This window comes from Neorhizobium huautlense (assembly GCF_002968575.1).
GTDB lineage: Bacteria > Pseudomonadota > Alphaproteobacteria > Rhizobiales > Rhizobiaceae > Neorhizobium > Neorhizobium huautlense.
Genome location: NZ_PVBM01000029.1, coordinates 1 through 54,485, shown reverse-complemented (window position 1 = coordinate 54,485; position 54,485 = coordinate 1). Strand labels below are relative to the sequence as shown.

At 61.7% G+C, this 54,485-nt stretch carries 52 protein-coding genes and 2 pseudogenes; 22 read left to right on the top strand and 32 right to left on the bottom strand.

What is annotated here, in order from left to right:
- Positions 1-147: 147 nt before the first annotated feature.
- Complete coding sequence (locus C5L12_RS23825) at positions 148-1,146, bottom strand: bile acid:sodium symporter family protein (protein WP_105374545.1); 999 nt, start codon at positions 1,144-1,146, stop codon at positions 148-150.
- 87 nt (positions 1,147-1,233) lie between these two features.
- Between C5L12_RS23825 and C5L12_RS23820 the strand changes: the two genes are divergently transcribed.
- Positions 1,234-2,091: a LysR family transcriptional regulator gene (locus C5L12_RS23820; protein WP_105374544.1), complete on the top strand. Its 858-nt coding sequence runs from the start codon at positions 1,234-1,236 to the stop codon at positions 2,089-2,091.
- A gap of 13 nt (positions 2,092-2,104) precedes the next feature.
- On the opposite strand, the gene C5L12_RS23815 is transcribed toward C5L12_RS23820, so the two are convergent.
- Positions 2,105-3,154 (bottom strand): threonine aldolase family protein, encoded by a 1,050-nt coding sequence (locus C5L12_RS23815; protein ID WP_105374543.1) that lies wholly within the window; start codon positions 3,152-3,154, stop codon positions 2,105-2,107.
- Positions 3,155-3,624: 470 nt separating this feature from the next.
- On the opposite strand from C5L12_RS23815, the gene gltB reads away from it, so the two are divergent.
- The 3 genes from gltB to C5L12_RS23805 are packed head-to-tail and all read left to right on the top strand — an operon-like array spanning position 3,625 to position 9,977.
- Positions 3,625-8,346 carry a glutamate synthase large subunit gene (gene gltB / locus C5L12_RS23810; RefSeq protein ID WP_105374542.1) on the top strand — a complete coding sequence of 1,574 codons (4,722 nt, stop codon included), beginning with the start codon at positions 3,625-3,627 and terminating at the stop codon, positions 8,344-8,346.
- Positions 8,343-8,510, top strand: a complete 168-nt coding sequence (locus C5L12_RS28220) for a hypothetical protein (protein ID WP_157949107.1) — start codon at positions 8,343-8,345, stop codon at positions 8,508-8,510. The genes gltB and C5L12_RS28220 overlap by 4 nt, the downstream gene beginning before the upstream one ends.
- A gap of 12 nt (positions 8,511-8,522) precedes the next feature.
- Complete coding sequence (locus tag C5L12_RS23805) at positions 8,523-9,977, top strand: glutamate synthase subunit beta (RefSeq protein WP_105374541.1); 1,455 nt, start codon at positions 8,523-8,525, stop codon at positions 9,975-9,977.
- A gap of 160 nt (positions 9,978-10,137) precedes the next feature.
- On the opposite strand, the gene C5L12_RS23800 is transcribed toward C5L12_RS23805, so the two are convergent.
- Both C5L12_RS23800 and C5L12_RS23795 read right to left on the bottom strand, forming a co-directional pair.
- Positions 10,138-11,400, bottom strand: a complete 1,263-nt coding sequence (locus C5L12_RS23800; RefSeq protein WP_105374540.1) for an SGNH/GDSL hydrolase family protein — start codon at positions 11,398-11,400, stop codon at positions 10,138-10,140.
- Positions 11,401-11,448: 48 nt separating this feature from the next.
- Positions 11,449-12,597 (bottom strand): lytic murein transglycosylase, encoded by a 1,149-nt coding sequence (locus tag C5L12_RS23795; RefSeq protein ID WP_425350824.1) that lies wholly within the window; start codon positions 12,595-12,597, stop codon positions 11,449-11,451.
- A 267-nt stretch (positions 12,598-12,864) separates the two neighbouring features.
- Here C5L12_RS23795 and galU point away from each other — a divergent pair, with 267 nt between their 5' ends.
- Positions 12,865-13,752 carry a UTP--glucose-1-phosphate uridylyltransferase GalU gene (galU, locus tag C5L12_RS23790; RefSeq protein WP_105374538.1) on the top strand — a complete coding sequence of 296 codons (888 nt, stop codon included), beginning with the start codon at positions 12,865-12,867 and terminating at the stop codon, positions 13,750-13,752.
- Positions 13,753-13,817: 65 nt separating this feature from the next.
- Here the strand turns inward: galU and C5L12_RS23785 are convergent, their stop codons facing one another.
- A complete protein-coding gene (locus C5L12_RS23785; protein WP_105374537.1) occupies positions 13,818-14,276 on the bottom strand; it encodes a hypothetical protein in 459 nt (152 codons plus the stop codon).
- 127 nt (positions 14,277-14,403) lie between these two features.
- The gene (locus tag C5L12_RS23780) at positions 14,404-15,924 is read right to left on the bottom strand and encodes an outer membrane beta-barrel protein (protein WP_105374536.1); all 1,521 of its coding nucleotides are present in this window, start codon (positions 15,922-15,924) and stop codon (positions 14,404-14,406) included.
- A 144-nt stretch (positions 15,925-16,068) separates the two neighbouring features.
- Here C5L12_RS23780 and C5L12_RS23775 point away from each other — a divergent pair, with 144 nt between their 5' ends.
- Positions 16,069-17,064: a KpsF/GutQ family sugar-phosphate isomerase gene (locus C5L12_RS23775; protein ID WP_105374535.1), complete on the top strand. Its 996-nt coding sequence runs from the start codon at positions 16,069-16,071 to the stop codon at positions 17,062-17,064.
- Between the two features lie 39 nt (positions 17,065-17,103).
- Here the strand turns inward: C5L12_RS23775 and C5L12_RS23770 are convergent, their stop codons facing one another.
- Positions 17,104-17,562: an NfeD family protein gene (locus C5L12_RS23770; protein ID WP_105374534.1), complete on the bottom strand. Its 459-nt coding sequence runs from the start codon at positions 17,560-17,562 to the stop codon at positions 17,104-17,106.
- A gap of 4 nt (positions 17,563-17,566) precedes the next feature.
- Positions 17,567-18,604 carry an SPFH domain-containing protein gene (locus C5L12_RS23765; protein ID WP_105374533.1) on the bottom strand — a complete coding sequence of 346 codons (1,038 nt, stop codon included), beginning with the start codon at positions 18,602-18,604 and terminating at the stop codon, positions 17,567-17,569.
- A 149-nt stretch (positions 18,605-18,753) separates the two neighbouring features.
- On the opposite strand from C5L12_RS23765, the gene queC reads away from it, so the two are divergent.
- Together queC and C5L12_RS23755 are read left to right on the top strand one after the other, a co-directional pair.
- On the top strand, positions 18,754-19,464 hold the full coding sequence (queC, locus tag C5L12_RS23760) for a 7-cyano-7-deazaguanine synthase QueC (RefSeq protein ID WP_105374532.1): 711 nt from the start codon (positions 18,754-18,756) through the stop codon (positions 19,462-19,464).
- Between the two features lie 102 nt (positions 19,465-19,566).
- Complete coding sequence (locus C5L12_RS23755; protein WP_105374531.1) at positions 19,567-20,331, top strand: MBL fold metallo-hydrolase; 765 nt, start codon at positions 19,567-19,569, stop codon at positions 20,329-20,331.
- 38 nt (positions 20,332-20,369) lie between these two features.
- Here the strand turns inward: C5L12_RS23755 and hemH are convergent, their stop codons facing one another.
- The 10 genes from hemH to C5L12_RS23710 form a co-directional block, all read right to left on the bottom strand.
- Positions 20,370-21,404, bottom strand: coding sequence for a ferrochelatase (gene hemH / locus C5L12_RS23750; RefSeq protein WP_105374530.1), 1,035 nt, complete (start codon positions 21,402-21,404; stop codon positions 20,370-20,372).
- 125 nt (positions 21,405-21,529) lie between these two features.
- The gene (locus C5L12_RS23745) at positions 21,530-23,497 is read right to left on the bottom strand and encodes a 5'-nucleotidase C-terminal domain-containing protein (protein WP_105374529.1); all 1,968 of its coding nucleotides are present in this window, start codon (positions 23,495-23,497) and stop codon (positions 21,530-21,532) included.
- Positions 23,498-23,710: 213 nt separating this feature from the next.
- Positions 23,711-24,073: an outer membrane lipoprotein Omp10 gene (omp10, locus tag C5L12_RS23740; RefSeq protein ID WP_105374528.1), complete on the bottom strand. Its 363-nt coding sequence runs from the start codon at positions 24,071-24,073 to the stop codon at positions 23,711-23,713.
- A 145-nt stretch (positions 24,074-24,218) separates the two neighbouring features.
- Positions 24,219-25,664, bottom strand: a complete 1,446-nt coding sequence (locus C5L12_RS23735; protein WP_105374527.1) for a homospermidine synthase — start codon at positions 25,662-25,664, stop codon at positions 24,219-24,221.
- A 154-nt stretch (positions 25,665-25,818) separates the two neighbouring features.
- On the bottom strand, positions 25,819-26,751 hold the full coding sequence (locus C5L12_RS23730; RefSeq protein ID WP_105374526.1) for a heme-dependent oxidative N-demethylase family protein: 933 nt from the start codon (positions 26,749-26,751) through the stop codon (positions 25,819-25,821).
- Positions 26,752-26,882: 131 nt separating this feature from the next.
- Positions 26,883-27,050 (bottom strand): hypothetical protein, encoded by a 168-nt coding sequence (locus C5L12_RS28215; RefSeq protein ID WP_157949106.1) that lies wholly within the window; start codon positions 27,048-27,050, stop codon positions 26,883-26,885.
- An 83-nt stretch (positions 27,051-27,133) separates the two neighbouring features.
- Positions 27,134-27,511: a nuclear transport factor 2 family protein gene (locus C5L12_RS23725; RefSeq protein ID WP_105374525.1), complete on the bottom strand. Its 378-nt coding sequence runs from the start codon at positions 27,509-27,511 to the stop codon at positions 27,134-27,136.
- 6 nt (positions 27,512-27,517) lie between these two features.
- Positions 27,518-28,198, bottom strand: coding sequence for an aminotransferase class IV family protein (locus tag C5L12_RS23720; RefSeq protein ID WP_105374524.1), 681 nt, complete (start codon positions 28,196-28,198; stop codon positions 27,518-27,520).
- Positions 28,183-29,358: an aminodeoxychorismate synthase component I gene (locus C5L12_RS23715; protein ID WP_105374523.1), complete on the bottom strand. Its 1,176-nt coding sequence runs from the start codon at positions 29,356-29,358 to the stop codon at positions 28,183-28,185. Before C5L12_RS23715 ends, C5L12_RS23720 begins: the two co-directional genes overlap by 16 nt.
- 8 nt (positions 29,359-29,366) lie before the next feature.
- Positions 29,367-31,226, bottom strand: coding sequence for a M3 family oligoendopeptidase (locus C5L12_RS23710; protein WP_105374522.1), 1,860 nt, complete (start codon positions 31,224-31,226; stop codon positions 29,367-29,369).
- A gap of 164 nt (positions 31,227-31,390) precedes the next feature.
- Here C5L12_RS23710 and C5L12_RS23705 point away from each other — a divergent pair.
- From C5L12_RS23705 to C5L12_RS23700, 3 genes and pseudogenes are all read left to right on the top strand, one after another.
- A pseudogene (locus C5L12_RS23705) lies at positions 31,391-32,579 on the top strand (sigma-54-dependent transcriptional regulator); the annotation flags it as partial.
- Positions 32,580-32,779: 200 nt separating this feature from the next.
- Positions 32,780-32,956 (top strand): annotated as a pseudogene (locus C5L12_RS29250) (helix-turn-helix domain-containing protein); the annotation flags it as partial.
- Between the two features lie 253 nt (positions 32,957-33,209).
- Positions 33,210-35,024 carry a peptidoglycan L,D-endopeptidase MepK gene (locus tag C5L12_RS23700; protein WP_105374548.1) on the top strand — a complete coding sequence of 605 codons (1,815 nt, stop codon included), beginning with the start codon at positions 33,210-33,212 and terminating at the stop codon, positions 35,022-35,024.
- 72 nt (positions 35,025-35,096) lie between these two features.
- On the opposite strand, the gene C5L12_RS23695 is transcribed toward C5L12_RS23700, so the two are convergent.
- The 3 genes from C5L12_RS23695 to C5L12_RS23685 all read right to left on the bottom strand — a co-directional run bounded on the left by C5L12_RS23695 (position 35,097) and on the right by C5L12_RS23685 (position 36,573).
- Entirely contained in the window at positions 35,097-35,369 is a 273-nt protein-coding gene (locus tag C5L12_RS23695; protein WP_105374520.1) for a DUF2312 domain-containing protein, read from the bottom strand.
- 82 nt (positions 35,370-35,451) lie between these two features.
- Complete coding sequence (locus C5L12_RS23690) at positions 35,452-35,760, bottom strand: DUF1244 domain-containing protein (RefSeq protein WP_105374519.1); 309 nt, start codon at positions 35,758-35,760, stop codon at positions 35,452-35,454.
- A gap of 21 nt (positions 35,761-35,781) precedes the next feature.
- Positions 35,782-36,573, bottom strand: a complete 792-nt coding sequence (locus tag C5L12_RS23685) for an N-formylglutamate amidohydrolase (protein ID WP_105374518.1) — start codon at positions 36,571-36,573, stop codon at positions 35,782-35,784.
- Between the two features lie 262 nt (positions 36,574-36,835).
- Here C5L12_RS23685 and C5L12_RS23680 point away from each other — a divergent pair, with 262 nt between their 5' ends.
- Together C5L12_RS23680 and pyk are read left to right on the top strand one after the other, a co-directional pair.
- Positions 36,836-37,246: a DUF1036 domain-containing protein gene (locus C5L12_RS23680; protein ID WP_105374547.1), complete on the top strand. Its 411-nt coding sequence runs from the start codon at positions 36,836-36,838 to the stop codon at positions 37,244-37,246.
- Positions 37,246-38,685, top strand: a complete 1,440-nt coding sequence (gene pyk, locus C5L12_RS23675; protein ID WP_105374517.1) for a pyruvate kinase — start codon at positions 37,246-37,248, stop codon at positions 38,683-38,685. Before C5L12_RS23680 ends, pyk begins: the two co-directional genes overlap by 1 nt.
- A 78-nt stretch (positions 38,686-38,763) precedes the next feature.
- Here pyk and C5L12_RS23670 read toward each other — a convergent pair whose 3' ends face one another.
- From C5L12_RS23670 to C5L12_RS23640, 7 genes are all read right to left on the bottom strand, one after another.
- Positions 38,764-39,495 (bottom strand): hypothetical protein, encoded by a 732-nt coding sequence (locus tag C5L12_RS23670; RefSeq protein WP_105374516.1) that lies wholly within the window; start codon positions 39,493-39,495, stop codon positions 38,764-38,766.
- A 75-nt stretch (positions 39,496-39,570) separates the two neighbouring features.
- Positions 39,571-40,611, bottom strand: a complete 1,041-nt coding sequence (locus tag C5L12_RS23665) for an alpha/beta fold hydrolase (RefSeq protein ID WP_105374515.1) — start codon at positions 40,609-40,611, stop codon at positions 39,571-39,573.
- Between the two features lie 13 nt (positions 40,612-40,624).
- A complete protein-coding gene (locus C5L12_RS23660) occupies positions 40,625-41,224 on the bottom strand; it encodes a tetratricopeptide repeat protein (RefSeq protein ID WP_105374514.1) in 600 nt (199 codons plus the stop codon).
- A 98-nt stretch (positions 41,225-41,322) separates the two neighbouring features.
- Positions 41,323-41,448: a type B 50S ribosomal protein L36 gene (gene ykgO, locus C5L12_RS23655; RefSeq protein ID WP_006726873.1), complete on the bottom strand. Its 126-nt coding sequence runs from the start codon at positions 41,446-41,448 to the stop codon at positions 41,323-41,325.
- A 126-nt stretch (positions 41,449-41,574) separates the two neighbouring features.
- Positions 41,575-42,645, bottom strand: coding sequence for a 5-(carboxyamino)imidazole ribonucleotide synthase (locus tag C5L12_RS23650; protein WP_105374513.1), 1,071 nt, complete (start codon positions 42,643-42,645; stop codon positions 41,575-41,577).
- The gene (purE, locus tag C5L12_RS23645) at positions 42,642-43,139 is read right to left on the bottom strand and encodes a 5-(carboxyamino)imidazole ribonucleotide mutase (protein WP_105374512.1); all 498 of its coding nucleotides are present in this window, start codon (positions 43,137-43,139) and stop codon (positions 42,642-42,644) included. The genes C5L12_RS23650 and purE overlap by 4 nt, the downstream gene beginning before the upstream one ends.
- Before the next feature lie 12 nt (positions 43,140-43,151).
- The gene (locus C5L12_RS23640) at positions 43,152-43,355 is read right to left on the bottom strand and encodes a YdcH family protein (protein ID WP_105374511.1); all 204 of its coding nucleotides are present in this window, start codon (positions 43,353-43,355) and stop codon (positions 43,152-43,154) included.
- 236 nt (positions 43,356-43,591) lie between these two features.
- Between C5L12_RS23640 and C5L12_RS23635 the strand changes: the two genes are divergently transcribed.
- Positions 43,592-43,768, top strand: a complete 177-nt coding sequence (locus tag C5L12_RS23635; protein ID WP_105374510.1) for a YdcH family protein — start codon at positions 43,592-43,594, stop codon at positions 43,766-43,768.
- Between the two features lie 120 nt (positions 43,769-43,888).
- Here C5L12_RS23635 and C5L12_RS23630 read toward each other — a convergent pair whose 3' ends face one another.
- Complete coding sequence (locus tag C5L12_RS23630; protein WP_105374509.1) at positions 43,889-44,149, bottom strand: ArsR/SmtB family transcription factor; 261 nt, start codon at positions 44,147-44,149, stop codon at positions 43,889-43,891.
- A gap of 93 nt (positions 44,150-44,242) precedes the next feature.
- Positions 44,243-45,013, bottom strand: coding sequence for a sulfite exporter TauE/SafE family protein (locus C5L12_RS23625; protein ID WP_105374508.1), 771 nt, complete (start codon positions 45,011-45,013; stop codon positions 44,243-44,245).
- A 113-nt stretch (positions 45,014-45,126) separates the two neighbouring features.
- On the opposite strand from C5L12_RS23625, the gene C5L12_RS23620 reads away from it, so the two are divergent.
- The 7 genes from C5L12_RS23620 (at position 45,127) to C5L12_RS23590 (ending at position 51,788) form a co-directional block, all read left to right on the top strand.
- Positions 45,127-45,780 (top strand): thiamine phosphate synthase, encoded by a 654-nt coding sequence (locus C5L12_RS23620; protein WP_105374507.1) that lies wholly within the window; start codon positions 45,127-45,129, stop codon positions 45,778-45,780.
- Positions 45,781-45,885: 105 nt separating this feature from the next.
- Complete coding sequence (locus C5L12_RS23615; RefSeq protein WP_425350823.1) at positions 45,886-46,923, top strand: tetratricopeptide repeat protein; 1,038 nt, start codon at positions 45,886-45,888, stop codon at positions 46,921-46,923.
- Between the two features lie 112 nt (positions 46,924-47,035).
- Positions 47,036-48,304: an MgtC/SapB family protein gene (locus C5L12_RS23610; RefSeq protein ID WP_105374506.1), complete on the top strand. Its 1,269-nt coding sequence runs from the start codon at positions 47,036-47,038 to the stop codon at positions 48,302-48,304.
- Positions 48,305-48,451: 147 nt separating this feature from the next.
- Positions 48,452-49,252: an inositol monophosphatase family protein gene (locus tag C5L12_RS23605; protein WP_105374505.1), complete on the top strand. Its 801-nt coding sequence runs from the start codon at positions 48,452-48,454 to the stop codon at positions 49,250-49,252.
- A 239-nt stretch (positions 49,253-49,491) separates the two neighbouring features.
- Entirely contained in the window at positions 49,492-50,535 is a 1,044-nt protein-coding gene (locus C5L12_RS23600) for a MotA/TolQ/ExbB proton channel family protein (RefSeq protein WP_105374504.1), read from the top strand.
- Between the two features lie 3 nt (positions 50,536-50,538).
- Positions 50,539-51,570: a peptidoglycan -binding protein gene (locus tag C5L12_RS23595; RefSeq protein WP_105374503.1), complete on the top strand. Its 1,032-nt coding sequence runs from the start codon at positions 50,539-50,541 to the stop codon at positions 51,568-51,570.
- A 20-nt stretch (positions 51,571-51,590) separates the two neighbouring features.
- Positions 51,591-51,788 (top strand): hypothetical protein, encoded by a 198-nt coding sequence (locus tag C5L12_RS23590; protein WP_245423005.1) that lies wholly within the window; start codon positions 51,591-51,593, stop codon positions 51,786-51,788.
- Between the two features lie 27 nt (positions 51,789-51,815).
- Here C5L12_RS23590 and C5L12_RS23585 read toward each other — a convergent pair whose 3' ends face one another.
- Positions 51,816-52,061 carry a DUF982 domain-containing protein gene (locus C5L12_RS23585; protein WP_105374501.1) on the bottom strand — a complete coding sequence of 82 codons (246 nt, stop codon included), beginning with the start codon at positions 52,059-52,061 and terminating at the stop codon, positions 51,816-51,818.
- A 29-nt stretch (positions 52,062-52,090) separates the two neighbouring features.
- The gene (locus C5L12_RS23580) at positions 52,091-53,983 is read right to left on the bottom strand and encodes an ABC transporter transmembrane domain-containing protein (protein WP_342588639.1); all 1,893 of its coding nucleotides are present in this window, start codon (positions 53,981-53,983) and stop codon (positions 52,091-52,093) included.
- A gap of 103 nt (positions 53,984-54,086) precedes the next feature.
- On the opposite strand from C5L12_RS23580, the gene rpmE reads away from it, so the two are divergent.
- Positions 54,087-54,308, top strand: a complete 222-nt coding sequence (gene rpmE / locus C5L12_RS23575; protein ID WP_105374499.1) for a 50S ribosomal protein L31 — start codon at positions 54,087-54,089, stop codon at positions 54,306-54,308.
- Positions 54,309-54,485 lie beyond the last annotated feature (177 nt).

Genomic DNA, 54,485 nt, shown 5'->3' with positions numbered 1-54,485 from the left:
CTCAACAGTGTCCTCACCATCAAATGGGCCGATCAAATCGGACTACCCAGGCTCGCTTAGCCTCAATCTCTCAAACCGCCCGGTGCGGACCCGCATGCCGGGTGGTGTGGCAGGGGTGCGATTGATTAAATCGCCCCCTATGCCGATTCAGGCTGCCGCTGCTGCGGTTACTTCTTCTTCTCTCTTCAGCCGGCCAGCATATTTCTGGGCGATGACGGCGCAGACCATCAGCTGGATCTGGTGGAAGAGCATCAGCGGCAAGACGATTGCGCCGATCGAAGAGGATTGGCTGGCTAAGATGGCGTTGGCCATAGGCACGCCGCTTGCCAGCGACTTCTTCGACCCGCAAAAGGTAATGGTAATCTCGTCCTCTTTCGAGAAACCGAGCGCCCGGCTGCCGAACATGGTGAGGCAGAGGACGATCGCGAGCAGTGCTACGTCGAGGAGGATGACGACGCCGATATCCGCTGCGGAGAAGGTATGCCAGAGACCTTCAACCACCGCTTCCGAGAAGGCGAGATAGACGACCATCAGGATCGAGCCGCGATCGACGGGCGCAAGTATCTTCTTTTTCGAGCGGATCCAGCCGCCGATCCAGGGCTGCAGGACCTGCCCAGCCACGAAAGGCGCGAGGAGCTGCAGCAGGATCTTTTCCAGCGCATCCATGGAGAAGCCGGCCTCGCCGGTGGTCGACAGCAGGATGCCCGCGAGCAGAGGCGTCAGGAACATGCCGAGAATATTGGAGCCGGAGGCCGCGCAGACCGCTGCCGGCACGTTGCCGCCCGCCATGGAGGTAAACGCGATCGAGGATTGGACGGTGGACGGCAGAACGCAGAGAAAGAGGATGCCCATGTAGAGCGGCGAGGGGAGGATGCTCTCCGGAATGAAGCCGATTGCCAATCCCAGCAGCGGGAAGATCGCGAATGTCGTCACGAGGATAGTCAGATGCAGGCGCCAGTGCAGGACACCGGCCACCACGACATCCCGCGACAACCGCGCGCCATGCAGAAAGAAAAGGAGGCCGATGGCGATATCGGTCGCGGTGCCGAACCAGTCCGCCGCCTCTCCCTGGATAGGGAGGACCGAAGCAAGGATGACGGTGCAGACGAGGAGGACCGTAAAGCGGTCCGGCAGAAAACGGGTCATGAGGCAGCATTCCTTGAGTGGACTTTGCAAATCGCTCATCATGAAGCACGATGCAAACACTAACAGTTATCACGAAGTGCGATTTAGATGCTCAACCTCCATCACCTCAACAGCTTCGTCATGCTGCAGCAGACCGGGAGCTTCACCGAGGCGGCGATCCGGCTGGGGATCGGGCAATCGACAGTGACGCAGCATATCCAGCGGCTTGAAAAATCGCTCGGGCGGCAGCTGGTTTTTCGCGACACGCATCAAGTGAGGCTGACGGCGGAGGGCGAGGCACTGCTCGGTTATGCCCGCGGCATGCTCGACCTCAATGGGCAGGTCGCATCGCTTTTCGGCGAAAGCCGGTTGCGGGGGCGGCTGAGGCTCGGGGTGTCGGAGGATGTGGTCGCAAACAGGCTCACCTCCATTCTGGAGGATTTCATCCGCCTCTATCCACTGGTCGACCTGGAACTGACGGTGGCGCTTTCGGCCGTGCTCTATCAGATGCAGGATGCCGGCGACCTCGACCTCGTGCTCGCCAAGCGGCATATCGGCGAAACGCATGGGCGGCTTCTCTATCGCGAGCCGCTCGTCTGGCTGGCGCGCGATCCCGAGCATGTGCTGTCGCGGGGAGACGCGCTGCCGCTGATCGCCTTTCCGCCGCCTTCCATCACCAGACGGGTGGCGCAGGAGGCTCTCGACCGGGAGAAGATGGCGTGGCGGATCGTCTGTACCTGCGGAAGTCTCAGCGGGCTGACGGCGGCGGCCCGGGCAGGCATGGGCGTTCTGGTGCAGCCGCGCAGCATGGCGCCTGCGGGCCTCAAGGAAGTGCCTGCCGACCGCCTGCCGGTCCTGGAGGACGTGGAGTTCGTTCTGGTTCCGCGGCGCGGCGCCGATGCCGCACTCACGGAAGCGCTGTCGGATCTCATTGCGGCGCGGATCGCGCCACAGGGGCAACCGTAGAGGGAGATCGGGATCAGCCCCGGCAGATTGACAGGAACTGGTCGATATCTTCCTCGGTGGTGGCGAAGGAGGTGACGAGGCGGATCAGCATTTCGCCCTCCCTGACTGGTTCCGGCATGTTCTTCGGTTCCGGCCAGTCGTAGAATTTTGCGCCTCTGGCCTGCGCCGCTTCGGCGGAAGCCTTGTTGAGCACGGCAAAGACCTCATTCGATGTGGTTTCCCAGGCAAGCCTGGTGCTGTTCAACGAACGGATGCCGGCGCGCAGCCGATCGGCCGTGGCATTGGCGTGGCTTGCCATGTTGAGCCAGAGATCATCCTGCAGATAGGCTTCGAACTGTGCCGAGATGAAGCGGGTCTTGGAGAAGAGTTGGGCGGCGCGCTTGCGGATGAAGGCGAAATCCTTCGCGAGATCAGGATTGAAGAAGATGATCGCTTCAGCGCACCAGCAGCCGTTCTTGGTGCCGCCGAAGGAGAGGAGGTCGACACCGCGCTTCCACGTCATTTCCGCCGGCGTTGCATCCAACGCAACAAGGGCGTTAGCAAAACGCGCGCCATCCATATGGACCGGCAGGCCGTTCGCCTTGGCGACGGCGGTGATGGCGTCGATCTCGCCCAGAGAATAAACGGTGCCGCTTTCGGTGGCCTGGGTAAGGGTGACGGCAGCGGCACGGCCGTGATGAACGGAGTCCTGCGGGAAGCCAGCAATGCGGGCCGCGAGCTTTTCAGGGTCGATCTTGCCGTTTTCGCCTTCGACCGGAACCATGCGCATGCCGCTGAAGAAATCCGGCGCGCCGCATTCGTCCTCGATCACATGCGCTTCCGAATGGGAAAAGACAACGCCCCCGACGCGGGCGATGCTGGCGAGCGCAAGGGAATTTGCCGCCGTGCCGGTCGAGACGAAATAAACGGAGACGTCCCTCTCGAAGATTTCGTTGAACCGGGCTTCCACGGCCTTGTCCAGATCGCTGGTGCCATAGGCCGCGGCAAAGCGTGTCGATTCCTTCGACAGGCGTTCATTGATGGCGGGATGGGCGCCGGCCCAGTTGTCGGAAGAAAAAAACATGGAGGAACCTTGAATGGTCTTTGAAAGGCGAGTGGAGCTTAAGCGTTTTGGTCCGGTAATCAACGGCCAAAGGCAAGGTCACACAGTGGACCTATGCGGAGGGCAATGAAATGAATCCTTCTTGTTATTCGGCGTAATTAAATTTCGTCGAATACGCGTTATCCCGCAATGTAGTGTCGTTTACGCCGCAGATTTTTCCAGACCGGCTCTTGTTAAGAACTCATATCTATGGCATAGAAACTGAAAATTAGGACAGAATGACTGACCTAATTTGCGGAAATTGACGGGCCTTCTGCCCCTCTTTTCCGCTGACGGGGACGCCGATCCGGGTTATGCTGCGGTTGCTAAGGCTGCAGCGGACGCTGGAGCGGCGCCATCGCATGAGTAGGGATGGCGGAAGCCCTGTCATCCAGACGAGACAATAAAGAGCCACTTTGCCCGCCGGTCGGCGGCCAACAGGAGGAATGACGATGACGAAGATGATCTCCGAGATATCAGGCGCCGAGCCCCAAGTCTCTGCCGAGACGAAAGCTCGCGCTCCGTTCGTCGCCTCCGGGATTCCGGCTGCCCAGGGGCTTTACGATCCGCGCAACGAGCACGATGCCTGCGGCGTCGGCTTCATCGCCCATATGAAGGGCAAGAAGTCGCACCAGATCGTCAAGGACGGTTTGTTCATCCTTGAGAACCTGACGCATCGCGGAGCCGTCGGCGCCGATCCGCTGATGGGTGACGGCGCGGGCATTCTCGTGCAGATTCCCGACCGCTTCTTCCGCGAGGAGATGGCGAAGCAGGGCGTCACCCTGCCGAAGGCCGGCGAATATGCGGTCGGCCATTTCTTCCTGCCGCGCAATGGCGAGCAGATCGAGCATTTCAAGAAGGTGATCGTCGAAACCATTGCGGAAGAAGGTCAGCAGTTCCTCGGCTTCCGCGAGGTGCCGGTCGACAATTCCTCGCTGTCAAAGGCGCCCGATATCGCCGCGACCGAACCCTATCATCTGCAGGTCTTCATCGGCGCCGGTCGGGATGCCGCGACGAACGCCGAATTCGAGCGCCAGCTCTTCCTCGTCCGCAAGGTCATCTCCAACCGCATCTACGACCAGTTCGGCGGCCAGGAGACCGGCTTCTATCCGGTCTCGCTGTCGTCCTCGACCATTGTCTACAAGGGCATGTTCCTGGCCTATCAGGTCGGCGCTTACTACAAGGACCTGTCGGATCCGCGGTTCGAGACGGCGGTGGCGCTCGTGCACCAGCGTTTCTCGACCAATACCTTCCCCTCCTGGAAGCTGGCGCATCCCTACCGCATGGTCGCCCATAACGGCGAAATCAACACGCTGCGGGGCAACGTCAACTGGATGGCGGCGCGTCAGGCATCTGTCTCCTCGCCGCTTTTCGGCGACGACATTTCAAAGCTCTGGCCGATCTCCTACGAGGGCCAGTCTGACACGGCCTGCTTCGACAACGCGCTCGAGTTCCTGACGCGTGGCGGCTATTCGCTGGCGCACGCGATGATGATGCTGATCCCGGAAGCCTGGGCCGGCAATCAGTCCATGTCGAAGGAGCGCAAGGCGTTCTATGAATATCATGCGGCCCTGATGGAGCCGTGGGACGGCCCTGCTGCCGTCTGTTTCACCGATGGCAAGCAGATCGGCGCGACGCTCGACCGCAACGGCCTGCGCCCGGCTCGTTACATGGTGACCGACGACGATCGCATCATTCTCGCCTCCGAAGCCGGCACGCTGCCGGTGCCGGAGGAAAGCATCGTCAAGAAGTGGCGTCTGCAGCCCGGCAAGATGCTGCTGATTGATATGGAGAAGGGCCAGATCATCTCCGACGACGAGCTGAAGCGGGAGCTTGCCACCAAGCACCCGTACAGCAAGTGGCTCGATCGCACCCAGCTCATCCTTGAAGACCTGAAGCCGGTGGAACCGCGGGCGCTGCGCCGCGATGTGTCGCTGCTCGACCGCCAGCAGGCCTTCGGCTACACCTCCGAGGACACCAAGATCCTGATGTCGCCGATGGCGACGACCGGCCAGGAAGCCGTGGGCTCGATGGGCACCGATACGCCGATCTCTGCCATGTCGGCGAAGTCGAAGCTGCTCTATACCTATTTCAAGCAGAACTTCGCGCAGGTCACCAACCCGCCGATCGACCCGATCCGCGAAGAACTCGTCATGAGCCTCGTGTCGTTTATCGGCCCGCGTCCGAACATTCTCGATCACGAGGGCGCGGCGAATGCCAAGCGCCTCGAAGTTCGCCAGCCGATCCTGACCAATGGCGACCTAGAAAAGATCCGCTCGATCGGCCACACGGAAGACCGGTTCGACACCAAGACGCTCGATTTCACCTATGACATCGAGCGCGGCGCCGAAGGCATGCCGGAAATGCTCGACCGGCTCTGCGAGCGCGCGGAAGCGGCGGTCAAGGGCGGCTACAACATCATCGTGCTTTCCGACCGCCAGATCGGCCCGGACCGCATCGCGATCCCGGCGCTTCTGGCGACGGCGGCCGTGCACCATCACCTGATCCGCAAAGGGCTGCGCACGTCTGTCGGCCTCGTGGTCGAAACCGGCGAGCCGCGCGAGATCCATCATTTCTGCTGTCTGGCCGGATACGGCGCGGAGGCGATCAACCCCTACCTCGCCTTCGACACGCTGACCGACATGCATATGCGCGGCGAATTCCCGAAGGAAGTGGATGCGAGCGAAATCGTCTATCGCTACATCAAGGCCGTGGGCAAGGGCATTCTCAAGGTCATGTCCAAGATGGGCATTTCGACCTACCAGTCCTATTGCGGCGCGCAGATTTTCGACGCCGTCGGCCTGTCGTCGGAACTGGTCGAGAAGTATTTCTTCGGCACTGCCACGACGATCGAAGGCATCGGCCTTGCCGAGATCGCGGAAGAAACCGTCGCACGCCATCATGCGGCTTTCGGCAAGGATCCGGTTCTTGCCTCGACGCTGGATATCGGCGGCGAATATGCCTATCGCATGCGCGGCGAGAGCCATGCCTGGACGCCTGATGCGATTGCCTCCCTGCAGCACGCGGTGCGCGGCAACAGCCAGGACCGCTACCGCGAATTTGCGGAGATGGTGAACGAGACCTCGTCCCGGATGAACACCATCCGCGGCCTGTTCAAGATCAAGACCGCTGACACGATCGGCCGCAAGCCGGTGTCGGTGGACGAGGTCGAGCCGGCCGTCGATATCGTCAAGCGCTTCTCGACGGGCGCCATGTCCTTCGGCTCCATCAGCCGCGAGGCGCATACGACGCTCGCCATCGCCATGAACCGGATCGGCGGGAAGTCGAACACCGGCGAGGGCGGCGAGGAAAGCGACCGCTACATGCCGTTGCCGGACGGTAGCCAGAATCCTGAGCGCTCGGCCATCAAGCAGATCGCTTCCGGCCGCTTCGGCGTGACTACCGAGTACCTGGTCAATGCCGATATGCTGCAAATCAAGGTGGCGCAGGGTGCAAAGCCCGGCGAAGGCGGCCAGCTGCCCGGCCACAAGGTTGACGCGACTGTCGCCAAGACCCGTCATTCGACGCCGGGCGTCGGCCTCATTTCGCCGCCGCCGCACCATGACATCTATTCGATCGAAGACCTGGCGCAGCTGATCTTCGACCTGAAGAACGTCAACCCGACTTCGGACATTTCCGTGAAGCTCGTCTCGGAAGTGGGCGTCGGCACGGTTGCGGCAGGTGTCGCCAAGGCGCGCGCCGACCATATCACGGTTGCGGGCTTCGACGGCGGCACGGGCGCTTCTCCGCTCACCTCGCTGAAGCACGCCGGCAGCCCCTGGGAAATCGGTCTTGCCGAAACCCAGCAGACGCTGGTGCTGAACGGACTTCGCTCGCGCATCGCGCTGCAGGTCGACGGCGGTCTGAAGACTGGCCGCGACGTGATCATCGGGGCGCTGCTCGGGGCCGACGAGTTCGGCTTCGCCACCGCACCACTGATCGCAGCCGGCTGCATCATGATGCGCAAGTGCCACCTGAACACCTGTCCGGTGGGCGTCGCGACGCAGGACCCGGTTCTGCGCAAGCGCTTCAAGGGCACGCCGGAGCACGTCATCAACTACTTCTTCTTCGTCGCCGAAGAAGTGCGCGAAATCCTTGCTTCGCTCGGCTTCACCAGGCTCGACGACATCATCGGCATGTCCGAGCTTCTGGAGAAGGACGAGATGATCGCCCACTGGAAGTCGAAGGGCCTCGATTTCTCGAAGATCTTCCACAAGGTGGAGGCTCCGAAGCAGGCGACCTACTGGACCGAGCGGCAGAAGCATCCGATCGACGACATTCTCGATCGCAAGCTGATCGAGAAGTCGCAGGCGGCACTCGACAGCAAGGAGCCAGTGGTCTTCGACGTGTCGATCAAGAACGTCGATCGCTCCGCCGGTGCGATGCTGTCGGGCGCGCTTGCCAAGCGCTGGGGGCACAAGGGGCTCAAGGACGACACGATCCATGTGACCTTGACGGGTACCGCGGGACAGTCGTTTGGCGCATTCCTCGCCCGTGGCATCACCTTCGATCTGGTGGGCGACGGCAACGACTATGTCGGCAAGGGGCTTTCGGGCGGCCGGATCATCGTGCGTCCGCCGGAAAACTCCAAGCTCGTGGCGGAGAACTCGATCATCGTGGGCAACACGGTGCTCTACGGCGCAATCAGCGGCGAATGCTACTTCCGCGGCGTCGCGGGCGAGCGCTTTGCCGTGCGCAACTCCGGAGCGATCGCCGTCGTCGAGGGCGTTGGCGACCACGGCTGCGAATACATGACCGGCGGCATCGTCGTCGTGCTCGGCGAGACGGGGCGCAACTTTGCGGCCGGCATGTCCGGCGGCGTGGCTTATGTGCTCGACGAAACGGGCGATTTCGCCAAGCGCTGCAACATGGCGATGGTCGAACTCGAGCCGGTTCCGGAAGAGGACGACATGCTGGAGAAGCTGCACCATCACGGCGGCGACCTCATGCATAAGGGACGTGTCGACGTTTCCGAGGACATGACGCGCCACGACGAGGAGCGCCTCTACCAGCTCATCTCCAACCACCTGCACTACACGGGCTCGACCCGCGCCAAGGAGATCCTTGATCGCTGGACCGAATACCGGCCGAAATTCCGCAAGGTCATGCCGGTCGAATACCGCCGTGCATTGGTCGAGATGGAGCGGATGCGGATGGGGATCGCGGCGGAGTGATCCGTTTTGCAGTCGTTCACCGGCTGATTTCGCTGATCGTTGCCATCGCCGTTCCGGCGGCGGCATTCATGGAGAGCGGCAACGTCGCATTGGAATTCATCGTGCTGGGGGCGGTTCTAGGCTTCGCTTACTGGTATTGGGGTCCTACGGGCACCCTGCTTTGAAAAGGGTAAAACATGGGCAAGGTAACGGGTTTCCTGGAAATCGACCGGCAGGTGGCGAAGTATCAGCCGGCGTCCGACCGCATCCGCCATTTCCGCGAGTTCACCATTCCGATGTCGGATGCGGAAGTCACCAAGCAGGCCGCGCGCTGCATGGACTGTGGCATTCCCTATTGCCATGGGCCGACCGGCTGTCCGGTTCACAACCAGATCCCGGACTGGAACGACCTCGTCTACAACAACAAGTGGGAAGAGGCGATCCGCAACCTCCATTCCACCAACAATTTCCCGGAATTCACCGGCCGCGTCTGCCCGGCGCCGTGCGAGGAAGCTTGCACGCTGAACCTTGAGGACGCGCCGGTCGCAATCAAGACCGTCGAACAGGCGCTTGCCGACAAGGCTTACGAACTCGGCTACATCGCACCGCAGCCGGCGACGGTCCATACGGGCAAGAAGGTGGCGATCATCGGCTCCGGTCCCGCCGGCATGGCAGCTGCCCAGCAGCTCGGTCGCGCCGGTCACGAAGTGCATGTCTACGAGCGCGAGTCGAAGCCCGGCGGCCTCCTGCGCTACGGCATCCCCGACTTCAAGATGGAGAAGAACTTCATCGACCGTCGTGTCGAGCAGATGAAGGGCGAAGGGGTGACCTTCCATACCGGCGTCAATATCGGCGTCGACCTGGCCGTCGAAAAGCTGATGGCGGAGCACGATGCCGTGCTCTATTGCGGCGGTTCGGAAACGCCGCGCCCGGCCGGCATTCCCGGCGCCGACCTGCATGGTGTCTACGATGCCATGCCCTATCTCGTGCAGCAGAACCGCCGCATCGGCCGTGAAAACATCGAGAGCGTCGCCTGGCCGTCCGATCCGATCCTCGCCGGCGCCAAGCATGTGGTCGTCGTCGGCGGTGGCGACACGGCGTCGGACTGCGTCGGCACGGCCTTCCGCCAGGGCGCCGTCAAGGTGACCCAGCTCGACATCCGCCCGCAGCCGCCGGAAAAGGAAGACAAGCTCGCCGTCTGGCCTTTCTGGGCGACGAAGATGCGCACGTCTTCTTCGCAGGCGGAGGGGGCGGTTCGTGAATTCCAAGTGGCGACGCTTGAATTCATCGGTGAGGACGGGCAGCTCACGGGCGTACGCTGCTGCGAAGTCGACGAACGCCGCAAGCCGATCGCCGGTACCGATTTCATCATCAAGGCGGACCTTGCCTTCATCGCAATCGGCTTCTCCGGCCCGCTCGCCGACGGCGTTCTTGCCGAACTCGACGGCAAGCTGACGCTGAATGTCGACCGCCGCGGCTCGACAAACGTCGTCGCCAACGATCGCGACTACAAGACCTCGGTCGACAAGTTCTGGACAGCAGGGGACGTGCGCCGCGGCCAGTCTCTGGTGGTCTGGGCGATCCGTGAAGGCCGCCAGGCGGCGCGGGCGATCGACGAGGCCCTGATGGGGAGCTCGGTCCTGCCGCGGTAAGCGGGGTCTCTTTGCAAGGCCGACGAATAATGTGAGGCATGCGGCATGCTCCCAATGATCTCCCCTCAAGGGGGAGATCGGAGTGCCGCGCCGTTTTCATCTCATCTCCAGCATCGCGCAGAGCGAGCCTCTTCGCTTGCGGCGAGGTTGGCGCTTATCGCTAACGTGTCGCCGCACCCGCGGCCGGAATCCGATAATCGTCTATCCTGCCCGCCGGCGGCGGGGCAAGTTCGCCTCGTTTGACCAGCTTGTCGCGCGGGGTTTCCACCATGACGGTCGGTAAGGGACCGGCGCCAAGCAGGTCCTTGCCGCCGTCGAGTTCAGGATCCGACAGGCTGATCGGATGTACCGGCACGGCCTGGCCCGGTGCGGCCGGAAGCGTGACGAGCGGCGGCAGATTGGTGCCGTCGAGCTTGACGAGATCGGGACTTGCCATCTCGCCCAGGTATCGGCGAACGAATTTTTCGACATAGAAGGCAAGCTTCTGCTTGCCGGCCTTGGTGAAGGTGATGCCGTCGGAACCGCGCAAGCGCACCTGCTGGCCGTTGACGTCCGAGCCGGTGATCACGAACTTCCCGTCTTCATCGACGAAGCCATCCCAGATATCGACGAATTCCCCGCCTGCCTTTTCCACCTGGTTGCGGTAGATGGCGTTCAGCGTCACCGCATCCGATGTCATCGACGGAGACTGGAAGGAAGGCAGCCCGACCCACAAGAGGGGGACTTTGCGGGCGGCGACAATGCCGGCAAGTCCGGCGACGCGCGCCTCGTATTCCTTGAACCAGGCGTCGGTGCGGAATTTTTCCTTTCCGCTGCCGATCGACATCTGCTGGCGGTCGTTGGCGCCGAGCATGACCACCACGACCGTCGGCTTCAGCTCGTCCAGCATGACGGGAAGCTGCCCCGGCCAGTCGAAATGGTCCTGGCGTACGAGACCCGAAGAACCGTCGCTGCGCTCGCTGATCACGACGCCCGGAGACATTGCAAAAGTGTTCTCGAGCTCGCTGCCCACGCCACCCGCCATGAAGTCGCCGACCACGAGGACCTGTTTGGCGTTTTCAAGCTTGGCTACCGGTTCCGGCGCAGGCGGCGTAATCGCTTGCTGCTGCGGGCGCGGCGGCGCCGCGCGGCCGGCAGTGCCTCGATTGCGCGGCCGCGGCCGCATTTCGATGACCGAGCCATCCCGTTGATAGCGTCGGCGCGGGCGAGGTTCGTAGGGTTCGTAACGCTCATAACGCTCGTAGCGGGGGCCGCCGAACAGCATGTCGAAGATATTCCGGCGAGGGGCCGGTTCCTGAGCCGTGGCCGTCCGTAGCTGGACCGGCAGCGCGATCACCAACGCCAGCAGAAACAGGAAGGCTCGAAGCCATGTCCTGTTTTGCCGGGATTCCTGCAAAGTCTTCACGCCTCTACCGCGCCTCATACGCTCTGGCATTCTCATCCGAAGGATGTGGGGCAAAACGCCGCCCTGTCAACGCAAAGCTTCGAGAAGCTGTCGTGACGGTTCGCCGTTCGGCTGCATGCCGAGACGCTTCTGAATGACGGAAATGGCAGCTTTCGAACCGGAGCCGAAATTGCCGTCGACTTCGCCCTCGTAATAGCCGAGTTCCTTCATGCGCGACTGGAGTTCGAATTTCTGCTTGATGTCGAGCGTGCCGTTCGGCCGCGGCCAGCTCTGCTGCACGCCGCCATGGCCGGCCAGTTCGTCGGCAAGCAGCCCAACTGCGAGCGCGTAGCTGTCGGCGGCGTTGTAGCGCTTCACCACGAAGAAATTCTTCAGCATCAGGAAGGCAGGGCCGTTCGCGCCTGCCATCAGCTTCAACGTCGCGCGATCGGTGCCGCGCGGAAAATTCTTGCCGTTCGGGCGCGCAAAGCCGAGCTTTGCCCATTCGGCGAGTGTCTTGGTCTGGCCCTCCAGACGGGCACCGTTGGCCGGAAGCACCGCCTCGTAACCCCAGGTCTTGCCGTTCTGCCAGCCGTTCTTGGCCAATAGATTGGCGGAGGTGGCCAGCGCATCGGGCACCGAATGCCAGATATCGCGCTTGCCGTTGCCGTCGGCATCGACTGCATAGAGCAGGTAGCTCGTCGGAATGAACTGGGTATGCCCCATGGCGCCGGCCCAGGATCCGGTCAGCTGTTTGGGCGCAACGTCGCCGGACTGCAGGATCTTCAGCGCCGCGATAAGCTGGGTGCGGGCAAATTTGGAGCGGTTGGGATCGCCCCAGGCGAGAGTTGCGAGCGCCTGCGGCACGTGATGCAGCCGATCCGGCTTTTCCAGGACCGCGCCGTAATTGGACTCCATGGACCAGATGGCGAGCAGGATGTGCTTGTCGACGCCGAAATGCCGCTCCAGAGCGTTCAGGGTGGAGCCGTATTTCGCCGCCATCTCGCGGCCGATGCGCACAGTGTACGGGTTTACACGGGAATCCAGATATTCCCAGATCACCGACTTGAATTCCGGCTGGTAGGCCGCCTTCTCGAGCACATCCCGGTCCGGCTCGGTAATGCCGGCAAAGGCCTTTTCATAGGTGGAACGGCTAATGCCGCTCTTGGCGGCGGTCTCGTAGAATTTTACGATCCAAGTCTTGAAAGCGGTGTCAGCCCGCGCATCTATCGGCATGCCTGCGGCAGCAAGACCGAGCAGCGGGATAAAAAATCCGCGCAGGAGGTTGGTGCGAAACGTTTTCATCGGCAGTCGAGTCCATTCTTCTAACCAAGCCTGACGGCGAGAGTGGCAAGCGGCTTAACGATGTAATAACAGAATAGGGTCAACAAATTCTTTACCATAGAAATCCGGCCAGCGGCAGTCTTTGCGAAACGGTAGTAATTCGCCGCTAGAGGCCGAGGGTCGCAGAATTCGCACAATGAAGTGCTTCAGGAGGCATGAGTGGCACAACAACAGAAGATCCGTAAGGCAGTCTTTCCGGTAGCAGGGCTTGGTACGCGCTTCCTGCCTGCGACCAAGGCAGTGCCGAAGGAAATGCTGACGGTGGTCGACAAGCCGGTCATCCAGTATGTCGTGGATGAGGCGGCGGAAGCAGGAATCGAGCATTTCGTCTTCGTGACAGGTCGCGGCAAGGGCGTGATCGAAGACTATTTCGACATCCAGTACGAACTGGAGCAGATGCTGCGCGAGCGCAACAAAAATGCGGAACTGACGCTGCTTGCCGGACTTCTGCCGAAAGCAGGCACCGCGAGCTTCACGCGCCAGCAGGTGCCGCTCGGACTCGGCCACGCAGTCTGGTGTGCCCGCGACATCGTCGGCAACGAACCCTTCGCCGTGCTTTTGCCCGACATGATCATGTCGGCCGAGAAGGGCTGCTTGAAGGGCATGGTCGATCTTTATGCCCAGACCGGCGGCAATGTGCTGGCCGTTCAGGAATGCGATCCGGAACAGGCGCATAAATACGGCATAGTCGGCGTCGGCGACGCCGTGGGCGAAGGCTTCAAGATCACCCAGATGGTCGAAAAGCCCGCCAAGGGGACCGCGCCGTCCAACCTCTACATCAACGGCCGCTACATCTTGCAGCCGGAAATCTTCAAGATCCTGGAAACGCAGGAGCGGGGTGCCGGCAACGAAATCCAGCTCACCGACGGCATGCTGGCGCTTGCCAAATCCCAGGAGTTTGCCGCCTATCCCTTCAAGGGCGACACGTTCGACTGCGGCGCCAAGGACGGCTTCATCCTGGCGAACCTTGCATTTGCGCTGCAGCGCGCCGACATCCGCCCGGCGATCGAGGGGCCGATGAAAGCGCTGCTCGCCTCGCTGAAATAGGAAAGGCTGCCGATCGACTTAACGGCCCTAAGAACCCCTGATGGGCAGATCATCAGGGGTGCTTTTCATCTTTTGTTCTCTACGATCCAGACAATCGCCGGAATACAGGCCAATACGATCGGCAAATATGGCAGGAAGACAAAAGGTTTCCTCAAGAGAGACCAAAGCACTGCGGATTTGCCGTACCAGCGGCCATATTCCTCCATCCACGCCCTTCTTATCTGATAAGGCCTGAGCGCTCCGTCTTCGATCTCTCCCCGGAAATAGCTCTCCAGAAGATCTATTCTATGGATGTAGCTGTATTGGAAGGATTTCCATATCCCTTCAAGGAACCAAAGGCACAGGGCGACCAGAGCTGTCGCCAACACCAGCCCGAGAGAGCCCTCCTTCAGCGCGATCCCCAGACCGCCCGCCAGAAGGGGTGCTGACCATGACTTGATCGTCAGTGCCCGGGTGTCGAACGTCTCGTACTGGTTTTGCAGCATGGTATATTCTGCAGCTAACTGATCTCGGAGTTCCGCCATAGTTCTTTGCTCGCTATAGGTGTATGGCGAATTCATCACACCCATCGGCGAAATGCAACAGAAAATTGCATGTATCCCTGCGCTCTTACATCTTGGGAATGTGCCACTGGTATTGGGTGGCTGCGACCTATCGCTTAACAGTGAGGCCGACGCCGGCGCGGACGATGCGATTGTCGGAGCTGCCGCCCTCGGCGCGTTCGTATTCCACGTCGCCAGTGAGATCGAGATAGCGGTTGATTGCCCAGCTGAGGCCGGCGCCTGCCACCCAGACGGTTTCGTCGCTCTGGCCGCTCGGAAAGTCTCGCAGCGTCGTGCTGCCGGTGAGGCGGGCCACCACATTGTCGCGCAGCTCATGGGCGACTGCAGCAGTCAGCTGATATTCGACCCAGCCGCTCTGGCCGGGTGCAGTCGAATCCTGAACCGTGGTGCGCAGGCCGAGATCGACATCAGTGCCGCGCTGCGGCGACCATATGGCGTTGCCGTTGAAGGTGATGGCATCGACCGACTTGAGGCGGCTGTCCTCGTAGTCGACAAGTTCGTAGCCGGCGCCGATTTCGCCCCGCAGCTTCTCGCCGAGATCGAATTCCACGCCGGTGCGCGCCGCATAGCTCTGCGAGGAGCGGGCATAACCTGAACTGTCTCGCTTCAGGTCGTAGAATGTGTGGCCCGTCGCTACTTCCACGAAGGGAATGAGCGCGGGCGAAAGCTCGTAGCCGAGCCGCAGCCTTCCGTCGATGCCGGTGCGGTTGCGGTCCTTCATGCTGATGGCCGTGCCGTCGGAGAGTTCGGCATCTGTGTAGATGGCACGGGAGAGGTCAACCGCTGCCGTGCCGCGGATCTTGCCGAAGTCGCGCTCGACGGACAGTCCGCCGTTCAGTTCATGGACGCCCGGCTGCGTCGCTGCGCCGCCGACGGCATTCGGATCGTAGTCGTCTTCCCGGCTGAAGCGATAGCCGCCGGTGATATGGGCTACCGTATCGTCCGCCAGATCGAGCCTGAGGTCCGCGTCGACCTGGGCCTCCGGCTGAACGTCGTCCTGGCCGCCATGAACGTTGCGTTCGAATATGCCTTCGCCGGTGACGGTCAGCGAATGGCGCGACCAGTCGGAGGACAGGGTGCCGCGGATCGCGGTGGAGAGATAGTCGCGGCGGGTGCTGGCGCCGTTCGATCGGGTCCGCTCGGTCTCTATGCTGTTGTTCACCGACGGGCGAAGAAGAAAACTCCCCAGCCGTATGCCGGTCGGGTCACCCGGTTCGCGCGGCTGCTCCTGGGCTTCGAGCGGTTCGGCGCCCGGATCAAGAGGCTGCTCGTAGGGTTGGTTCAGGTCCTCCTCGTAACGGGGCTCTTCATCCGGCCGGCCGGTGTTTGCCGGCAGCGAGCCGGTCGCCATGTTCGGATCCGCCTGGTCGGTGGCGGAAGCCGGATCGGAAGCATTGGCGCGCTGCTGTGCCGACGTTCCGGTTGCGGGGTGGGCCGCCGTGGCAGAGGACGCGGTGTTTGTCAGCGACGGCAGGGAGCCGTTGCGCGGCGGAAAAGGGCTGGCCGTCTGGGCGATGGCAGGCGAAGCAAGCGCCGAACAGGCCAGCAGCAGGCCGACCGCCGCGCGGCGCCGGTCACGCGTCCTGCCTGTCTTCGTGGTGATGGTCATGGGCCTGCCTGGGCGATCGAATGCTTACCCAAACGTAAAGCCATGTGGTTAATGTTTGGTTGCGGCAACGTGTCCGCCAGCGTACTTGGCCGCGGGATGCCGAACCTGATGGACTTGGCAGGCGAAAGGCGCTAAGGCTTCGCCATGATCAAGAGAGCTTTGCAACTGGTCGAAAACGACGTCGTAGATTCCGCATTGAGGACAATTTCCTTCGGGAAACAGGGGCTTAATGCGCTTGAGATCGCCCTGCAGAACGGCCTCGGCGACAGTTTCCGGAAAGCGGTGGAACTGATCGGCGAGATCGACGGCCGAGTGGTCGTGACTGGTGTCGGCAAGAGCGGACATATCGGCCGCAAGATTGCAGCCAGCCTCGCCTCCACCGGCACGCCCTCTTTTTTTGTACATCCGGTTGAAGCCAACCACGGCGATCTCGGGATGATCGCGCCCGGCGACGTGGTGCTCGCGCTGTCCTGGGGTGGCGAAACGGCTGAACTTCAGGGCATCGTTTCCTTTACCCGCCGCTTTTCCATCCCGCTGATCGCCTTGACCTCAGGCGCAATCTCGACGCTCGCTCGCGAAGCCGACATCGTTCTGCTGCTGCCGCGGGAACAGGAAGCCTGTCCGCATGGCCTGGCTCCCACCACGTCGACGCTGATGCAGCTTGCCATGGGCGACGCGTTGGCGGTGGCACTCCTGGAAGCGAGGGGCTTTTCCGCCACCGATTTCCGCGTCTACCATCCGGGCGGCAAGCTCGGAGCGATGCTGTCGCATGTCAGCGACCTCATGCATACCGGAGACCGTCTTCCGTTGGTCAAGAAGGGCGTTTCCATGCCCGAAGCGATCCAGGAACTGTCACGCAAGCGCTTCGGCTGCGTCGGCGTCGTCGATGAAAATGGATGCCTTTGTGGCGTCGTGACGGATGGCGATATCGCCAGACACCTGCATCTCAATCTCGGCGAGACGCTCGTCGACGACGTAATGACCGAAAATCCGAAGACGGTCGGCAGAGAGACGCTTGCCACGGCCGCCATGGCGATCCTCAACAAGCACAGTATCGGTGCGCTGCTCGTGGTCGATGACGAGCGCCGGCCGGTTGGTATTGTGCATTTCCACGATCTGTTGCGCGTCGGCGTCGCTTGACGCCGGGTTCGGCTCCCAGCGATTCTCGGGCGAGATGAACTACGCTACTTCGACCGTGAGGTCGCGTCCACTTGCCGCCACCACTTTCACCTGCGTGCCGGCGGGCAGATCAGGACCCATGACCGACCACCATGTATCGTCGAGCCGGATGCGGCCGCGGCCCTCAGTAATTGGCTCATGAAGGGTCGCCGTGCGCCCGACCAGGCTTTCGCCGCGGCGGTTGAGCATGGGTTCGTCACTCGTCTGGCTGCGCTTGGCATAGAATCGGCGGCCGGCAAGGGCGAAGGAGATCGACAGCAGCGCGAAGAGGACGAGCTGGAGCTGCCAGGTCCAGAAGCCGGAATCCCATAACAGCAGCGACAGCGTGCCGATGACGATGGCGGCGGCCCCGATCCAGATCAGGAATACGCCGGGAGCCGCAAGCTCTGCCGCCAGCAGAACGAGGCCGAGAATCCACCAGCTCCAGAGGCCGAGACCCTTTACCAGTTCTTGAAGCATGTCGTCAGGTCTCAGAAGGTGTCGAGGGCTGGGCGAAAGGGTTGGCGGGCGATGTCGTCAATTTAGGCCCTGTCGGCGTACGAGGAGGCGCGGGCGCGCGCGGCGGCGCCTGCGGCGCTGGTCCGTCACCGAAGACTTCCCGGGCGATGGCGCCGATGCCGCCGAGCGAACCGATCAGCGACGAGGCCTCCATCGGCATCAGCACGATCTTCGAGTTGGGGGCCTTGCCGATTTCAGCCAGGGCCTCTGTGTATTTCTGGGCGACGAAATAATTGATGGCCTGGACGTCACCAGCGGCGATCGCCTGAGAGACGGACTGGGTCGCCTTGGCTTCCGCTTCGGCAAGACGTTCGCGTGCCTCCGCTTCCCGGAAGGCCGCCTCGCGCTCGCCTTCCGCCTTTAGCACCGCCGCCTGCTTGGCGCCTTCCGCACGCAGGATCTGGGCGTTGCGCGAGCCTTCCGCCTCGAGGATCTGAGCCCGCTTTTCGCGTTCCGCCTTCATCTGGCGGGCCATGGATTCGACCAGGTCGGCCGGCGGCTGGATATCCTTGATCTCGACGCGGGTGACCTTGATGCCCCAGGGGCCGACCGCCTCGTCCACCACCCTCAGAAGCCGCTCGTTGATCACTTCGCGGTTGGAGAGCAGCTCGTCCAGATCCATCGAACCCATGACCGAGCGGATATTGGTCATCGTGAGATTCTGGATAGCGTTTTTGAGATCGGAGATCTGGTAGGCGGCCTGGGCCGGATTGAGGACCTGGTAAAAGGCGACGGCGTCTGCGGAGACGCTGGCATTGTCACGGGTGATGACTTCCTGCGTCGGAATATCCAGCACCTGCTCCATGACGTTCATGCGGGCGCCGATGCGATCTATGAACGGCGTAATCAGGTTGAGGCCCGGCTCCAGCGTGCGGGTATAACGGCCGAAACGCTCGACGGTATAGCGATAGCCCTGCGGCACGGTCTTGATCCCGGCAAAAAGGATCAGAATGATCAGCAATACGAAGCCGATCACCACAATATCGAACCCACCCAGCTCCATTTGACCCTCTTGTGCTTTCCCAGTCCGCCTGTTCGGACGCTGCCGATCCTATTCAACAGCTCACCTATTCACAAGCGGCGGCGATGGTTCTAGAACGCGCTCTGAAAATTCCGGTCGCAGCCTACCCGGTCAAAACAAGGACACCATAGATGAAGGTTATTGTCGTCTGCTCAGGCGGACTGGATTCCGTTTCTCTCGCCCACAGGATGGCGGCGGAGGAGCAGTTGTTGGGATTGATCTCCTTCGACTACGGCCAGCGCCACCGCAAGGAGCTCGACTTCGCAGCCGCCTGCGCCACGCGGCTCGGGGTCTTTCACGAGATCATCGACATGCGCGGGATCGGTGGCCGGCTTACCGGTTCGGCCTTGACCGATGACTTGGATGTGCCGGACGGGCATTATGCGGAAGAGACGATGCGGATTACCGTCGTGCCGAACCGCAATGCCATCATGCTGGCGGTCGCCTTCGGGGTTGCTGCGGCAAGACAGGCGGAGGCGGTGGCGATTGCGGTGCATGGGGGCGATCATTTCATCTATCCGGATTGCCGGCCGGGCTTCATCGATGCCTTTCAGGCGATGCAGGACCATGCGCTCGACGGTTACGCCTCGGTCAAGCTGCTTGCGCCTTATGTCCATGGCTCGAAGGCGGATATCGTCGCCGACGGCGCGCGACACGACACGCCGTTTGCCGAAACCTGGTCCTGCTATAAGGGCGGCGCGCGCCATTGCGGCCGCTGCGGCACCTGCGTCGAGCGGCGCGAGGCCTTTCACCTGGCCGGCATCACGGATCCCACCGAATACGAGGATCCGGATTTCTGGAGGGCAGCGACGGAAGGGTTCAGGGCGGAGGAAACCAGCTGAATGCCGGAAGTTATGGAAAGGCAGGGCCCTCCCATCTAAAACCGTCATTGGATCATCAGCGCCGATCGGTCTAGGTCTCGATGTCCTGCAGGAGGTGCCTCGATGAAGCTTCAATTGATCCGCAATGCGACGCTCAAGCTTACTTATGCGGATCGCACCATTCTGATCGATCCATATTTCGCGCCCCGGCACAGCCTGCCGTCCTATACCGGCAAGTCTCCCAACCCACTGACGGACTTGCCGCTTTCCACGGAGGAGATTTTGCACGGCGTCGAACTGGTGATCGTCTCGCATCTCCATTCTGACCACTTCGATTCGGTGGCCAAGCATCTTGTCCCGAAACACCTGCCGCTGATCTGTCGGCCGGGGGATGAGGCAGCGATCTCCGGCGAAGGTTTCGTCGATGTGACGCCGCTCAAGAATGAGATCGTCTGGCAAGGCATCACGATCACGCGCTGCGAGGGCAGCCACGGGCTTGGTCCGGTTCTGGAAAAGATGGGGTCGGTGATGGGACTGACGCTTGCCGCGCCCGGTGAGCCGGTAATTTATTGGGCGGGCGATACAGTCCTTTATCCACCGGTGCTGGAGACGGTGGAGCGTGTCGCGCCCGATGTCATCGTCAGCCATTCGTGCGGCGCTCGCTGGGACGGCGACCTTATCGTCATGGATGCGGCGGAAACCGTGGCGCTCTGCCAGTCGGCGCCGGAGGCGACCGTGATCGCCGTGCATATGGAGGCGCTCGATCACGCCACCGTTTCGCGCGCAAATCTGCGCCAGGCGGCTGATACGGCGGGAATCGGCCCGTCGCGCCTGCTGATCCCGGCCGACGGCGATATGATCGAGCTGCCGGTTCGCTGGAAGCGCTGACCCGGGACGGTATCAGGAGGATGGGATGCGGAGCCGGGTTACACCCAGCCCTGCAGTTCGCGGCGCACCACTTTTTCGAGCACCGTCATGCCGCCTTCGCTGTCGTTCAAACAGGGGATATGCACGAATTTTTCGCCCCCGTGATGATGGAAGATCTCGCCCGCTTCGCCGGCGATTTCTTCGAGCGTTTCGAGGCAATCGGATACGAAGCCGGGATTCATGACGGCGATGCGCTTGACGCCTTCTTCCGCCAGCTTCTCGACCGTCTTGTCCGTATAGGGCTGCAGCCATTCCTCCGGCCCAAAGCGGGACTGGAAGGTGATCATGAAATTCTTGTCGGTGAGCCCCAGCGCTTCCTTCAGCAGCCGCGCGGTCTTCTGGCAGTGACAGTAATAAGGATCGCCCGCCTTGAAATAGGATTGCGGGATGCCGTGGAACGAGGCGATCAGCATTTCCGGTTCCCAGTCGAGGGTCGCATAGGTCTGCCGAACGGAGTTCGCCAGCGCTTCGATATAGGCCGGATCGTCGTGATAGGGCGGGACGGTACGCACGGCCGGCTGCCAGCGCAGCTTCATCAGATGTTCGAAGGCCTTATCGTTGACTGTTGCGGTCGTGGAGGCTGCGTATTGCGGATAGAGCGGAAAAAGAACGATCTTTTCGCAGCCCTTTTCTTTCAAGGCATCAATACGCTCGGCAATTGAAGGTTTGCCGTAGCGCATGGCCCAATCCACCACGACATCAGGCAGATCCTTGAGCCGTTCGGCCATCAGCTCACCCTGGTTGCGGGTGTAGGTGCGCAGATAGCTCTCGTTCAGATCCTTGTTCCAGATTTCCTCATAGGCCTTGCCGACCTTCTGAGGCCGCTTGTTGAGCACGATGCCGTAGAGGATCGGGTACCAGTAGAGCCGTGACCATTCGATGACGCGCCGGTCGGAGAGGAATTCGGCGAGATAGCGCCGCATCGACCAGTAGTCCGTGCCGTCAGGCGTGCCGAGATTGACAAGCAGCACGCCGACCTTACCGAAACTCACTTTGGGATGATCAGGAGGCATGTGGGCGTATGATGATGACATGCGGATACTCTTGTTCCAATGGCTAGGCGCCGGTGAATTGCACGTTATCTAGAAACAAATGCCGGCCCGGAAAAGCCCGGACCGGCATTTTGACAAGAGACAAATTGTCCAGTCAGGAGGATGGCCTATTTCGCCGGCAGTTCCAATTCCTTGCCGACCTGGATGAGGTCCGGATTGGAGAGCGAATTGGCCTTGGAAATCTTCGTCCACTCTTCGCCATTGCCATAGGTGCTCTCGGCAATCTTCCAGAGCGAATCGCCCTTGACGACCGTGTATTTGGTCGGGCCTGCCGGCTGGGGAGCAGCCGGTGCCGCCGGAGCGGGTGTCGCCGGGGCTGCTGCTGTCTGAGCGGGAGCCGGGGCGGCGGGGGCCGCAGGTGCAGCTGGAGCGGCAGCAGAAGGAGCCGGTGCCGTCGGGGCTGCAGCGGTCGGCGCCGGCGGAGCGGCCGGAGCCGGCTTCGGCGGCGGCGTGTAGCTCGCCGGCGTCAGGTCGGTGATGCGGCCATCGGTGTAAGGCTTGTACGGGTTGTGGGCGCCGAGATAATCGGCCAGCGCCAGTTCCAGGTTCGGGCCGAAGTCATAGGCATTCTGGGCGCCGGTGGCGAAGACCTTGTAACCGTCACCGCCGCCGCGGACGTAGTTGTTGGTGACGACGCCATAGGTCTTGTTCGGATCGATCGGAACGAACTTGTCGCCTTCCTTGACCTGCACGTCGCTGACCTTGGATCCGGCCGGCTTGGACTTGTCGAAGGAATATTTGAGGCCGGAAACCTGCGGGAAGCGGCCGGCGCCGTCATCGATCTGGCTCACGCCGTTTTCCAGCGCGGCGACAACGTCGGAGCCTTTGAGCTGGAAGGTCGCGATCGTATTCTGGAAGGGAAGAACGGTCAGGACTTCACCCATGGTGATTTCGCCGGCGTCGATCGAGGCGCGTAAGCCCCCGCCATTGGCGATCGAGATGGTGATGCCCTGGTCCTTCACACGGTCGAGCTGGGCATCTGCCACGAGATTGCCCATGAAGCATTCCTTGGCACGGCAATTGCGGCGATCGCCGTCGATGACCGCTTCGGATGCTCCGACGACCTTCTTCTTGAGGTCCTCGATCGGTGCCTTCAACTCGTTGATCCGGTTGGTCATGGCCTGATCGGGCTGGAACTTGGAATCCATCAGGATGGGTTCGCCGCTCGCTTCCTTGACCATGCCATTGTCATCGAAGACGACCTTCAGGTCGCCGAGATACTTCGAATACTGGTAGGCCTGGACAACCGGAACCTTGTAGCCGGCGGGGTTGTCGGACCAGGTCGGATACGGACCCGCGGCGTCCTTGACGGTGTTGGAGAGCAGCGTGTGGGTGTGGCCGCCGACGACAACGTCGACATCCGGGATCTTGGCGATAGCTGCAAGATCGCGCGGATAGCCGACATGGGTCAGCGCGATGATCTTGTTGACGCCTTGGCCTTTCAAGGCCTGCACGGCTTCGGTGATCTTGGCGACGTCTTCGGCGATCTGGATATTCGGGCCCGGATTGGCAATTTCCGGCGTGTCGTTGGTGACGGCGCCGACGATGCCGACCTTCTGGCCGCCGACTTCGAGCACGATCGACGGCTTGATGCGGTCGCCGATCTTGGCAGCTGCAGTCGGCACGACATTGGCGGTGACGACCGGGAACTGGATCTTGTCTAGGAAGGTGGCGAGGACGTCGTCGCTGTCGTCGAATTCGTGGTTGCCGACGGTCATGGCGTCGAACTTCATGGCGTTCAACACTTCGGCTTCCGTCGCACCCTTGTAGGTGGTGTAGAAGAGCGAACCCTGGAAGTTGTCGCCGGCGTTCAGCAGGATGACATTCTTGTTCTCAGATTTCAGGCCATCGCGGGTCTGGTTGATCGCCGTCAACAGGCGGGCTGCGCCACCGAAGCATTCGTTCTTTCCGGCCTCTTCCGCCGAGCAGGTGGAATCGCTCTTGTTGATGGCTTCGATGCGCGAATGAAAGTCGTTGATGTGCAGGATATTGAGCTCGTAGTCGGCGAGCGCCGCGCCGGTTGAAAGGGCGATGACCGAAGCGGTCGTCAACCCAAATCTCAATGTCTTCATCATCTGATTTCTCTCTCCTATTTTTACCGGCCGGCTTCTCGCCGCCTCGCCCCGATTGTTCTAGCGTCCCACCGTGACAATCGTTGTGCAGCGCATGTTTTCATCAAGACCAAGCGGTTTCAAGGGAAATATGACAAGGTTGTGCGAGCGCGTGGTTCTTCCCAAACGCGAAAACCCCGCCGAGGCGGGGTTCCGGAAAACTAAAAATACCGACTCTTAGCTGCGGCGCGTCAACGAGAACTGGGCGCCGCTGTCCTGCGTGCAATTGAGCTGGCTCGGATTGACCAGCGCGCAATTGACGCGCGACTGGGTCTTTCTCACCAGCGACGTCATGTTGATCTCCACCAGCGTTGGCGACAGGCTGGTATAGGTGCCCGAGGCGAGCAACGTGTTGCTGTCACTGGAACGCGTGTTGAACGTGCCGGCCTGGAACGAGGAGACGATGCCGTTCGGATCGACCCAGGTGCCTTCGACGCCCTGAGGCTGAGCCGGCGCCGATACGCGGGTCGGCTGCGGAGAGGAAACGCAGGCGCTCAGGCTGGCAGCGGCGATGAGCACAAGGCTCGCTTTGATTTTCATGATCTGTCTCCCGCGACTCGGTCGTCCCATTCGGCAAAACATGCCGTTCGGAACCTATGTAACGCAAGATGTGGCGTTGAAAAGGCAGAAGTTTCGAGAGGCAAAAACCGCCTGTCGATAACAGGCGGTTTTGCACATGCGAGCGTCAGCGGACGAGGATGTTCCTGAACTGCCACGGATCCCTCTCGTCGAGGTCTTCCGGGAAGAGGCCCGGGCGGCCGTCGAGCGGGGTCCAGTCGGTGTAATGGCCTTCGACCGGGCCGAGATAGGGAAGCTGGACTTCCAGGCAACGCTTGTAGTCGATCTCGTCGGCTTCGACGATGCCGGCGCTCGGGTGTTCGAGCGCCCAGACCATGCCGGCAAGAACGGCCGAGGTGACCTGCAGCCCGGTGGCGTTCTGGTAAGGCGCGATGCGGCGGGTTTCTTCAAGCGACAGGCGCGAACCGTACCAGTAGGCATTCTTCTCGTGGCCGTAGAGCAGCACGCCGAGTTCATCGATGCCGTCCTCCAGCTCGTCCTCGTCGAGAACGTGGTGGACCGGCTGCGGATTGCCGCCATTGCCGAACATCTCGTGCAGCGACAGCACGGCGTCGTTGGCCGGGTGGTAGGCGTAGTGGCAGGTCGGGCGGAAGGTGACTTCGCCGTCCTTGTCGCGAACCGTAAAATAGTCGGCGATCGAGATCGATTCGTTATGGGTGACGAGGAAGCCGTATTGCGGGCCGGGCGTCGGGCACCAGGTGCGCACGCGGGTATTGGCGCCGGGCTGTTCGAGATAGATCGCCGCCTGGCAGCCCTTCTTGTGCCGCTTGGCGTTCTTCGGCATCCACTCTTCATGGGTGCCCCAGCCGAGCTCGGCCGGCTGCATGCCTTCGGAAATGAAGCCTTCGACCGACCAGGTATTCCAGAAAACGTTGAGCGGCTTCGGATGTTTCGTGCGCTGGGTGTCGCGTTCGGCGATATGGACGCCCTTGACGCCGAGCTTCTTCATCAGCTTTGCCCAGCCTTCGCGGTCATGCTGGCTCGGCTCGTCGAACTTCAAGCCGATGTCGTTGGCAAGGTTGACCAGCGCCTGCTTGACGAACCAGGAGACCATGCCCGGATTGGCGCCGCAGGTGGAAACGGCGGTTGCGCCGCCCGGGTTCTTTTCCTTTTCCTTGCGCACGGTTTCACGCAGGGCATAATTGGTGCGGTCGGCATTTTTCATGTTCTTGTCGAAATAGAAGCCAAGCCAAGGCTCGACGACCGTGTCGATGTAAAGAACGTTCAGCTTGCGGCAGAGCTTCATCAGGTCGAGCGAACCGGTGTCGACCGAAAGGTTGACGCAGAAGCCCTGGCCACCGCCCTTCGTCAGAAGCGGCTTCAGGAGATCCTTGTAGTTGTCTTTCGTCACATATTCCTTGATGTGACGGACGCCGTGCTTGGCCAGGATGCCCGTCTCGTCGTCGCGAGGATCGATGACAACCATCCGGCTCTTGTCGAACTTGAAGTGGCGTTCGATCAGCGGCAGCGTGCCGCGGCCGATCGAGCCGAAACCGATCATCACGATCGGACCGCTGATTTCGGCATAAACCGGATAGTTAGGCTCTGACATATCTTTCTCCTTCGGATCGGCAGCCGAACGGCCGCTGGCCCGCTTCTTCGGCAGTGGACGGATGACCTTTGCGCACGCGCAATTCGCGGCGCTCTAGATCATAAAACCGCGTCACAATAAAGAGGCTGCCGGCCTTTCCGGAAAAATCTGGGATTTATCCAACTGTCGCGGGATTGGTTGCCATTTTTCGCAGCATCGCGATTAGGCTGTCGCGTTTCCGGAGCAGACCCTTGTAGTCAGCCTGCTCCGGTGTCAGGGCTTCGAGCTGATCGGCGAACGACGAGGCAAGTTCCTTGCCGTTCGGCTGGCCCGCCAGCGCGGTGACCGGATCGAGATAGATACGGATGGTGAAGAGGATATCGCCCGATACGGGCATCTTCCGCAGCGTCTGGCGTTCGACGCGGACGAAGGCATCTCGCGGTTGCATCGGATCAGTTTCGTGGGCGGGTTGAGAGGCCGGTCGATAGAGGGCATAGCCCCAGTTCACCGACCAGTTCCAGCGCACGACGAAGCGATCCGGCGACAGGTTGTCGAACATGCGGTTGATGAGGCCGGCATTGCGGCTGCCGCCGGCAAAGTCCGGGACCGGCGCATGTATCTCGTCCATCACCTTGCCGAACTTGTCGGCGAGCGACCAGGAGGAGGGGAAGGCCAGGAAGGCGGCAGCGATGCGCCAGCCGTTATCGCCCTTGCGCATGATGACGAGATCGTCCTGTACCAGGAAGCCGGCCGAAAGAAGCGGCGGCGAGCGGTCGTCGGCAAGATCAACGGTGTGGCCGGCCATTTCCATGAGGCTGCCGGTCCGACGATAGATGGCCGGATGGTGGGCCGGGAGATATTCTGCAAGCGCGTCGATGATTTCCTGCTGGGCTTGCTCCGTGCCGGGCTCGGCGCGGAAAACCCGTTCCCCATGCTCCGCGAACAGCTTCTTCTTTTTCGAAAGATGATAGGAGAGATCTCCGTCTGGCTCGATCCAGCGCGCAGGATCGAGTTGCAGAAGCCCGATGGTGAAGGGCGTCGAGGAGCCGTCATAGGGCGTGTAGCTGAGGTTTTTTTCCATCATGCCGTTCGATTGTCGTTTCAGCATCGGTTTAAGCCATATTCACTCAGTTGTAAAAATTGCCCGCGGGGACTTGGAACAAGAAAGCGCAGCCCTACAAATTATACTGCAGTGCAGCATGCGGGGCGTAATTGGATGAGACTATCCAGCAGGGCGGTTTATATCGTCGCGGAAATGTTCAGGGCATGGGGGCCGCGCGAGGCAGCATTGAAGGCCTGGACACGGATATCGCCGCTGCAGGAGGAGGCCCAGAGAAGCCGCAGCGAGTGGCGCACGTGGCTCCTTTTCTGGGTGGTCTTTCTGATCGGTTGCACCATGGCGGTCATAGTGGCTTCCTCAAAGGAGCGCGGCGGCCCAGGGGCGGCTTTCCTTCCGATCCCCGAAATGCCGGAAAGTCTCTAGGAGCCCGCTATTCCGTCGCCGTGCCCTGATGGAAGACCATGCGCCATTTGCCATCCGCATCCAGACGCCAGATGGAGCTGCGGTTGGTAAACTGCCTGTTGCCGTCCGCATTGAGCCGCGTGCCGCGATAGGTGGCAAGCGCTATCGTCTCGCTCAGCATCGAAGCGGCAAAGTTCGAAATCGAACTGTTGGCCGGTCCATCCTCCACCACCAGACGGGTCATGATGTCGTTGAACGTATAGGCAAGGCCGGAACGCCCGAACTCGCGGAAGTCGGGCGCCAGGAGCTCGCGCAGCCTTGCCTCGGAGCTGCGGACCTCGCGCGTCTGCAACGCCGTTTCGAGTGAGAGAAGGTGGTCGGTAAGTGATTGCGGCGGCGCGGGCATCGATGTCTACCCCGCGTTTCGGCGGGCGACCTTGTCGTCGCTGACGCGTTCGGCCTGTTTTTCGCGACCTGCGAGCTCGGCGGCGATGAGGCCGCGAAGCGAATTGCCGACGAAGAGACGGCGACCATCGAGGTCTTCCGCGCGAAGTATCTGATTGCGCGCCTTTCCCTCGCGGATCAGCTCGGCCCGCAATATGCCCGGCAGAAGTCCGCTCATCAGCGGCGGCGTGAGCAACTGTCCGCCTGCATCCTCGACGAAAACGTTGGTGATCGTGCCTTCGCAGATTTCGCCGCGCTCGTTGAGGAGGATTACCTCGTCGGCCTCATCAGGCGAAAATTCGGAGCGGGCCACTTCATAGGGTTCCCGCCGGGAGGTCTTGTGGCGGAACAGGGGATCGTCCGAAGTAAGTCTTGTGGCCGCAACCCGGATACGCCACACCGTCCCGGCCGGAGCGGGGATGAAAGGCGTTGTCGTGATCTCGACCTTGCCGCGGTAGGTCATGACGAGGCGAACGCGCAGGGCGGCGTCGCCACCGGTGGCCGCCTCGAGCTGCCTGAGCGTATCCGGCGGCGGCGGGCGGAATCCGAGGGCATCGGCCGAGCGCTTGAGCCGGCGCAGGTGCTGTTCCAGGCGCAGAAAACCCGAATCCGGTTCCCAGCGCATCGTTTCGATCAGCGAGAAATCCATTGATCGCCTACCGCAAAACGTGCCTTCAGAAGACACTCATCATACTCGGCCTTGGCCTCGGAGTCGAAGACGATGCCGCCCCCGACATTGAAAACTGCCTTGCCGTCATTGAAAAGCGTGATCGTGCGGATTGCCACCGAAAAACGCATGGGGCCGGCGGGATCGCAATAACCGATCGCACCGCAATAGACATCGCGGGGGCGGGCCTCCAGCCGGGACAGGATCTGCATGGCCCACATCTTCGGTGCTCCCGTGATGGACCCGCAGGGAAACAGCGCCGCAAGGATCTGCGGGAAACCCACCTCGGGCAGGAGTTTTGCCCGCACATGGCTCACCATCTGGTGGACGGTCGGATAGGTCTCGATCGCGAAGAGTTTCGGGACGGACAGCGTGCCGACCTCGCTGACGACAGAGATGTCGTTGCGCAGGAGATCGACGATCATGCGGTTCTCCGCCTGGGTCTTTTCGTCCGCAAGCATGGCTTCGACGATGGCTGCGTCCTCTTCGGCGGTTTGGCCGCGCGGCGCCGTCCCTTTCATCGGATGGGTTTCGATGAAGCGCTCGGCATCGACGGAGAAGAAGAGCTCCGGCGATCGCGACAGGACGATCGGACCGCCGAGGTGGACAAGGGCGCCGTAGCGAACGGGCTGGCGGGCGACGAGAGACCAGAAGGCCTGACGCGGATCGCCCTGCCAGGCGGCGGTGATCGGCATCGTCAGGTTCGCCTGGTAGCAGTCGCCGCGACGCAGATGCTGATGGAGGCGGTTGAACCGTTCCTCGTAGGTTGCGAAATCCCACCCGGCGCGCGGTTCGCTAAGGAACGAGCCCTCGGAGGAACCGTCGTCGACGATTGCGCCGGGCGGTCCTGCTAGCGGATGCTCGCTGCCGGAAGGCTTGTCGAAGATGCCCATGGCGATCAGGGGCGTTGCCCGGTTGTCGACGATCAGCGGCCGGAGCTTTTCCTCGAACACATAACCGGCCTCATAGGAGATATAGCCCGCGAGCCAGCGGCCGGCGCGGCGTGCTTCTTCCAGATGCTGCAACGCCGGCAGAACCTCGGCGGCAGTGCGGGCAAAGACGACCTCCTTCGGCCGGTCGAAGACGAGGCTCCGGCCGGCAGGATCGTCGCGAAAGAGCGCGTAGGGCGCCTTCTGCTCCATCGGGATACTCAGGCGCCGTTGTCCAGAGCCTCCAGCTCGTCGATCAGGCTTTCGATCATCGACAGGCCCTTCGACCAGAAGGCCGGGTCGGTGGCGTCGAGGCCGAACGGCTCAAGGAGTTCCGAATGGTGTTTGGTGCCGCCCGCCTTCAGAAGCTCGAAATACTTCTGCTGGAAGCCCGGTGCGGCGTTCTGGTAGACCGCGTAGAGCGAATTCACCAGGCAGTCGCCGAAGGCATAGGCATAGACGTAGAAGGGCGAATGGATGAAGTGGGGGATATAGGTCCACCAGCTTTCATAACCCTCCGAAATCCTGATCGCCGGCCCCAAGCTTTCGGCTTGGACCGACAGCCACAATTCGCCGATCTGTTCGGCCGTCAATTCGCCTTGCTTGCGGGCGGTGTGGACCTTGCGCTCGAACTGGTAGAAGGCGATCTGGCGCACGACCGTGTTGATCATGTCCTCGACCTTCTGGGCAAGCATCGCCTTCCTCTCGCGCTTGTCCCTGGTGTTTTCCAGGAGCGCGCGGAAGGTCAGCATCTCGCCGAAAACCGAGGCGGTTTCCGCGAGCGTCAGCGGAGTCTGGCACATCAAGGCACCCTGATCGCCGGCGAGCACCTGATGCACCCCGTGGCCGAGTTCGTGGGCGAGCGTCATCACGTCGCGCGGCTTGCCCATATAATTGACGAGCACATAAGGATGGGCAGAGGGCACGACCGGATGCGCGAAAGCGCCCGGTGCCTTGCCCGGTCGTACCGGGGCGTCGATCCATTCCTCCTCGAAGAAGCGGCCGGCGATCTCGGCCATTTCCGGCGCAAAACGCCGATAGGCGGAAAGCACTGTTTCCTTTGCATCGGTCCAGGGAATAAGGGCAGTCGGGGCCTCGGGCAGCGGCGCATTGCGGTCCCAGAAATTCAACTGCTCCATGCCGAGCCATTTTGCCTTCATCGCATAATAGCGGTGCGACAGCCGTGGATAGGCATCCTTGACCGCAGCGGCCAGCGCATCGACGACTTCACGCTCGACGCGATTGGCGAGATGCCGGCTGTCGGCAATATCCTGGAAGCCCCGCCAGCGATCGGAGATTTCCTTGTCCTTGGCGAGCGTGTTGGTGATCAGCGTGAAGACGCGGAGGTTTTCGTGGAAGGTCCTGGACAGCGCGACTGCGGCCTTGGCGCGGGTTTCCGGCTGCGGCTCCTGCAGCATGTTGAGCGTCACTTCGAGCGGCAGCTTCTCGCCGTCCACCTCGAAGCGCAGCTCCGCCATGGTTTCGTCGAACAGCCGGTTGAAGGCGGCGGCGCTGGTCATCGATTTTTCGAGGAAGAGCTGTTCCAGCTTGTCGTCGAGCTGGAAAGGCTTGTCCTTCCTGAGGTCGACGATCCAGGGCCGATAATGGCCGGCGGCCGGATCGCGATCCATGCAGACATCCATGACCGCGTCCTCGATGCGGTTCAGCTCGAGCGCAAAGAAAAGCAGATGCGACGACAGATCGGTCAGCTTCGTCTGCACGTCGCCGTAGAACTTGCCGTTGGCCGGATCCGTCGTGTTGGAAAAATAGGTGAGGCCGGCAAAGGAGCCGAGCTTGCCGAGGAGATCGTCCAGCGCCTCGTATTCTTTCAGCGCCTCGCCGAGCCCGCCGGCGCCGGTCTTTGCCGCGGCACCGGAAAGCTTACCCTTCCACTTCTCCTCGAAGGCGAGCGAAAGTGCCTCCGCCTTTTCCATATCTGCCGCGAAGGTCGGCGCGTCCTTGGCAGGATAGAGATCCGAAAGCTTCCAGACCGGCAGCAATCCGAGCGCCGGGTCGGAAGCGGCGCCGCCTGCGGCAATCGCGGCGGGAATCTCACGGCACACGGTTTCTGGTCGTCTCATCGCCTTGTCCTTCTGATATTACGGTCCGGTTTATGCGAAGTTGTTTTCATCGCCCTCAGTTAAAATGCAAGCTTTTCTCAAAAGGGGATGTTCAAGCCTTTCTGACACAACCGGCTACATAAGAGCCCGAAAGGGGGCACGATGAACGTAGCCGGGAGCCGAGCATGATTGCGCAAATCCTCGTTGTCGATGACGATCCGATTCAACGCCGCCTGTTGAAGAATGCTGTGGAGCGATATGGCCACGCCGCCCACCTCGCCGAAAACGGTCTCGTTGCGCTTGAGTTCCTGAAGCGAACCGCGGTCGACATCAACGTCATCGTGCTCGACCTGATGATGCCGGAGATGGACGGCTTGACCTTCCTCTCGGCGATCCGGGAGCTCGGCATCGAGACGCCCGTGATCGTCCAGACCGGACAAGGCAGCATCGATTCGGTCGTCCAGGCGATGCGGGCCGGGGCGTTCGATTTCGTCGTCAAACCAGTTTCGCCGGAGCGGATCGCGGCTTCGGTCGCCAATGCGCTGAAGCTCGACCAGAAGGAATCCAAAGCCCGTGCCGGCAGGCGCCAGCGCCCCGGCACCGTCGGCTTCGGCGATATCGTTTCGGCAAGTCCCGACATGCTGCGGGTCATCGATCTTGCACAACGTGCCGCTCATTCGAACATTCCAGTGGTTCTGGAAGGCGAATCGGGCGTCGGCAAGGAAATGATCGCTCGCGCCATCCAGTCGAACGGGGACAGGGCCGGCAAACCATTCATCACCGTCAACTGCGGCGCCATTCCGCACAATCTTGTGGAAAGCATCCTTTTCGGCCACGAGAAGGGCGCCTTCACCGGCGCCTCGGAAAAGCATACCGGCAAATTCGTCGAGGCGGACGGCGGCACGCTTTTCCTGGACGAGATCGGCGACCTGCCGCTCGATGTGCAGGTGAAGCTGCTGCGCGCTGTGCAACAAGGCGAAATTGAGACAGTCGGCGCCGCCAAAGTGCAGAAGGTGAATGTCCGCCTCATTTCGGCCACCAACAAGGATCTGATCGAGGAAGTGCGTGCAGGCCGCTTCCGCGAGGACCTCTATTACCGCCTCAACGTCTTCCCGATCACGATCCCGGCGCTGCGTCGCCGCAAGGAGGACATTCCGCATCTCGCCCGCGTCTTTGCCGAGCGCTTCTCGACCGAGCAGAAGCTGTCGAAGACGCTGACAGTCGGCCCAAGCGCTCTAGCGCTGCTGACGGCCTACGACTGGCCGGGCAATATCCGTCAGCTCGAGAATGCGGTTTTCCGGGCCGTGGTGCTCGCAGAAGGCGACGAACTGACCGACGCGGATTTCCCGCAGATCGCAGCGCAGGTGCCGGAATTCCATTCGGCGGAACTGGTCGCAACCGCTGCCGCTCCGTCGCCTTCCGTCGCCGCCGACCGCGCCATGCGCGAGGCTCTCGCCGAATCGCCCGTCTTTGCCAACAGCGAAAAAGCGCGCGCCGGAAAGCCGGATCCGAAGGCCATGCTGGCGGCGGCCTATCCGACGGCTGACAATATCATCGTCAGCACCGACGAGACCGGCGAGGTGCGAAAGCTCGCTGACGTGGAGGAAGAGCTCATCCGCTTTGCGCTCAAATTCTATCGCGGCCAGATGAGCCAGGTCGCCCGCAAGCTCGGCATCGGACGATCCACCCTTTACCGGAAACTCAAGGATTACGGCATCGACCCTGACGATCCGTTGAAAGAAGCAGCGTAGGAACAGTGCATTAGAAATGATTAACCTTCGCGCAAGGAAGTCCTGTCAACCTCTGTCAATCTCCTATTAGTCAATTGTTGACTATACGGAATAAGGTTGTACATGTGTGGCACATTTGCCATCGTGTCACCGCAATTGACAGTCATTTGAGGCAACGTGGGACGTTGTCGACAGGACGGGGATCGTTTTGCCGGATCAGTATGCAAAAGAAACGCCTTCGGGTGAGAAGGCGCCGGGCGGCAAAGCCGGGCTTATGGGAACTTTCACCAAGCACGTCGTTGCCGCAGCGTTGCTGCTTTTGACGGCGTTTCCTATTCTTTCCGGCTCAGCCACCCAAGCTGCTGCCGAAGATCGCAGCCTGAAGCTTTATTTCGTGCACACAGGCGAAAAAGCAGTCATTACCTTCAAGCGGAATGGCAGATACGACCAGCGCGGCCTGCAGCAGATCAACCAGCTCCTGCGCGACTGGCGCAAGAATCAGCCGACCAAGATGGACCCGCGGCTTTTCGACCTCGTCTGGGAAGTCTATCGCCGTTCCGGTGCCTCCGATTACATCCACGTTGTCTCGGCCTTTCGTTCGCCTGAAACCAACGGCATGCTGCGTTCGCGGTCCCGAACCACGGGCGTTGCCAAGAACAGCCAGCATATGCTCGGCAAGGCCATGGATTTCTACATACCGGGCGTGAAGCTTTCTACGCTGCGCGCGCTCGCCATGCAGATGCAGGTCGGGGGCGTGGGCTTTTATCCGAAATCCGGTTCGCCCTTCGTGCATCTCGACGTCGGCGGTGTTCGCGCCTGGCCGCGCATGTCGCGCCAGGAACTGGTGCAGATCTTCCCGAAGGGCAATACCGTTCATCTTCCCGCTGACGGCAAGCCGCTGCCGGGTTATGAACAGGCGCTTGCCGACTACAAGAAACGCGTCAGCTCCAGCTCGATCCAGATCGCCAGCACCGCCGGCGGCGGCATCCGCGGCGAGGAGACCGGCCGCAAGCGGCAGCCTAACCTGCTGGCCTTCCTGTTCGGCGGCGGTGGTGCCGACGAGGAGGAGGACAACGAGGAAAGCAGCACGCCGGCCACCGCGCAACGTCCGGCACCGGCCGCAAAACCGGCACCGGAAGAGGAGCCTGCGGCTCCCGTGATGGTCGCTTCGGCTGCGCCGCAGCCGCCTCAGGCCGATATCGCAGCACCCGTTCCGCTTTCGCGTCCGGCCTTCCGCTCGGATGCGGCCCCTGGCGGCTTTGCGACCGCGCTTTATTCGCCGGCACGCAATCCGGCGCAGGAAGCTCTTGCGATCCAGGCCTCCGCTCAGGCCAATATGCAGCAGAACGGCGAGAACTTTGCGGATCTTTCCGCCTATGAGATCCCGGTTCCGACCCTGCTCGGGCCACGTGGCCTGAAGGGCGATGCCGACAACGGCGTGATGACGGCCTCCGTCGGCCCGATGCAGCCGCCGCAGGAGATGGCCGCTATTCCGCTGCCTGCTCATCGCCCTGCCGCGGCGGCAGCTGCTCCGGCTTCGCGGCACGATGCCAACGAACAGGAACTGACGCCCGAACTCGTGGCTGCCCTTTCGCAGAGTGTCGAGCCTGCGCGCCAGGCAATGCCATCGGCGCCTTCGGCCGCCGTTCCGGTCCCGGCGCAGCCCAAGGCCGCGGCTCTACCCGCACCGCCAGCCGTGCCGGTCCAGAAACCGGTCCAGACGGCTGCCGTTTCGCCGAAGGTCATCCAGTCGTCTTCCGCCAGGAAGGGCATGCAGTTCGGCGACGGGTTCGATGCGCCGAAGACGCCAGTCGCTGCCTCCACCGGCGCCTTGCCTGCGCCGACCAAGGGCGGCCGTACAGCCCAGCCTGCCTCCCAGGCATCCAGCAAGGGCCTGACCGGCGATATGGTTGCGAAGTGGGCTCTCAACAATAATCGCGCCGAAGAGGTCGCTTCCATGAAGGCGCCGCGCGTGACGAACCGGACGCTGAATGCCGACTATTCGGCAGCCTATTCCGGCGGCGGCTTCAAGCCGGTTGCCGCAGCGGTGGCGATCGATCCCAACCGCTTCAGCGGCCCCGCGAACTGAACCGCTCGAGAATTCGCAGCAAGAAAAAACCCGCCGAGTGGCGGGTTTTTGGTACTCTCGGATCCGGGAGCTTCAGGCGGCGTCCTGATCGGGAGCTGACTCGATCATGCCCAGCGCCTGCAGGTAGGTATCGAGGATCATGTCCTCTTCCATGCGTTCCTGGTCGTCCTTCTTGCGCAGCGCAATGACCTTCTTCAGGATCTTGGTGTCGAAGCCCATGGACTTGGCTTCGCCATAGACGTCCTTGATATCGTCGGCGATCGTCTTCTTTTCTTCTTCCAGTCTTTCGATGCGCTCGACAAATGCGCGGAGTTGGTCGCGGGCGACGCCATGAGCATCAGACATCGGGATCTCCTGATGAAAATTTGAATGAGTGGTCGTCAACTGCCGAAAAGCTGCCGGAAGGTCAAGACAAATCGCCTGTCGATCAACCGTGCGCGGGCTTGTTCACTTCGAATGCGGCTTTTTGAGCGTCGCTCGCTTCGGCCTGGTGGAGATTTTTCCACTCCTCGTAAGGCATGCCGTAGACGATCTCGCGCGAGGCGTCCTTGGAAAGGTCGACGCCCGCTTCCGTTGCGGCGTCGCGGTACCAGTTGGACAGGCAGTTGCGGCAGAATCCGGCGAGATTCATCAGATCGATGTTCTGCACGTCGGTCCGTTCGCGCAGATGCTGCACCAGACGCCGGAAGGCCGCGGCCTCGAATTCGGTCTGCTGTTCCTTCGAAAGTTCGGTCATCGGAACATCTCCTGGTTCTCTTCAAGTCGGATAGGGACCCGTACGCGACGGGAAGATCCTGTATTCGTGCAATGTGGGGTCGGCATTCAGCGTCTTGAAGACCGGCGCCAATCTTTCGGCCCAGGCATCGACGCCACGCTCATCGCCAATCAGGTCCTGCCGCACCTCGAGGAGGGCATGCGGCGTGCCTGATATCATGCAGTGACGGTACATGGTGTCGCCCTTCAACGCACCGTCATAGGGTTCGTTGTCGCCGACGAGGATATCGCCCGGTTGCCGCAAAAGTTTAAGAAACGGAAGGACGGCGCGGTGATCGCTGTCCCAAAGTACTGCCGCGTGCCAGGGTCTCGGCACGCCCTTCCAAAAGGGCGTGAAGGAATGCAGCGACAGCACGAGCGGAGCCCGGCCGGATGCGCCCGCCTTGGCAATCGTCCGCTCGACCGCGCGGTGATAGGGGCGGTGATATGTATCGAGCCGGAGCGCCCATTCCTCTTCGGTGATCGGATGATTGCCGGGAATGATCGCACCGTCGGAAATCTTCATGACCAGGGTCGGATCGTCCTCGCCGCGGTTCGGGTCGATAAGCAGGCGGGAGAAGCAGCCGAGCACGGCCGGGACATCCAGCATGCCAGCGAGCCGGCGGGTCAGCATCTCGATGCCAATATCGAAAGCGATATGGCGCTCGAATGCGCTCGGCGGAAGTCCCAGGCTTCCGTATCGGGCCGGCAGCCGGTTCATGGCATGATCGGCAAGCAGCACCATGCCGGCGTCATAATCGCCTTCTATGATTTCGAACGGAATGAAGTCCTGCATGTGGCGCGGGGAGTAGCTGTCGTTTCGTCGATATCGGTGATGGCATGCGCAGCCGCCGGGCGCAAGCGGCGCTGGACCAGTTAAAAGGCACTGGTTGGTGGCGTGAAGGTTGGCTAATCGATTAGACTTTCGTTGACTTTCCGATTCCGGCGCGCGAAGAAAGTGCTTCACGAATAACCATGGAGTCCTGACGGAAACCGTGTCGAAAAAATCCCCGAAAACCTATCTCCGCTCCCTCTTTTCCGCCCCGGCACTGTTCGCCATGGCGGCGGCCGGAGCGCCGCTGCTTGCGGCGGGCGCTGCGCATGCAGATTTCCGCGTCTGCAACAGTACGCAGAACCTTGTCGGGGTGGCCATCGGCTACCGCGCGACGGAAGGCTGGACCACCGAAGGCTGGTGGCAGGTGCCCGCCTCCACCTGCGCGACGCTGATCGAGGGCGAGCTGCAGTCCCGCTATTATTATCTTTATGCGGAGGATGCGGCCCGCGGCGGCCGCTGGACCGGCAATGTCAACATGTGCGTCGCGGAAAACGAGTTCAAGATCGTCGGCGTCAACGATTGTTTCGCCCGTGGCTTTCAGCGCATGGGCTTCAAGGAATATGACACGGGCCGTCAGGGGAGCTGGATGGTCCAGCTTTCGGACACGCCTGGCACACAAGAAGGCCAGAATTGATGAGGCGCTACCGCAAAGTTAAGATCCTTGCCACGCTCGGACCGTCCTCCGCCGATGAGGAGATGATCCAGAAGCTGCACGAAGCGGGGGCCGATCTTTTCCGGATCAACATGAGCCATGCGAGCCACGACCTGATGCGGACGCTCATTCAGCGCATCCGGTCGGTCGAGGCGCGTTGCGGGCGACCGATCGGCATTCTCTGCGACCTGCAGGGCCCGAAGTTGCGGGTAGGCAAGTTCGCGGCCGGCAAGGTGACGCTCAAGGTGGGGCAGACCTTCACGCTCGACAATCGCGACGAGCCAGGCGACGAAAATCGCGTTTTCCTGCCGCATCCCGAAATTCTTGAAGCCGTGAAGCCGGGTCATCGCTTGCTGATCGATGATGGCAAGCTGGCTCTGAAGGCGGAGAAGGCCGATGGCAAGAGCATCGTCTGCACCGTGGTTGCCGGCACCAGCATTTCCGACAAGAAAGGCGTCAGCCTGCCCGATACGCTGCTCGGCGTCGGGGCACTGACCGACAAGGACCGCGTCGATCTCGATGCAGCGCTTGCAACCGGCGAGGTCGATTGGGTGGCGCTCTCGTTCGTGCAACGTCCCGACGACCTGGCCGAAGTACGCAAGATCGCCCGGGGCCGTGTTGGCGTGATGTCGAAGATTGAAAAGCCGCAGGCGATCGAACGCATCGACGAGATCATCGAGCTTTCCGATGCGCTGATGGTCGCCCGCGGCGACCTCGGCGTGGAAATGCCGATCGAAGCGGTGCCGGGCATCCAGAAGCAGTTGACCCGCGCCTGTCGCCGTGCGGGCAAGCCGGTCGTCGTCGCGACGCAGATGCTGGAATCGATGATCTCCTCGCCGGTGCCGACCCGCGCGGAAGTCTCGGACGTCTCGATCGCCGTGTTCGAAGGCGCCGATGCAGTCATGCTGTCGGCAGAATCGGCATCGGGCCAATATCCGGTGGAAGCCGTCTCGATGATGGCGTCGATCGCCACGACCGTCGAACAGGACCCGCTTTATCCGAGCATCATCTATTCGCAGCGCGCGACACCGGAGGCGACAGGCGCCGACGCCATTTCGCTTGCTGCCCGCCAGATCGCCGAGACATTGCGCCTTTCGGCGATCGTCACCTACACGTCATCGGGAACAACGGGCCTGCGCGCTTCGCGCGAACGGCCGCAGGTGCCGATCATCGCGCTGTCGCCGATCATCCAGACGGCACGCCGGCTTTCCATCTGCTGGGGCACCCATTGCGTCGTCACCCACGACGCGGAAGATCTCGACGACATGGTCAATCGCGCCTGCCGTATCGTGGTGTCGGAAGGTTTCGGCAAGCCGGGCGACCGGATCATCATTTCGGCCGGTGTTCCGCTCGGCACGCCTGGTGCCACCAACATGTTGCGGATTGCCTATATCGGCTCAGACGGCCAGACGGGTATCTGAGGTTTTCGCCAGCAACCAAAAACGGCCGGAGCGATCCGGCGGTTTTTTGCTGAGCAGTTTCCCTCGGCGGATGGAGCGCTAAATCGTGATGCTGACCGTTGGCAAAGCGGAGACCGTGCTGGTCAGGGCGTTGACGGAGGCGTCGAGGTTCTGGGCACCGGACAAGGCGGCGGTGCCGTTCTGCTCGCGCAGCTTCCGGGCGGCCTCTTCCAGCAATGCCTTGATCTGGCGTGCGACGGAGCTGAATTCCATTGCCGTCTTGATGTCGTCCGGGGAGAGCCGGGGCGTATTTCGCGGTGTTTCGCCCATCTCCTCGAGATAGGCCCGCTCTGCGTGGGAGACGGGTCTCGTGTCCTCAACTGACCTGTCGCCTGACGCAGCCTGCTTGCTCTGATCCAAAACCGGATCGGCTGTATCTCCTGTGGACGGAGTATCGGCAGGCGCGGATGACGTGAGCCCGCCGGCTCCGGGCAAAGCCTCGGCAAATTCGCGGGCAGCACCCGCAACGATCACGCTGAGCTGGGCCGCCTGCTTGGCGATCACGTCCGGGTCGAAACCCCTGCGGCGCATGAATGCGAGCTGCTGCTTGGCGTCCTCGAGCTTTCGCTTGGCGCGCGCCTTTATCTGTTCCTCCGCTTCCTCCGTCGCCTTGGTCAGCGATGTCAGGCTATGAACCAGGGGATTGTATAGCTCTTCTTTTCGACCGGATGAACCGGACGATGCCTCTGTGGCGGCGTCTGTCCGGGGGGATGCCTCACCCGGCTTCGCGGACCGTGCCGGGTAGTCCCTGCCAATGCTGCCGATTTCCATCACGTGTCTCCGATTCCGTTTGGTCGGAGGTTGGGATGGGCACCTTGCTTCGGGCTGGCGTAATTCTACTGGGTGTCAGGTCTTCTCGATCGACAGGTCCATTTCAACCGGTGCTTCCTGGACCCGAGGCGCGATGCGTGCTTCCGCCAGGTGGGCGGCTGCCTGCAGGTCGCGAGGCAATCCCGCAAGCTTCTCGATCGCCGCCACCACGACGTCCGTCACGACGTAATCCGGTTTGTGGCCGAGATGACGGATCCAGACGAGTTCCGACCCCTTGATGTCGCGCGCCAAACCACGCGAATGGATTTCCTCCGCAACGATCGCGTCCGTGTCGCCGGTGATGATCACCGTCGGCGCGACAATCTCGCGGTAACGCTGCGAGATGCGTGTCACATACGCATTCAGATTGGCGACATCGATCGCGTTGTGGCGAAAGTTTCGCGGACGCAGGACAAGAGCCGGCGCCCCGTCATTGAGGTAGGTCTCGGGCCGGGGATTGGGATGAAACACCGATCGGGTTGCGGTTTCCATCAACGCCAATCCCGCGGGGAGGGCCAGGAGATGGCTGAACAATCGCCCGAGAATGGGTCTCGCAGTGAGATTGTAATACCAGTCGATGCTGCCCGGCCAGGGATGAGTGGCCGGCGCCAGCAACAGCAGGCCGGTCGTCTTCTCAGGGTGGAACAGCGCAAAGCTTGCGGCGATCGCTCCGCCGAACGAATGGCCGGCGATGATCGCGCTCTGGATGCCGCGCTTTTCCATCAATCGGGCGATCGCGGCGGCCTGACCATCGGGAAAGTCGTTTTCCGGGCCGCCGCGTTCGGAATAACCATGTCCGGGCCGGTCGATGAACAGCATCTCCGCGCGGCCTTCCAGCGCTTTTCGGAAGGCGATCTCCTGATCGCGCAGATTGCCGCTGGCGCCGTGGATGAAGACGATGGCCGGCAGATCGGCGCCGGATGGTCCGGGTATATGCAGCGAATTCATACGGAAGCCGCCGACGTCGATCAGTTCGCCGGCATTCGGGAATTGGGCCTCGATCACCTTCGCTTTCCAGGCGGTGAAACCGAAAGCGGAAGCGACGATGCCGATGAGAGCGAGGAGCGGGATCAGCATGGGAGGAGGGAGGTCAGGTCCGGTTTCCGGCGATCTTTTCTGAAAGCTTCGTCACTGCTTCCTGCGCCTCTCGATCTGCCGGATAGATGGCGAGATAATCTTCCCATGCCTTGAGCGCCAGTTCGTCCTTGTCGGCTTCCATGAGAATGCCGGCCATTCCGGCGAGCGCCCCGAAATGACGGGGCTCGCGCTTCAGGACTTCGGCAATGTCGGCCATCGCCTTGCGGGCATTGCCCATGGTGTAGTGCAAGGTGGCCCGCCGGTTCCAGCCCTCGGGATAGGCTGGGTCAAGCAGCGTTACCCGGTCGAGGAAATCGAGGGCCGCGGCGTTGCGCTTCTCCTTGATCGCGTCTGCCGACCACTGCATCAGCAGGTTGACCGTGGCGCTGCCCGAATCGCTCATGTCCGAGGCGATCTGGCTAGCGATCCCGCGCGCCTTATCCGGGTCGCGTTCGCGCCTCAGCGCATCAAAGAGAGGATCGAGGGAATTGGCCGGTCTTGCCGCCGAAGCAGGCATAGTCGACGGCGCGGTTGGCGCGGGCGTCTGCGCAATCGCAGGCGAGGCGATGAGGGCCGAGGCCAGAATCAGGGAGTTCAAACGAAAATAGCGCATGCGGATAAGGTAATCCGCATGCGCCGAAGGTCAAACCCGATTTGCCGGTCTGTCGACAATTTGATCGGCCGGCAGATGCCGAAGCCGAAAAAATCGTATCAGCCCTGACGAGCCTTGAAGCGCGGGTTCTGCTTGTTGATGATGTAAATGCGGCCCTTGCGGCGAACCAGACGGTTATCGCGGTGACGAGCCTTCAGCGCCTTGAGCGAGTTCTTGATCTTCATTGTACTGATCCAGCAGTCTGTGGGCCGTTAAGCCGCTTGTCCTTATCAATCAAAAGCGCGCCGCCTTTTTCTTGGAGGGGCGCGCTCTCAAGTTGGCCGTGCAGATAACCCGAGCTATTGCCTATGTCAACCTTGTGACGACGTTTTAAGCTCCGTTACATGGCCCATTTTCCTGCCTGGCCGGGATTCCGTCTTGCCGTAGAGGTGGACGAACACGTCCTTTTTCTTCAGCCAGCCGGGAAGGTCGAGAATATCGTCGCCGATCAGATTGGTCATAACGCAGTCCGAATGGCGGTGCGGATTGCCGAGCGGCAGACCTGCAACGGCGCGGATGTGCTGCTCGAACTGCGAGACGATGCAGGCCGCTTCCGTCCAGTGGCCGGAATTGTGGACGCGGGGCGCGATTTCGTTGGCGATCAGCACACCATCGGCGAGAACGAAGAATTCCATGCCGATGACGCCGACGTAATCAAGCGCGGCGAGCAGCTTTTCTGCAGATTCCCGGGCGACGCTTGCCGTTTCACCGGAAATGCGGGCGGGTAGGGTAGAGGTGTGAAGAATGCCATTGCGGTGGACGTTCTCAGCCGGATCGTAGCATGAGACCGTGCCGTCGCCGGAGCGTGCGGCGATGATCGATATCTCACGATCGAAGGGCACGAAGCTTTCGAGAATCAGCGGTACGCTACCCAGCGCCTCGAAGGCGCCGGCCGGGTCGTCTTCAGGCGAACGGAAGACGCGCTGGCCCTTGCCGTCATAACCGAGCCTGCGGGTTTTCAAGACGCCCTTTCCGCCAAAATCCGCAAGGGCCGCTTCGAGATCCTCCTGGCTGTCGACGGCATGGAAACGGGCGGTTTCGATGCCGCAGCCATTGAGGAAGCGTTTCTCGGTGAGGCGGTCCTGGGCGACTTCGAGCGCCTTTGCCGGCGGATGGACGGGCACGGAACGCTGCAGCGCTTCGGCGGCCGAAACGGGCACGTTTTCGAACTCGTAGGTGACGACGTCGCAGCGAGCGGCGAGCTCGGCCAGGGCAGCAGGATCGTCGTAGGCCGCTGTGATCTGCGTGTTCGCGACCTGGGCGGCGGGACAGTCTTCCTGCGGCTCCAGGATGATGGTGCGGAAGTTCAGCCGGGCTGCGGCCATGGCAAGCATGCGGCCAAGCTGTCCGCCGCCGATGATGCCGATCGTGCGGACGGTCATGGAGCCTCGTCTATCGGGTAGTCAGCGACTGCGGTGGACTGGCGGGCGCGCCATTCGTCCAGCCGGTCGGCAATATCGGCGTCGTTGAGGGCAAGCACGGCGGCAGCCAGCAGCGCGGCATTGATGGCGCCGGCCCTGCCGATCGCAAGCGTTCCGACTGGGATGCCGGCCGGCATCTGGACGATCGAGAGCAGGCTGTCCTGGCCGGAAAGCGCCTTCGACTGCACGGGCACGCCGAAAACCGGCAGCGGCGTCATGGCGGCGGTCATGCCGGGAAGATGTGCGGCGCCGCCGGCGCCGGCAATGATGACCTGAAAACCTTCGGCGCGGGCGCCCTTGGCAAATGCCATCATTCGCTCCGGCGTGCGGTGTGCGGAAATGATGCGGGCCTCGTAGCCGATATCCAGCGCGTCCAGCGTGTCGGCGGCATTTTTCATGGTTTCCCAGTCGGACTGGCTACCCATGATTATGGCGACGGCAGGTCTTTCAGCCATGTCGGAAGCCCCTCAAGCGATGATGTCGGGAATGATCTGATCTTCGAGCTGGCTCATCTTGTCCTTCAATGCCAGCTTCTTCTTCTTCATGCGCTGGATCCTCAGGGCATCGCAGCCGACCTCGATCATGGCGTTGATGGCGGCGTCATAATCCTCGTGCTCCTGACGGAGTTTCGCGAGCGCCAGCCGGATATCCGCCTGTTCCTGATCAGCCATATTACGGTCCCCATTCTCCATGCCCGGCTATTCTTGAGCGGTTGCCGGCAATGTCCGCAAGCCTCTACCATCAAACCACGTTAACTGGAAGTTAGCCGATGCCACGAATTTGCCCACGAGAAACCACGATTTCTCCTTCGACAAACCAGACCGATCGTGTCACACTTCTGTCGCAAACCTGAAGCCTCGGCAGAAGGGAATGTCGGGGCAGGTTGACCAAGGAAGGAACATGCCACATGACCGTCCAGGCTCATATCGCATCGCTTGAAAGGAAGCACGGTGATCTGGAAGAGGAGCTCCAGTCCATTCTGGCGTCGCCCTCTGCAGACGACCGGGAAATTGCCGAGCTCAAGCGCCGCAAGCTGCGTCTCAAAGACGAAATGCAGCGCCTTAAGGCCTCTACGCGTCACTAGTTCTCTAAAGGAGAAGAACGCCGCGCGCCTCAGGTTCATCATCAGTACGAGGCAACATTAAAAGCGGCACCAAAACCCAATCCAGAAATATGAAAATGCAGTTCTGGTCGTGGTAGGAGATCACGACCAGAACTGATCGAGCCAAAGATTGAGCCTGTCGAAGCCCTTGCTGTTGACGGCATAGATGCGCCGCGTGCCTTCTGCGGTGACCGTCACCAAATTACTTTCAAGCAAAGCTTTCAGATGCTGGGAGACCGCCGGCCGACTTATCGGCAGGCCTTGGGCGAGTTCGTTGACGGTTCTCGGCGAACGCCGCAGTTCCTCCAGCAGATAACGCCGGTTGGGATCAGCTATGGCTGCGAAGGGATCAACTGTCGTCATGGCGCAAACTTACGGTAATCCGGCCGTAACGGCAAGATTTATTGTGCGTTGCAGCAAGGTCGAGAAATTTATTCCCTTGTCCGAAACCACGCTTCAGATGGGCAATCCATCCCAGAGCAGCTTCAGCCCAGCTAGAAAGGCGAGGCCGTAGGTCATGGGATAGAAGAACTCTGCCTTCAGATGCTTGACGATCGTCGCACCCAATATCGTCGCTATCAGCGCCACCGGCAGCAGCGTCGCCGAGATTGTCAGGTTCTCCCGGTCAAGGGCGCCGAGGAAGAAATAGGGGATCACCTTCACGGCATTGACGATCGCGAAAAACCGGATGCTGGCGCCGGTGTAGGATCGCGGGTTGAGCCGCATCGGCAGGACATAGATCTGGAATGGCGGGCCGCCCGCATGGGCGACAAAGCTCGCATAACCTGAAAGCGCGCCCCAGAACGTCGCGGCGACCGGGCGGTGCGGCAGAGGATCTGCGGGCCTGCTGGAGTGCGGCCCATAGACCTGCCAGAAGTAACGGACGGTAAAAAGAATGGTGGCTATGGCGATCACCAGGCGCAGCGCATCGTCCGAGACATAGGCCGATGTCGCCCAGCCGAGCGCGATGCCGATGATGCCGCCCGGGAGGATCATCAAAAGCGTCGTCGGGTCGTTATACTTCCGCCACGACCACAGCGCGACGATATCCATGAGAATCAGGATCGGCAGGAAGATCGCCGCCGCCTTGACCGGATCCACGGCCATGGACATGAGAGGCACGCCCATCAGGCCGATCGCGCCTCCGATTCCCCCTTTCGAAAGGCCGACAAGCAAAACGGCAGGCACCGCAAAGGTAAAAAAGGTCAGGCTGAGGGTGTCGGGCATGAAGCTTTCGGAGGGGAGAGGCGGTTGATCCTTCAATCGGTCCGGTCTATCGAATTTGCAGACAGAAAACGAGTGCGGATTTCACTGAGCCGAATCCGCGAACAGGATTTGAGATGACCCAACCGGAAGACCGCTGCCGCCTCGTGCTGATCTTGCCGGAGAGCGATGATACCGCCGGACAGGCGCGACAGCTCGAAGACGCGCTTGCAGGGGGGGATGTCGCATCGGTGATCATACCCCAATACGGTCTCGACGATCAGGCCTTTCAGAAGCGCGCCGAGCTTATGGTGCCGATCGTTCAGGGGGCAGGCGCGGCGGCGCTGATTGCCGGCGACAGCCGCGTGGCGGGCCGGGTCAAGGCGGACGGATTGCATATGAACGGCACATTGACGGAGCTTGACGAAGCGATCGAGAAGTTCGTGCCCAAGATGATCGTCGGCACGGGCGGGGCTGCCGACCGGCACCAGGCGCTCGAAATCGGCGAACGCCGCCCGGACTACATCTTTTTCGGCAAGCTCGACGGCGACATCAAACCGGAGGCGCATCCGAAGAACCTCGCGCTTGGCGAATGGTGGGCCTCCATGGTGGAAATTCCCTGCATCGTCATGGGCGGCAGCGATCCCTCATCTGTGCTTGCTGTTGCCGAGACAGGCGCGGAATTCGTCGCCCTGCATAAGGCGGTGTTTTCTTCCGAAAAAGCAGCAAAAGCTGTCGTCGCCGAGGTCAACGCAATCCTGGACGAAAAAGCGCCACGGTTTGAGGCTTGATGCTCCGCCATGGCATCGAACCGATTTTTCCGCGTGATTCTGAACGGGCTGCTTGCGAGCGTCTTCGCATCGGCGACGATGACCGAGTTGGCCATGGCACAGGATATGAGGCCGGTAACCCGGCCAGTCGATCCCGGCACGCAGCCGATGAAGAAAGATCGGGTGGAGACACAGCCGGTACCCGATGCATCGAGAGATACGGCCGAACCGGAGGGGCAGGCGGTTGGCATCGTTCCCTCCGGCGGCGTCGCACTCTACCAACGCATGGGCGCGGCTCTGCCACCCGCCCCACCTGAAAGACCCTATGCAGGTGCCATCGACGAGGCTTACGGCGCTTATCAGCGCGGTCTTTATGCCACCGCGCTCGACCGGGCGCTGACGCGGGCGGGAGCCGGCGATGCAGCGGCGCAGACGCTTGTCGCCGAAATGATGACCAAGGGCCTGGGCCTTAAACGGGACGCCAAGACGGCGGCATTCTGGTACAAAAAGGCGGCAGAAGGCGGCGATCCGGCTGCCATGTTCCAATATGCGCTGCTCCTGATGAGCGGACGCGACGTCCCGCGCGACAAGAAACAGGCCGACGATTTCATGCGCAAGGCCGCAGAGGCTGGAAATTCCTCGGCGCAGTTCAACTGGGGGCAGATCCTCGTCTCCGACAATCCCGGCGAAAAAGGCCTGCACCTGGCACTGCCCTTTTACGAAAAGGCCGCAGCGCAGGGGGTGGCGGACGCTCAATATGCCGTCGCGCAACTTTATGTGGCGCTCAGGGACGTACCGGAGAAGAAGAAGGCCAAGGCCCGAGAATGGATGGAGCGTGCCGCCAAGGCAGGTTTCGACACAGCACAGCTCGATATGGGAATCTGGCTGGTGAACGGCGTTGGCGGCGAACGCGACTACGAGAAGGGTTTCGAATGGATGCGGATTGCCGCCCATCGCGGCAACGTCGCGGCGCAGAACAAGCTGGCGCATCTCTATATCAATGCGCTGGGCACACGGCCCAATCCCATCGAGGCGGCAAAGTGGTATGTTCTCTCGCGCCGCGCAGGAATGAAGGATCCGGAACTCGAAGATTTCTACCTCGGAATCAATGAGGAAACACAGAAACAGGCGATCGAGGCGGCAAACAGGTTCCGTCGAGGGTAAGGGGCGGTCCGGCGAACGGAAAATCGATCGAGGGATCGCTTTCGGCGTCGAACGCCTCTAAGCGTGAACGGAAGGCCGGGAGCACTCTTCGGAGTGCGTGCAGGGGGCAGATTTGGACCATGTCGAGCTTTTCCAGCGGGTCGGTCTGGCGATCGCGATCGGCGCCGCGGTCGGGGTCGAGCGACACTGGCGCGAGCGCGACGAGCCGGCGGGCAGCCGTACGGCGGGCATCCGCACCTTTATCATGGTGGGCATGGTCGGCGGCATCGCGGGCCTGATCGAGCGCAGCCTCAACCCCGGCTCCGGCTATGCGGGTATCGTGACTGTCGGCTTTCTGATTGCTGTCGCTGCCGTCATGGCCGTGTTCGAATTGCGCGAGGCAATTGCAGAAGAATCTTTCAGCGCCACTTCCGTCATCGTTGCGATCCTTACCTTCGGTCTCGGCGTACTTGCCGTCATCGGCGATATGGTGCTGGTCTCCGCGGCGGGAGCGGCGCTAGTGACGATTCTGGCCAGCCGCAATTTCCTGCACGCGTCGATCCGCCGTCTGAAATGGATCGAACTCCGTTCGGCGGTGATCCTGATTGCGATGACCTTCATGCTCCTGCCGATCATACCCGCCGAGCCGGTGGGGCCGTTCGGAGGCATTTCACCGCGAAATCTCATCATACTTGTCATAACGCTCGCATCGATCTCCTTCGCGGCCTATCTGGCGGTGCGGATGCTTGGGGCGTCGCGTGGTGACCTTTTGGCGGGAGCGATCGGAGGCCTTATTTCCTCGACCGGGACCACCGTCGCATTTGCGCGGCGAAGCCTGGTCGCGGCCGGCACCGGTTCACTCGCTGCGGGCGCAATTGCCGCCGGTGCGGTGTCGCTGCTGCGGACTGCCGCCCTGGTTGTCATGCTGGCGCCGAGCCTGGCTGCGGACCTGATTTTACCTCTGGGCGTCGGGGCCGTTGTCATGCTTGGTCATGCGGCATTTCTCTCCTTCGGGCGGCAGGAGCCCGCTGCGGACAATCTTCCCGGCAATCCGTTCGAACTGCCTGCAGTAGCGAAGATGGCGGCGCTCCTTGCGGGCGTGGCATTTCTGGCCCGCGCGGCGACCCAGTATTTCGGCAGCGAGGGCCTGATCGTTGCATCGGCACTTTCCGCCCTTGCGGATGTGGACGCTGTAACGGTGACGGTTGCAGGTATGCTGCCGACGCTCGAACCGAAGCTGGCAGCCCAGGCGATCGGCATTGGCGTGATCGTGAATATGGCAGCGAAGGCCGCCTACGCGGCGGTTTTCGGCAGCCGCGGCTTTGCCGTCCATCTGGTCGTTGCCTCCCTGTTGTCTATTGCGGCGGGGATGGCTGCCGTTTGGGCGCGAGCTGTAGTCTGAGAGGGCGGCAAGTTGTTCAACGCGTTCGTTTCCGGCGGACGACTTGAATTTCCCGCTGTTTTGTGGTCTTGAAGCCGCCCATCAAGAAAAACTGAAAAATATCGTCCCGTCAGATGCAATCCGGGACTGCGTCCAAGGATTTCCCGCATGGCCCGCTCCGCCCTTCTCAACGTCATGGTTCAGGCTGCCCTCAAGGCAGGCAAATCGCTCTCCAGGGATTTCGGCGAAGTGCAGAACCTGCAGGTTTCCGTAAAGGGGCCGAGCGACTTCGTCTCCCAGGCCGACCTCAAGGCGGAAAAGATCGTCCGCGACGAGCTGATGAAGGCGCGCCCGACCTACGGCTTCCTCGGCGAGGAAAGCGAAGAGCTGAAGGGCACGGACGGCGCCCATCGCTGGATCGTCGATCCGCTCGACGGCACCACAAACTTCCTGCACGGCATTCCGCAGTTCGCCGTCTCGATCGCTCTCGAGCGCAACGGCGAAATCGTCGCCGGCGTCGTCTTCAATCCGGCGACCGACGAATTGTTCACCGCCGAAAAGGGTGGCGGCGCGTTCATGAACGATCGTCGCATCCGGGTCGCTGCCCGCCGCGTGCTGTCCGACTGCGTGATCGGTTGCGGCGTGCCGCATCTTGGCCGCGGCAACCACGGAAAGTTCCTCATCGAACTCCGCCACGTCATGGGGGAAGTGGCAGGCGTCCGCCGTATGGGTGCTGCCGCGCTCGACCTTGCCTATGTGGCAGCCGGCCGTCTCGACGGTTTCTGGGAAACCGACCTTTCTGCCTGGGATATGGCTGCCGGCATCGTGCTGATCCGCGAGGCAGGCGGTTTCGCCAGCGACATGAAGGGCACCACGGATATCTTCGGCAGCGGCAACATCGTCGCGGGCAACGAGCTCATCCAGAAGGCACTGCTCGAGGTTGCCAACCGGCCCGTGCCGACTCGCTGAGCGGAACTCAAAGCCGATAGGCCGGCGCTGCGGACGGTTGATAGCCGACTGTTTTCCGTAGCGTCCGCACTTCAATTCGTCGCAATTTTAAACTACAGCATATCGCGTGAAAGAGGGATTCACGCGATATGCCGTAGACTCTTGTTTTACGCATGTCCTTGTCCCGAAACCGCTTTGCACTTCCGGAGGACATGCCGTAGCCTCCGACGTGCAAGAGTATCGGAGGCTGAAGGCGTATCATGGCGAATGCGAGAGTGGACGATCTGGACGAGTCTGAAGCGCGCAGCGGCTATACCTACAAACTTTCCAATCCGGCGTCATTCCTGTGGACGATGCTGATCTTCCTGATCATCGTCGGGTTCGTCGCCTCCATTCTCTATCGCCAGGCCGCGCATGCCTTTCAGACCAATCCGGGTCTCAACGGATTGATTCTCGGCGTCCTGCTGATCGGCATCATTCTCGTCTTCAACCAGGTGATCGGACTCATCCCGGAAGTACGCTGGTTCAACTCCTTCCGCGCCGCCGGCAGCGCCGACAAGGTCGGCCGCGAACCGAAGCTGCTCGCGCCGATGCGAACGCTGATCGGCGGGCGCCGCAAGATGGCGCTGTCGACCAACGCCTTCCGCTCGATCCTCGATTCGATCGCCACCCGCCTCGACGAATCACGCGACATTTCCCGCTACCTCATCGGCCTGCTGGTTTTCCTCGGTCTACTCGGCACCTTCTGGGGCCTGATCCAGACGATCGGCTCGATCAGCAATGTCATCGGCGCGCTCGACCCGAATTCAGGCGATTCGAACGACGTTCTTGCAGCGATCAAGAGCGGTCTCGCTCAGCCGCTCGCCGGCATGGGCACGGCATTCTCCTCGTCGCTGCTCGGTCTCTCCGGTTCGCTGATCCTCGGCTTCCTCGACCTGCAGGCGGGCCGGGCCCAGAACCGTTTTTACACCGAGCTCGAAAACTGGCTTTCGTCGGTGACGGACCTCGGGTCGGACATGCCTGCCGTGGCGGAGACGATCGCGCATGGCTCCTCGGAAGATATCCGCGCGCTTACCGAACAACTAAAAGCCCTTGCCGCCGCCCAGTCCAAGGCGCCCGACGGCCACCATTCCGATCGTTCGCTCTCGGCGATGGCCAATCTTGCCGAAGGCATCCAGGGGCTTGTGAAGAACATGCGCAATGAGCAGCAGATGCTGCGCGACTGGATCGAAGCGCAGCAGGAAGAGGCCAAGGCGCTACGCCGCACCCTCGACCGACTTTCCGACAAGGTCGGGGGGAAATAACCGATGGCCCTCGCCAAGAACCGCCGCCGGGATCGGTCCGTCGACTTCTGGCCGGGTTTCGTGGATGCGCTCTCCACGCTGCTCCTCGCCATCATGTTCCTGCTGACCGTCTTCGTGCTGGCGCAGTTCCTTTTAAGCCGGGAAATCACCGGCCGCGACGAGGTGCTGAACCGGCTGAACAGCCAGATCGCCGAGCTGACCGAGCTCCTGGCGCTCGAAAAGAGCAACAGCCAGGATTTCGAGGACCAGCTCGCCAGCCTGCAGTCCTCCCTTTCGGCTTCGGAAAGCGAACGGTCGCGGCTGCAGCAATTGCTGAGCGAGGGTGCCGGCAGCAGTGCCGCGGCCAATGCGCGCGTCGGCGAATTGACCAGCCAGCTCAACCAGGAACAGCAGCTGAGCGCCCGCGCGGCAAGCCAGGTCGAGCTGCTGAACCAGCAGATTGCCGCCCTCCGCGCGCAGATCGCCGCCATCGAGCAGGCGCTGCAGGCTTCGGAAGCGAAGGATTCGTCATCGCAGGCACAGATTGCCGATCTCGGCCGGCGCCTGAACGTGGCGCTGGCGCAGCGCGTGCAAGAACTCAACCGCTACCGCTCCGACTTTTTCGGACGGCTTCGCGAAATCCTTTCCGATCGCGAGAACATCCGCATCGTCGGCGACCGTTTCGTTTTCCAGTCGGAAGTTCTCTTTCCCGTGGGTGGCAGCGAACTCGATGATGCCGGTCGCGCCGAGATGGACAAACTGGCCGCGGCGCTTCTCGATCTGGCGAAGGAAATTCCTGCCGAGATCAATTGGGTACTGCGTGTGGATGGCCATACCGACAATTCGCCGCTTTCCGGCATCGGCCGTTATCGCGACAACTGGGAGCTCTCTTCCGCCCGCGCCACCTCGGTGGTGAAATATCTCATTTCCAAAGGCGTGCCGGCGAACCGTCTGGTGGCGGCCGGCTTCGGCGAGTTCCAGCCGATCGCGCAGGGAGACACCCCAGACGTCAAATCGCAGAACCGCCGCATCGAGCTGAAGCTCACCGAGCGATAACGATGGCCGGGGACAAGGATATGACCGCCCTCGTAAAGGCGGTCGCCGACAGCCCGAGGCGAGACAACAGCGTCTATCACAAGGCAATGGCGGAAGCCCGTGAAGCTTTCGCCAAGGCGGAAATCGAATTGGGCGGTCCTGTCGAGGTACGCACGAAGGGCAAGTTGAAGCGCAACGGCGACTATGTCGTGAAATGGACTTTCAGACGCGTGACGTGACGGGTGGGGCGTTGTCGGGCACCCAATTCAGCCTCGGATGAAGATACCCGCTTCCTTGGCCGCTTCGACAAAGGCATGCCTTGCCTCTTCCGGTTTGCGCTTTCCGGCATCGACCGCGGCGCAGAGGGCAAGAGCTCGATCGAGCGCCGTGCCATCTTCCATGGGCCAGTCTTCGATCATCGCCCAGGCCGCGGCTTGCGTGGTGTCGATCACGGTTTCGACGGGCGGCTCTCCGATCGACACGACGACCGGATTCTTCCAGAGAGAGTCCATGGCTATCACCATTATCCTTTGACCACGGGTCAGAGCGCCGTCGCGCTCTGCCTTTCGATGTCGTGAAACTGCAGGCGGGCGAGCTTGGCGTAGAGCCCGCCCTGCGCCACCAGGCTCTGGTGCGTGCCTTCCTCGACGACCCGACCATTTTCCATGACAAGGATGCGGTCGGCTTTTAGCACGGTCGCCAGCCGATGGGCGATGACGAGTGTCGTGCGGTTCTGCATCAGTCCGTCGAGGGCTTTCTGCACCAAGGTCTCGCTTTCCGCATCCAGCGCCGAGGTCGCTTCGTCGAGCAGCAGGACCGGTGCGTCCTTCAAAATAGCGCGGGCGATTGCGATACGCTGGCGCTGGCCGCCGGACAACGTGATGCCGCGCTCGCCGGCAAGCGTATCATAGCCCTGATCGAGCCGCGAGATAAACTCGTCCGCCTGCGCAGCGATGGCCGCGGCGCGGACAGCCTCCCGGCTGGCATCCGGCACGCCAAAGGCGATGTTGTCGTGGATCGACGCGGCGAAGATCGTCACGTCCTGCGGTACGATCGCCAGACGGGACCTCAGATCCGCAAGCCTCGCCTGCCTCAGATCGACGCCGTCGAGCTTCACGGTTCCGCTGGATGGATCATAGAACCGCATCAGCAGAGAGAAGATCGTGCTCTTGCCGGCGCCCGATGGGCCGACGATCGCAACCGTTTCGCCGGGCCTGACGTGGAACGATAGGGAATTGAGCGTGATGGCGCTGACGCGGGCGGGATAGGCGAAGGATACCGCGTCAAATTCCACTTCGCCATGCGGCGGAGAGGGGAGCGCGACAGGGCGGTCCGGGTCGCGGATCGCCGGGACTTCGTGCAGCAATTCGGTCAGCCGTTCGGCAGCTCCGCCGGCGGCAGAAAGCTCGCCCCAGACTTCGGAAAGCTGCCCGAGGGAGCTTGCCGCGATGACCGAATAGAGCACGAACTGGCCGAGCGTTCCAGCAGTCATCGTGCCCGCCAGAACACTCTGGGCGCCGTACCACAGGACGCCGACGACGCTGCCGAAGACAAGCAGGATGCCGAAACCGGTCAGCAGCGCACGCGCCTTGATGGCCGTTCGGGCCGCGTGATAGGCGCTTTCGACGGTTTTGCCGTAGCGGTTTGCGGCCGTCGTTTCGCTCCCGAATGCCTGTACCGTCCGCGTTGCGCCGATCGTTTCGGCCGCAAAGGCGGAGGTTTCGGCAAGCGTATCCTGGGCGGCGCGCGAGCGGCGCCTGACCGAGCGGCCGAAGCCGACCAGCGGGAAGACGATGAGGGGGATCGCCCCGAGCACCAGGGCGGAAAGCCTGGGGCTCGTATAGATCATCATCCCCATTGCGCCGAGACAGAGAATGGTGTTGCGCAGCGCCTGCGAGGCGGCCGAACCGAAGGCGGACTTGATTTGGGTCGTATCGGCCGTCAGGCGCGAGACGATCTCGCCCGACTGGTTGACGTCGTAGAAGGCGGGCGACAGGCGGGTGATGTGCGAGAAGACCTCGCGGCGCAGGTCTGCGACCACCCGTTCGCCAATGGTGATGACGTAATAGTAGCGCATGGCGCTCGCGACCGCGAGAAGGGCGGCCAGCGCCATCAGCATGCCGAAGTAGTTGTTGATGAAGCTGCCATCCGAAAAGGCAAAGCCATGATCGACCATGCGTCGTACGGCGAGCGGCAGCGCCAGCGTCGTGGCAGCGGCCAGGACGAGGAAGAATGTTGCCGCCGCAACCATCGGCCGGTAACGTGAAAGGTAGGGGACAAGCCTTGCAAGCGGCCTGAGTGCCTTGCCTCTCCGGGGGCTTTCGCTGGGCTGGTTTTCGCGGGCTTCGGCCAATTTTTCCCTCTGGTGTCGGGGCGCTTTTCGAAAGGCGCGGGTACTTGTGCTTCGGGCGACCTTCCTGTATAGGCTCCGCATCGAATTGGGAAGCCGTGACCGGACCGGTCTGCGGCTTCATTTATTAAAGAGGGTTCTCGCTCGCAATTGCGACATATGGACCTCGCAGAGCAGGATTATCGACATGAAGGCTGACATTCATCCCGCATACCACATGATCAAGGTCGTCATGACCGATGGCACCGAGTACGAAACCCGCTCGACCTGGGGTTCTGAAGGCGCAACCATGAACCTGGAAATCGACCCGAAGTCGCATCCGGCCTGGACGGGCGGCAACCAGCAGCTCATGGACCGCGGCGGCCGCGTCTCCAAGTTCAACAAGCGCTTCGGCGGCCTCGGCCTCTAAGCTGCTTTTCGAACGATCCGATAAAAGCCTGGCGAAAGCCGGGCTTTTTTTGTTGTGCGCCCAGCATGGGCGCATTCTTGTGGGTGGAAGTCCCACCGTAAGCTGGTCATGGCGAGCGAAGTGAAGCGCAACTGCGGAAGGGCGACCGACCGTGGGGAGGAAGCGTGGATCGAACCT

Excerpts from the sequence above, each read along its gene's own strand:
- C5L12_RS23825 (WP_105374545.1), bottom strand. The coding sequence starts at position 1,146 with ATGACCCGTTTTCTGCCGGACCGCTTTACGGTCCTCCTCGTCTGCACC.
- C5L12_RS23820 (WP_105374544.1), top strand. The coding sequence starts at position 1,234 with ATGCTCAACCTCCATCACCTCAACAGCTTCGTCATGCTGCAGCAGACC.
- C5L12_RS23815 (WP_105374543.1), bottom strand. The coding sequence starts at position 3,154 with ATGTTTTTTTCTTCCGACAACTGGGCCGGCGCCCATCCCGCCATCAAT.
- gltB (WP_105374542.1), top strand. The coding sequence starts at position 3,625 with ATGACGAAGATGATCTCCGAGATATCAGGCGCCGAGCCCCAAGTCTCT.
- C5L12_RS23805 (WP_105374541.1), top strand. The coding sequence starts at position 8,523 with ATGGGCAAGGTAACGGGTTTCCTGGAAATCGACCGGCAGGTGGCGAAG.
- C5L12_RS23800 (WP_105374540.1), bottom strand. The coding sequence starts at position 11,400 with ATGAGGCGCGGTAGAGGCGTGAAGACTTTGCAGGAATCCCGGCAAAAC.
- C5L12_RS23795 (WP_425350824.1), bottom strand. The coding sequence starts at position 12,597 with ATGCCGATAGATGCGCGGGCTGACACCGCTTTCAAGACTTGGATCGTA.
- C5L12_RS23785 (WP_105374537.1), bottom strand. The coding sequence starts at position 14,276 with ATGGCGGAACTCCGAGATCAGTTAGCTGCAGAATATACCATGCTGCAA.
- C5L12_RS23780 (WP_105374536.1), bottom strand. The coding sequence starts at position 15,924 with ATGACCATCACCACGAAGACAGGCAGGACGCGTGACCGGCGCCGCGCG.
- C5L12_RS23775 (WP_105374535.1), top strand. The coding sequence starts at position 16,069 with ATGATCAAGAGAGCTTTGCAACTGGTCGAAAACGACGTCGTAGATTCC.
- C5L12_RS23770 (WP_105374534.1), bottom strand. The coding sequence starts at position 17,562 with ATGCTTCAAGAACTGGTAAAGGGTCTCGGCCTCTGGAGCTGGTGGATT.
- C5L12_RS23765 (WP_105374533.1), bottom strand. The coding sequence starts at position 18,604 with ATGGAGCTGGGTGGGTTCGATATTGTGGTGATCGGCTTCGTATTGCTG.
- queC (WP_105374532.1), top strand. The coding sequence starts at position 18,754 with ATGAAGGTTATTGTCGTCTGCTCAGGCGGACTGGATTCCGTTTCTCTC.
- C5L12_RS23755 (WP_105374531.1), top strand. The coding sequence starts at position 19,567 with ATGAAGCTTCAATTGATCCGCAATGCGACGCTCAAGCTTACTTATGCG.
- hemH (WP_105374530.1), bottom strand. The coding sequence starts at position 21,404 with ATGTCATCATCATACGCCCACATGCCTCCTGATCATCCCAAAGTGAGT.
- C5L12_RS23745 (WP_105374529.1), bottom strand. The coding sequence starts at position 23,497 with ATGATGAAGACATTGAGATTTGGGTTGACGACCGCTTCGGTCATCGCC.
- omp10 (WP_105374528.1), bottom strand. The coding sequence starts at position 24,073 with ATGAAAATCAAAGCGAGCCTTGTGCTCATCGCCGCTGCCAGCCTGAGC.
- C5L12_RS23735 (WP_105374527.1), bottom strand. The coding sequence starts at position 25,664 with ATGTCAGAGCCTAACTATCCGGTTTATGCCGAAATCAGCGGTCCGATC.
- C5L12_RS23730 (WP_105374526.1), bottom strand. The coding sequence starts at position 26,751 with ATGCTGAAACGACAATCGAACGGCATGATGGAAAAAAACCTCAGCTAC.
- C5L12_RS28215 (WP_157949106.1), bottom strand. The coding sequence starts at position 27,050 with ATGACCGCCATGGTGCAACCGATCAGAAAGACCACCCAGAAAAGGAGC.
- C5L12_RS23725 (WP_105374525.1), bottom strand. The coding sequence starts at position 27,511 with ATGCCCGCGCCGCCGCAATCACTTACCGACCACCTTCTCTCACTCGAA.
- C5L12_RS23720 (WP_105374524.1), bottom strand. The coding sequence starts at position 28,198 with ATGGATTTCTCGCTGATCGAAACGATGCGCTGGGAACCGGATTCGGGT.
- C5L12_RS23715 (WP_105374523.1), bottom strand. The coding sequence starts at position 29,358 with ATGGAGCAGAAGGCGCCCTACGCGCTCTTTCGCGACGATCCTGCCGGC.
- C5L12_RS23710 (WP_105374522.1), bottom strand. The coding sequence starts at position 31,226 with ATGAGACGACCAGAAACCGTGTGCCGTGAGATTCCCGCCGCGATTGCC.
- C5L12_RS23700 (WP_105374548.1), top strand. The coding sequence starts at position 33,210 with ATGGGAACTTTCACCAAGCACGTCGTTGCCGCAGCGTTGCTGCTTTTG.
- C5L12_RS23695 (WP_105374520.1), bottom strand. The coding sequence starts at position 35,369 with ATGTCTGATGCTCATGGCGTCGCCCGCGACCAACTCCGCGCATTTGTC.
- C5L12_RS23690 (WP_105374519.1), bottom strand. The coding sequence starts at position 35,760 with ATGACCGAACTTTCGAAGGAACAGCAGACCGAATTCGAGGCCGCGGCC.
- C5L12_RS23685 (WP_105374518.1), bottom strand. The coding sequence starts at position 36,573 with ATGCAGGACTTCATTCCGTTCGAAATCATAGAAGGCGATTATGACGCC.
- C5L12_RS23680 (WP_105374547.1), top strand. The coding sequence starts at position 36,836 with ATGGCGGCGGCCGGAGCGCCGCTGCTTGCGGCGGGCGCTGCGCATGCA.
- pyk (WP_105374517.1), top strand. The coding sequence starts at position 37,246 with ATGAGGCGCTACCGCAAAGTTAAGATCCTTGCCACGCTCGGACCGTCC.
- C5L12_RS23670 (WP_105374516.1), bottom strand. The coding sequence starts at position 39,495 with ATGGAAATCGGCAGCATTGGCAGGGACTACCCGGCACGGTCCGCGAAG.
- C5L12_RS23665 (WP_105374515.1), bottom strand. The coding sequence starts at position 40,611 with ATGCTGATCCCGCTCCTCGCTCTCATCGGCATCGTCGCTTCCGCTTTC.
- C5L12_RS23660 (WP_105374514.1), bottom strand. The coding sequence starts at position 41,224 with ATGCGCTATTTTCGTTTGAACTCCCTGATTCTGGCCTCGGCCCTCATC.
- ykgO (WP_006726873.1), bottom strand. The coding sequence starts at position 41,448 with ATGAAGATCAAGAACTCGCTCAAGGCGCTGAAGGCTCGTCACCGCGAT.
- C5L12_RS23650 (WP_105374513.1), bottom strand. The coding sequence starts at position 42,645 with ATGACCGTCCGCACGATCGGCATCATCGGCGGCGGACAGCTTGGCCGC.
- purE (WP_105374512.1), bottom strand. The coding sequence starts at position 43,139 with ATGGCTGAAAGACCTGCCGTCGCCATAATCATGGGTAGCCAGTCCGAC.
- C5L12_RS23640 (WP_105374511.1), bottom strand. The coding sequence starts at position 43,355 with ATGGCTGATCAGGAACAGGCGGATATCCGGCTGGCGCTCGCGAAACTC.
- C5L12_RS23635 (WP_105374510.1), top strand. The coding sequence starts at position 43,592 with ATGACCGTCCAGGCTCATATCGCATCGCTTGAAAGGAAGCACGGTGAT.
- C5L12_RS23630 (WP_105374509.1), bottom strand. The coding sequence starts at position 44,149 with ATGACGACAGTTGATCCCTTCGCAGCCATAGCTGATCCCAACCGGCGT.
- C5L12_RS23625 (WP_105374508.1), bottom strand. The coding sequence starts at position 45,013 with ATGCCCGACACCCTCAGCCTGACCTTTTTTACCTTTGCGGTGCCTGCC.
- C5L12_RS23620 (WP_105374507.1), top strand. The coding sequence starts at position 45,127 with ATGACCCAACCGGAAGACCGCTGCCGCCTCGTGCTGATCTTGCCGGAG.
- C5L12_RS23615 (WP_425350823.1), top strand. The coding sequence starts at position 45,886 with ATGAGGCCGGTAACCCGGCCAGTCGATCCCGGCACGCAGCCGATGAAG.
- C5L12_RS23605 (WP_105374505.1), top strand. The coding sequence starts at position 48,452 with ATGGCCCGCTCCGCCCTTCTCAACGTCATGGTTCAGGCTGCCCTCAAG.
- C5L12_RS23600 (WP_105374504.1), top strand. The coding sequence starts at position 49,492 with ATGGCGAATGCGAGAGTGGACGATCTGGACGAGTCTGAAGCGCGCAGC.
- C5L12_RS23595 (WP_105374503.1), top strand. The coding sequence starts at position 50,539 with ATGGCCCTCGCCAAGAACCGCCGCCGGGATCGGTCCGTCGACTTCTGG.
- C5L12_RS23590 (WP_245423005.1), top strand. The coding sequence starts at position 51,591 with ATGACCGCCCTCGTAAAGGCGGTCGCCGACAGCCCGAGGCGAGACAAC.
- C5L12_RS23585 (WP_105374501.1), bottom strand. The coding sequence starts at position 52,061 with ATGGACTCTCTCTGGAAGAATCCGGTCGTCGTGTCGATCGGAGAGCCG.
- C5L12_RS23580 (WP_342588639.1), bottom strand. The coding sequence starts at position 53,983 with ATGCGGAGCCTATACAGGAAGGTCGCCCGAAGCACAAGTACCCGCGCC.
- rpmE (WP_105374499.1), top strand. The coding sequence starts at position 54,087 with ATGAAGGCTGACATTCATCCCGCATACCACATGATCAAGGTCGTCATG.